The following is a 57,671-nucleotide window of genomic DNA, read 5'->3' as shown; positions in this document are numbered from 1 at the left end:
CCCGCAAGATGCGGTCCCGGAAATCAAAAATATCTGCCGTTACATTTCGCACGTAAAAGGCGGAAAAGGCGCTGCACGCGACGTTATCGAACAAGTAATGAAAGTACAGGGAAAATGGATGGAACATTTTAATGGGCAGCATGATTAGTGTTCAGTTTTTAGTGTTCAGTCGCAGTCTCAGTTTACAGTGAGTGATCTAAAAAAACTTTGAACCTTTGTCTCTTTGCCCCTTTGAACCTTAAAAAAACTTAGAATCTCAGCATCTCAGAACCTTAGCAACTTCAAAAAAAATGAAATACCTAAAACTAATTCGATATAAAAATCTACTTATGCTTGCTTTTATGCAGGTTTTATTTCGTTATGCTTTTTTAAAACAGCAGGATATTCCGCTGGCTTTAGCAGACTGGCAATACGGACTTTTAGTTTTAAGTACCGTTTTACTAGCTGCAGCGGGTTATGTCATTAACAATATTTATGATGTTGCAACAGATACAATTAATAAACCTCAGAATGTTGTAATTGGCAAAGGAATTTCTGAAACGGCGGCTTTTAATATTTACATCGGACTTAATGTTACTGGTGTTGCAATTGGCTTTGTTTTGGCTAATATTATTTTAAGACCAACATTTGCCTCACTTTTTATTCTGATTGCTTCACTGCTTTATTTTTATGCTACAACTTTAAAATCAATTATGATTTTAGGGAATTTTGTAGTGGCGGCTTTACTTGCCATAAGTGTTTTGATCATTGGTGTTTTTGACCTTTTTCCAGCTACAACTTTAGAGAATAAAGCCCAAATGGCGAGTTTCTTTTCTATTTTGACAGATTATGCACTTTTTGCTTTTATGATCAATTTTGTACGCGAGATAGTTAAAGATATTGAAGATATGGATGGCGATTACAATCAAGGAATGAATACTTTACCAATTGCAATTGGAAAAAACAGAGCTGCAAAAATTGCATTGGGATTTGCTATAATTCCGTTTATTTTATGTCTGCTTTACATTAAAAAATATTTCTTTGATAACAATCTTTTGATAGTTACGTTTTATACATTCGCTTTTGTTTTGGCACCTTTATTATATTTTATTGTAAAAATATTCGGCGCTAAAAGCAAAAATGATTTTCACCATTTAAGTACCGTTTTAAAATTGATTTTATTCTTCGGAATTTTATCAATCCTTATTATCAGCTTAAACCATCAATACCTTCAAAACCATGCTTAAAGAAAAACTCAAAAAATATAAAATTATCCTGGCTTCGGGATCGCCGCGCAGACAGCAGTTTTTTAAGGATTTAGATCTTGATTTTGAAATTCGCTTAAAAGATGTGGAAGAAATTTATCCACCAGAATTAAAAGCAGTCGAGATAACTGATTTTTTGGCTCAGCTAAAAGCCGATGCATTTAAGGATGAATTAAAAGAAAACGAAATATTAGTAACAAGCGATACGATTGTATGGCATCAGAATAAAGCTCTTGGAAAACCAAAAAGTGCCGAAGATGCTTTTGAAATGATCAAATCAATGTCTGGTACAACGCACGAAGTTATTACGTCTGTTTGTTTTCAAACCAATACCGCTTCTACCCTTTTGCACGATATTACAAAAGTTACTTTCAAAGATTTATCTGATGAAGCCATTTTATATTATATCGAAAATTACAAACCTTATGATAAAGCCGGAGCTTACGGGATTCAGGAATGGTTTGGTTTTATGGCAGTTACAAAAGTAGATGGTTCTTATACCAATGTTATGGGACTTCCAACGGCTAAAGTTTACGAATATTTGAGTACTTTAGTGTAAAAATTTATTTATGTTTTCTTTTAAAGGATATACTCAGGAATTATTTGCAACCTTTATTCTAATTATTGCTTTAATCGCTTTAAGAATGATTGTTGCCAAATTAATCCGACGCTACGCATCTTCAAGTCAGCTATTAGAACATCGTACTAATTTGGTAATCAAATACATTCATATTTTGATGAATATTTTGGTAACACTTAGCTTAATTGTGATTTGGGGCGTTAATACTGAGGATATTTTTTTAACCGTTTCCTCAATTGCAACCGTTATTGGCGTTGCGATGTTTGCGCAATGGTCGATTTTGAGCAATATTACTTCGGGAATGATTTTGTTTTTTTCGTTTCCTTTTAGAATTGGCGATACCATAAAAATTCACGATAAAGATTTTCCTATTGAAGCTGAAATAGAAGACATTAATACATTTCATATCAGCCTGAGAACAAAAGAAGGTGAAAAGATTATTTTCCCTAACAATCTGCTTTTGCAAAAGGGAATTTCGATTATGCCGGCACACTACGAAGAGAAAGAATTTTTTGATTAATTTTTGAATGGGAATTTTATAACGTATAACTAAAAAGCTAAAACGCTATAATTTGAAGAAATTATAATATTTGCTTAACCAAATTATACATTATCTAAAAATTTCACTCAAAATGATTCAACCCATAAAATTGCCGTTTTATGCTAAACTTGCTTGTATTTTAGTAAGCTTAATTTCTTTTGCTTATATTTTTTGCATTACAAAAGATATTCTGACTCCGGTTCTCTTAGCTTTTTTGTTTGCGGTTTTACTATTGCCAATTTTTACCTTTTTAAATACAAAATTTAAGTTCCCCAGACATCTTGCGGCCATAATTTGTGTTTTAATTTTTCTGGCATTCATTGGGGGAATTCTTGTTTTTATCTCCTATCAGGTTACTAATATGGCAAGTGATTTTGATACAATTAAAAAAAATGCAAACTCCTTTATAATTGAAATTCACAAGTTTATCAGAGAAAATTTCCAGATAAGTATTGGCGAACAAAAAAAATACCTTGACACCGTTACAAAAGACTCAGTAAAAAACGGAAATGCAACTTTAGGTTCAGCCATAATATCTATAAGCGATCTGCTGTTAGACAGTACTATTATTGTAATTTATACGTTTCTGTTTCTGATATATAAAGAACATTTCAAACTGTTTTTAGCCAAATTAATAAGCAAAGAAAATCATGCTGTTTTAAAAGATATTTTATCACAAATCAAAGTTTCGATCAACAATTATATTGTGAGTTTGATACTGGAAATGATTATAGTTTCTGTCTTAACCAGTTTAGGACTTTGGATTATTGGTATTAAATATTTCATTTTATTAGGATTGATAACCGGAATTTTAAATCTGGTTCCTTACATCGGAATTTTAGTTGCAGGTATTATTACCGTTTTGGCTTCGCTGACCGGATCTGGAGAAACATCAGTAATTGTGGGGATTTTAGTTGTCAATGTAATTGTTCAGTTAATTGACAATAATCTTCTTGTGCCTTTAATTATCAATTCAAAAGTAGAAATAAACGCTTTTGTATCCATTATGGGAATTATTGTGGGCGGTGCGGCGGCTGGCATTTCGGGAATGTTTCTGGCAATTCCGCTTTTAGCCATTCTGAAAATTATATTTGACCGAATAGAATCGCTGGAACCCTGGGGCTATTTAATGGGAAATCATATTCCAAGAAAATTTGCCTGGAGAGTTCGCAGAGCCAAAGTACAAGAATAAAATAATCTGTCGATTTTAAAAATAATCGTGTTATTTATCTTAAATTCATAGAATAATAGCCTTTAAAATAAGTTTAAATCCATCTGAATGTTATCAAGTAAAAAAATAGTTATTTTTATTTTCTTATGCTTTTGTTTTCAAAGCATTTGTGCACAGACAGATAAAACTAAGAAAGAGAATCCTCCAAAAAAGGACAGTACAGAGATTTATACTAAAATAAAAAACTATTCTAAGAAAAATAAATTTACCCAAACCTTACATAAGCTTCTGTTTAGATCAAAAAAAGCTAAAAAAAGAGAAGTTATCGAACCAAGTGACAATACAAGTTTTGATGGCAAAATCATTCGAAAAATCAATATTGTAACGCTTGATCCTTTTGGGCATTCCATTGTAGATTCTACGGTTCAGCCAAAAAACTGGGGTGAACGAACCGGAAACAAACTACATTTAAAAACAAAAAAAATAGCGATCCATAATCTTCTTTTATTTAAAAGAAATACTCCTTACGATTCTTATAAAGTACAGGAAACAGAGCGTTTAATTCGTGCTCAAAGATATGTTACGGCCGTCAGGATTTCTAACGAATTAGCCAGTCCGGCATCAGATTCTGTTGATGTTACGATTAGGGTTTTAGATTCCTGGAGTACCATTCCGAGGTTTTCAATTTCGAGCAGCAGAGTTGGCGTAGGATTTAAAGAAAAAGATTTTTTTGGCACCGGACAGCAGCTTGAATATCGTTTCACCAACCGATTTGATGATGGTGCAAATGGTAATGATATTACGTATACGGTTCCGAATATAAAGAATACTTATATAGGAACGACGCTGCATTACAACATGGATTTAGACAATAATTATACTAAAAGTATTGATATTGAAAGAGATTTCTATTCGCCTTTAACGAAATGGGCTGGCGGTGTTTTTGTTGGGCAGAACTTTAGAAAAGATAGTTTGCAGGCTCCAGATATGAGTTATGCATTTCAAACCTTTAAAAATAATTTTCAGGATGTTTGGGCTGGAAAAGCCACAAAAGTTTATGAAGATGATAATGAAGCGATTACCAATTTAATTACATCGGCACGTTTTTTAAATGTGAATTACAGCGAATCTCCAGATTCTTTATATGATCCAACTAATTTTTATTCGGATGAAAAACTGCTTTTAATGGGCGTTGGATTAAACAGACGTAAATTTATAAAAGACAATTATATTTTTAGAAATGGTCAGACAGAAGACGTTCCAATTGGGCGTATTTACGGAATTACCTTTGGATATCAGTATAAAAATAAAATTTGGAGACCTTATGCCGGTGCGCAGTTTTCTTTTGGAAATTATTACCGATTAGGTTTTTTAAGTATGAATTTTGAAGCCGGAACCTATTTTCATCAATCCAAAACGTATCAAACCGCTTATTTATTTGAATCAAATTATTTCACAAAGCTTTTTAATCTCGGAACCTGGAAATTACGACAATTCGTAAACCCTAGAGTTGTTATTGGTGCAAACCGCGAGGAAATAATTGGTGATGAACTGAATATAAACGAACGAAATGGCCTCGCAGGATTCAATGCCGCTTTATACGGAACGAGTAAAACGCTTTTATCCTTGCAGACACAAACATATTCACCTTACGCCTTGTGGGGATTTCGTTTGAACCCGTTTTTTAATTATACGATTGCATTTTTAGGAAGCCCAAAAAACGCCATGTTTGACAGTAAACCGTATTCAAAAATTACTTTAGGTTTATTGATAAGCAATGACTATTTGGTTTTTAGTAATTTCCAGCTGTCACTATCCTATTACCCAAGTATTCCTTTTCAGGGTGATAGTGTTTTCAAAACCAATACATTTGAAACAACCGATTATGGTTTGCAAAGTTTTGAGCTTGCGAAACCAAGAATTGTCGATTATCGATGATAAAAAATATTTAATTTTTTTTGAATATTTAATCTTCACAAAACACTTTAAAATCAACATTTTAGACATAAAACACTTTAATACCATCGATGAAATACATATTTTATCCGATGAAATACAATTGTTTTTTTATTTTTGGCACGGTATATGAAAATCCTTAAACAAAGATTAACATTAAACTTTAGAAAAAATGAAAACAATTAAAATAGCAATCGCCGGATTATTTCTTTTGGTTGCAAATGCCACACAAGCTCAGGTATCAGTTAACGTTAATATAGGAACACCTCCAGCTTGGGGACCAGCCGGATATGCTGAAATGGAATATTACTATCTTCCAGATATTGAAGCTTATTATGATGTACGTGCATCACAATTTATCTATTTTGGAGGAGGAAGATGGGTTAGAGCAACTTATTTACCAAGACAATACAGAAATTATGATTTATACGGAGGCTATAAAGTTGTTTTAACAGATTATCACGGAAGAACTCCTTATACTTACTTCGATCGTCATAGAGTAAAATATTATAAAGGATACCACGGTGCACCGCAAAGACCTTACAGACCAAGACCGGTTTATGGTTACAATGAGCGTCGTTATGAGCACAGAGATCACAGACATTATGATAAACACGATAAGCATGACAAACACCGCGGACATGATAGACACGATGATGATGATCACGGTCATGGTCATGGCCACGGAAGAAGATAATATCTAAATATTTAAGAGCGTATTAAGTTTTAATACGCTCTTTTTCTATTTTAAAAATTAGCTAAGTAATACCCAAAAATTACCATTAACATTTCATTTAAATTTTGTTCCAAGATTTAATTAGTATTTTTGGGACACATTTCAAAACCATTTAACTACACCATGCGAAAAATACAAGTTCAAATACTTCTTTTATTTTTTATAAGTTTTCAAACCTTATTTGCACAACAGCCGCAAAAACCTAACGCAGTCGAAATTTACAATCAAATTAAAAAACTAAACTTTTTAGGTTCTGTATTGTACGTTGCAGCACATCCTGATGACGAAAATACCCGAATGATTTCGTATTTAGCAAATGAAGTAAATGCAAGAACCGGTTATTTATCATTAACCCGCGGCGACGGCGGTCAAAACTTAATTGGCCCGCAATTGCGTGAATTACTTGGTGTAATTAGAACTCAGGAATTAATTGAAGCCAGAAAAATTGATGGCGGAGAACAATTTTTCTCTAGAGCAAATGATTTTGGTTTCTCAAAAAATCCAAATGAAACCTTAGAAATTTGGGATAAAGATAAAGTCCTTGCCGATGTGGTGTGGACAATTAGAAATTTTCAGCCGGATATTATCATTAACCGCTTTGATCACCGTTCGCCGGGAACTACGCACGGACATCATACATCGTCTGCCATGTTAAGTGTGGAGAGTTTTAAACTAACAAACGATCCAAAAGTTTATCCGGAGCAATTAAAATTTGTTTCGCCTTGGCAGGTAAAACGTCAGTTTTTTAATCCGTCTTGGTGGTTTTACGGAAGTCAGGAAAAATTTGATGCCGCTAATAAATCTAAATTTACCAAGTTAGAAACGGGTGTATATTATACCGGAATTGGAAAATCAAATCAGGAAATCGCTGCTTTAAGCCGAAGCCGCCACCAGTCACAAGGTTTTGGAAGTACTGGAGTTCGTGGTTTAGAAACAGAATATTTAGAATTGATTAATGGAGAAACTCCAAAAGACCGCGACAATTTATTTGACGGAATCGACACAAGCTGGAACCGTGTTAAAAACGGAAAACCTGTTGGAGATTTAGTTGCTTCGATTATTGACAAATACAATTTCAGCAATCCATCCGCAAGTATTCCGGATTTAGTGAAAGCTTACACTATGATTCAGGCTTTAGACGATACACATTGGAAAAATCTAAAATCAACGGCCATAAAAAATATCATTGCTTCATGTTCCGGTTTATATCTTGAAGCCGTTTCAAATGAACAAGAAGCAACTCCGGGAAGCAGTATTCGTTTGAGTTTAGAAGCTATTAACAGATGTGCTGTTGAAATGCAATTGACAAGCGTTACAACATTGCCAGATAATAAAACAACGGCTCAAAACAGCATTTTAAAAGACAATAACGATCAAAAAATCAGTTTGCAGTTACAGCTTCCAAATAATATTGAATATACACAACCGTATTGGTTAAAAGAAAAAGCAACGGTTGGAATGTATACCGTTTCTAATCAGCAAAATATTGGTATTCCAGATATTATTAGAGAAGTAAAAGTGATTTTTAATATCAAAATCAATAATGTCGAAATTCCGTTTGAGCGCACCGTTGTTTACAAATACAATGACGGAGTAAAAGGCGAAATGTATAATTTCCTGGATATTGTTCCAGAAGTTACGACTTCTATCTTAGAAAAAGTTTTGATTTTTAGAGATACAAAAAGCAAAATGGTTCCGGTAAAAGTTCGTGCCGGAAAAGGTGATGTAAAAGGAAACCTGCAGCTGGATTTACCAAAAAGCTGGAATGTTTCTCCAAAACAAATCGCCTTTACTTTAGATAAAAAAGGAACAGAACAAATCTTTTATTTTGAAGTTACACCGCCTGTAAATCCAGAAGAAGTTGTAGCAAAAAGCATTGCAGTTGTTGACAATAAACGTTTTGACAGAGACGAAACTATTATCGATTTCAACCATATTACCAAACAAATGGTTTTAAAACCGGCTGAATCAAAATGTATTAGAATAGATTTGAAAACTTCTGGTGATGCTATCGCTTATATTATGGGTGCCGGCGACGAAGTTCCAGAAAGTTTAACCCAAATGGGATACAAAGTTTCTATTTTAAAGCCAGAAGAAATTACTCCTGAAAAACTGGATTCTTTCAGCACCGTTATTACAGGAATTCGTGCTTACAATACCGTAAACGCTTTGGCAAACAAACAAAATATCTTATTTAATTTTGTAAAAAGCGGTAAAAACATGATTGTGCAGTACAATACATATGGCAGCAAATTAGTGACCGATAAAATTGCACCTTATCCATTAAAATTATCAAACGACCGTGTGACCGAGGAAAACGCTAAAGTCACTTTCCTAGCACCAAATCACCCAGTTTTAAATACGCCGAATAAAATCACCTCAAAAGATTTTGAAGGCTGGACACAAGAACAGGGTTTATATTATCCAGACGAATATGATCCTGCCTTCACTCCTATTATTTCATCACACGACAAAGGAGAGTCTGCTAAAAATGGTGCTTTATTAGTCGCTCCGTATGGAAAAGGATATTACATTTACACTGGTCTAAGCTTTTTTAGAGAACTGCCGGAAGGAGTTGCGGGCGCTTACAGATTATTATCGAATATAATTTCGCTAAAGCAGCCTCTTGAAGCTCCTAAACAGGATTTAAAGCAATAATTTCAAAAATATGGAAGCAAAAAAAACAAAAAAATGGAAAAAAAGTTACACCTATGTTTTAGTTGCTAACCTCATTTACATTGTGATTTTTTTCTTAATCATGCAATTTTATTCATAACCTATGCAGCTATTTGACTGGATCGTACTTATTGTAACACTTTTATTCATTGTTGGTTACGGTTCCTGGAAAACCAAAGGAAGTAAAAACGTTGAAGATTTTATTTTAGGAAACAACGAAACGCCTTGGTACACCGTTGGACTTTCAGTAATGGCAACTCAGGCCAGCGCAATTACATTTTTATCTACTCCCGGACAGGCTTATCATGACGGAATGGGTTTTGTGCAGTTCTATTTTGGACTGCCAATTGCAATGGTTGTTATTTGTTTGACCTTTATTCCGCTTTATCATAAAAATAAGGTTTTTACCGCTTACGAATTTCTTGAAAAACGATTTGACGTACAAACTCGTTCCCTTGCTGCTATTTTATTTTTAATTCAAAGAGGTTTAGGAACAGGACTTACGATTTATGCTCCGGCCATTATTTTATCGGCACTTTTGGGCTGGAACTTAACCGGTATGAATATTATAATTGGAGTTCTGGTAATTATTTATACTTTTTCAGGAGGAACAAAAGCTGTAAACGTAACGCAGAAACAGCAAATGTTTGTAATTATGTCGGGAATGTTTATCACGTTTTTCCTGATTTTGCATTACCTTCCAAATGATATGACTTTTACAAGTGCACTGCATATTGCCGGAGCAAATGATAAAATGAATATTGTAGATTTCTCTTTTGATCCCGAAGAAAAATATACTTTTTGGAGCGGAATTACGGGCGGATTCTTTTTAGCTCTCGCTTATTTTGGTACAGATCAATCTCAGGTTGGAAGATATTTATCCGGGAAATCGGTAAAAGAAAGCCAAATGGGATTAATTATGAACGGACTTTTAAAAGTGCCGATGCAGTTTTTTATTCTGTTAACCGGAGTTATGGTTTTTGTATTTTTTCAATTCAATCCCGTTCCTTTAAATTTCAATCCGAATAATAAAATTGTAATTGAAAAATCGGCATATAAAGAAGAATATCATGTTCTTGAAAAAAAGCTGGACAAATTATCTGAAGATAAAAAAGTAATCAACTTACTATATATCGATCAGTTGAATCAGGATTATGACAATCCGATTCTTCGTAAAGAATTAGTCAATTTATCTAATAAGGAAAAAGATTTACGCGATCGTGCCAAAGAAATCATTTCAAGAGCCGACAGCAACAGCGAAACCAACGATAAAGATTATGTCTTTTTCCACTTTATTCTTCATTATTTACCAAAAGGTTTAATTGGTTTATTGCTTGCGGTTATTCTTTCTGCAGCAATGTCTTCAACGGCTTCTGGATTAAATGCTTTAGCCTCGACAACGGCGATTGATATATATAAACGAAATCTAAAAACCGAAAAATCAGAGAAACATTATCTTAATGCAACTAAATTTTTTACGTTGTTTTGGGGAATTATAGCAATCCTTTTTGCCTGCGTAGGAACTTTGTTTGAAAACTTAATTCAGCTTGTAAATATTATTGGTTCTATCTTTTACGGAACTGTGTTGGGAATTTTCCTTGTTGGTTTTTATTTAAAACGTGTTCAGGCAAAATCTATGTTTATTAGTGCCTGTATAAGTCAGTTTGTAATTATAATTATTTATTATTTTATGGTTTATAAACAAGAAAAACTGGGTTATTTATGGCTGAATTTTATTGGAGCTATTTTGACAATTGGGTTGGCTTTGATTTTGCAGTTTTTGTTTTTCAAAGGAGATAAAAAGGATAATAGTGATCTAATCTTAGAAGAATAATTAATGAGATATTTAAAAAATATCTTCTTCTTCTCTGCTTCTTTTTCAGGAAAAGCCGGAAGAATTGAATATGGATTCTATTTATTATTTAGTATTTTATGTGGATACTTTGCACTTTATTTAAACAGTAAAGTTGATTTAGATAATGAGAAAATACTTTACCTGTTTTATGATTGCCTAATTATTTTACTTGTTTTAGTTCCTATGCAAGCTGCTGCAACAAGAAGATTACGAGATTTAAATGCAAATCCCACTTTTATTATTTTTAATTTTATTCCTGTTTTGAATATAGCATTTGCAATGTTTTTATTGTTTGCGAAAAGTTTAAAAAAAGATAATTAAAAAATTATGAGTCAAATTCTTAAATTTTATCTAACAATATTTTTTGGAGCTATATTTCTAAACTCATATTCACAAAATACACAAGCAAAAAAAATTGACAGTTTGTTTGTCGAATTTCAGAAAAAATCATTTTACGGAAGTATAAATCCAGCTAAGGAAGAACTTGAAAAATATCAGCAAACTATTATTCCTGAATTAATTAAGCTTTTAAAAGACACAAGTTTTGTAAAATTAACGGATACTGCCGATTTAATCTACCCAGGAACTACCGTTTTTTATGGTCATGGATATTTTATTCCATATGATCTCGATTGGATTTCTGTTAGATCTGGCTGGCTTCTCGAAGAGGTTACATTTCAAGATTTTGGTTATAAGAATTTTAAAATTAATGATGAAACTTTACTGAAATTAATGAAGGAAAATTATAATGAATATATTCAGAAAGGAAATTATGAAGTAGATTGGAAAGAGAAAACTTCAGACCAAAAGAAAATAGAATATCGAAAAATACTTTCAAATAACGCAGAGAAATGGTGGAAAGAAAATTATAAAAAGTGGAATCGAATTTCTGCCATTAAAGAAGCATTAAAATCTAATAATGAAAACCGATTAAGTAACGTTTTTCAATATTTACGATTTGGAGAGTCTAAATGTGCTAATATGACTAAAGAACTTTATTCAACTGAAATAAAACCTATCATAGTAGAATTAGAGAAAACAAATCAATATCCTGAAATACAAGAACAAATTAAACTATTATTAAATGAGAGTGTTAGTTTGAAAATTCTAGACATAAAATGACAAAAGAGGAATTTTTATTTCATTTAAACGGTGCAAGTTTTGTGGCTCTGAAATTTGCCGAAAATTATGTCAAAGATAAATTGACTACTGATTTCAAGTATAATATAATTTTTACCCCGCCAAATGTCATCGGAAATATGGATCAATTTGATATTTATCCAGAAGATGAGGGAATTATAAGATTGAATTTGACAGATAAAGAAGTTGTTGAACTACTTTATCGAAAAAATAAAATACCTGTCTGGATTGATATAAATGTTCTTAAATCAAGCAGAAAAAGCACCACTTTCAATCTTTTATGTGCCGGAAGATATACTGATAATAAAGAAGAATATTATTATAATGCTAATGGATCAGGACCATTTGGAGTTAAAGGGCCAACTTTTCCCATTGGTTATAAAGAAGGCAAAAAATTTAGATTGAAATAAATTTCTAATCTTTATAAAAGATAATTATGCTTCAAAAAATTGTTTTAATGATATTACTTCTTTTGAGCCTTTCAGTCAAAAGTCAAAATATTAATGATACTGAAATAGTTGCAGATCATTCCATTTCTACTCAACTCTATACAAAATGCTTTGAAAATTTAAATCAAGGGATTGAAATTTTTGAAAAATATCCTTCTTTAAAAAGCAGGAAATTTTGTTCTCTTATTGAATGTATGTTTTTATATTCATATAAAGAAGAAGATATAAAATTTGCAGCCGAAAAAAGATTAATAGGTATCGCTACTCAATTATACAACGCAGGAACTCCTGTTTATTTAACTATGGGAATGGATAGTTATTGATATGCTACAGAAAAAAATAAAAATCTTGAAGATGATGATCATCTTGTTTATATTAATTACGGTGAGTGTACAAATCCAATTTTTTTAACAGATGCCGCTGAAATTATAAACAGACAAACTCTTTCCCTTATTAAGCAATCTACTTCTAAATAAATCTTTCTTTTAAATCAAAAAAACATAATCTTGTCATTCCGAGGAACGAGGAATCGCACTAGAAATTACGCAAAGAAAATACACAATCTTTGTCGATTTACGAGTGCGATTCCTCGTTCCTCGGAATGACAAACTTAATCTAAAAATCTCTATCTTTGAGTAACCCACTTCTTAAATAGAGCGTTATGAAAGACCATAAAAAATACAGCAATAAAACCAAAGCAGCTTTTATATTGCTCATTGTTATGCTGATAATTTTACTGGGGAATTTCAATACGCTTCGAAATTCTAAAAATGTAAACGACAATATCAACGCCATTTATAAAGATCGATTGGTTGTGGCACATTATATTTTTCAATACTCGAAACAACTTCATTTTATAAAGGCTGAAGCTAAAAAACTGGATTTAAGTGATAATATTAAAAAAAATGAAATCATTCATACTCTAGATATCATTCACAACATTGATGATTTATACGCTAAAACGGTTTTAACCAATAACGAAAAAAGACATTTTGATGCTTTTCTGGGTTCTTGTAAAGAAATCAACAAACAAGCCGAAAACAAAAACTGGAATAAAATAGCTTATTCGAGCGCACAAGCTTTAAAAACTTTAGAATCTTTATCTCAAATTCAAATTAAAGAAGGAAAAGCAAAGCTGGCAAATGCGAATGCAATGTACAGCAAAAACAATAGTTTAGGCCAGCTTCAAATTGCTTTACTTATAATTTTAGGCGGAATTACTTTTTATCTTTTAATTGTAAAGAAAATCAAAAGAAAGATCAAAATTCCAGAACCGCCAAGTATGAATTAGTTTATTTGAATTTCCTGTCTTCTTCATTTATTTGAAGATCATTTATACTGGCAAATCTTTTCTGCATTAAACCATTCGCGTCAAATTCCCAGTTTTCATTTCCATAAGCTCTAAACCAATTTCCATTAACATCCTGATATTCATACTCAAATCGCACTGCAATTCTATTTTCAGTATGTGCCCAATATTCCTTTTTCAATTTGTAATTTCTCTCCTTCTTCCATTTTTCAGTTAAAAAAGCAACGATTTCCTCGCGTCCGTTTACGAACTTATCTCTGTTTCTCCATTCGCTGTCAATAGTATACGCTTTTGAAACTCTTTCCGGATCCTGGCTGTTCCATGCGTCTTCTGCCAGCTGAATTTTTTCTTTTGCCGTTTCTAAAGTGAAAGGTGGCAGCGGTAATTTCTGTTCCATTATTTTAAAATTAAAGTTTGAATTATTTTTTTTGATTGTTCTATTAACTCGTTTGATTTAAATAGCTGACTTTCAATTATACAGCTTTCAAATAATAAATAAACATGATCTGATACTAGTTCATCTTTCAAAATATCACTGAAAAAATTACGTAAGTCACTTTTATGGCTTTGAATAACATTGAGAATCTTAACATTATCTGGTGGAATCTCTGAAAGTATATTTAGAAAACTACAGCCTCTAAAGTTTTCTTTTCCATTCATGTAAATCAAAAACTCAAAGGAGGCTAGAACTTTAGAATTTGAATCTCCTGCATTATTTGTAAACTTTAGTAATTCGTTAAACCAAAAGGAATGACGCTGCTCTAAAAATGCCACACATAAATCTTCTTTAGATTTAAAGTGCTGGTAAAAGCTCGCTTTCGCTACTTTAGATTCTTCAATAATCTGATTGATTCCCGTAGCATTATAACCTTGCTTATGGAATAAAATAAAAGTCTTTTCTAGAATTCGTTCTCTGGGCTGCATCTTCAATAATTTGATATACAAATATAAATATTATTTCAATATACAGACAAGTCTGTCTGTATTAATTTCAAAAAAAATCCAAAACTCATAAAGCTTTGGATTTTGGAATTTTTATATTAAAATTTTAAAGAAATTATCTGCTCCATTCAGCTATACTATCTTTATTCATTTTTACGTAATCTTGGTTGTTTGCAGCTTCTGCAGCGGCTAATGAAAGTTTAGCTGTTTCAACAGCACCTTTTTTGTCACCTTGTTTTGCCTGAATTAATGATTTTAATCTTGAAACATAATAAGGCTTATCAGTACTCATATCTAATGCTTTATCCACATATATTTTTGCAGTATCTAAATTTCCATTTGAAGAAAATAAATATTGTGATGCTGCGTAGTAATCATTCCAAGTTGGTCCAGCCAACGTTTTTTCGATACTTGCAATTGCATTTTTAGCTGTTGGAACTTCAAATTTTAAAGCAACATGAGAGTTTTCCCAAGCCATTTCTAAATAAGCAAAGTTTTGATCTAAACCATTAATTCCAATGGTAAAAGTTTCAACTGGAGTTGGCAGTGCATTTTCCTTAACTGTAGTTTTTAAAACAACATAAGCATCGTTCCAGTTTTCAGGTAATCCCCAGTTGTCTGTAGAAAGATAAAAAATAACTTCCCAGCTTTCGATTTTAGGAATGGTATAAATTGCATATTTTCCTTTTTTCAACGTTTTACCGTCAATTACAACATCGTCACTAAAATTAATAACGGTATTTTCATTTGCTCCGGTTCTCCAAAGTTTACCAAACGGAACTAAGTTTCCAAAAACAGCTCTTCCTCTCGCTCCCGGTCTTGAATACGTAACTTCAACATCGGTTAAACCCACTGTTTGTTTGATATAAGCTTTTGGACTCGCTTGCGGCGTTCTCACTTGTGCTTCAGCTGCAAAAGGTGCCAAAATGATGGCTAATGCAATAAGTATTTTTTTCATTATTAAGTGTTTGTTTGTTTTTTTTCAAATTTACGAATTCAATTACCTAAGAAATGTTAAATTTTACATAATTCAAGCCGTAAGCTGTGATATTTTTTGAGCGTTTAATTCGTTAAAATGATTGATAACGATATCTGCTTCTGATAAGTCTTGCATGTGTGAATGATCACTATTATAACCTACACAGTAAATTCCGGCAGCTTTTGCGGCCTTTACTCCATTTGTGCTGTCTTCAATAATAATACATTCTTCTTTTGGCGCAATTGACAATGAGGCTGCGTGATTAAAAATAGCCGGATTTGGTTTTGACTGCGGAAAATCTTCACCACTCACAATATGAGAAAAATATTGATGCAGATTAAATCTTGTAAATACGCGCTCAATCGTAACTTTTGAAGCTGATGAAGCTAAAATCAACTGAATTCCGTTTGCGTATATATCTTTAATTAAATCTTCAACTCCTTCTAAAAGATACAAATCTTCTTTGGTGTCAAAAGCATCATTAAAAATGTTTCTTTTTCTTTGAATCAAATCTTCGACTTCGTGTTCAATTGTCGGGAAAAAGCCTTTTAAACTTTGGAAAGTATTTCTCGTCGAAAATCCGGTAAATGAAGTGTACATCTCCTCAGGAACTTCAATATTTAATTCTGAAAACTGTTTATAGTAGGCATAACGATGAACGGGTTCTGTATCGACAATTACGCCGTCCATATCAAAAATTACTGTTTTAATCATTTTTTTTAAGGTTTCTGAGTTGCTAAGGTTGTAAATTCTAAGTTTTTGTTTCAGGTTTTCTTTGTTTGATGTTTCAAGTTACTGGATTGGGTAACTTTGACAAAGTTTACTCCGTTTCGAAACGTGAAACCTGAAACTTTAAACTTGAAACAAACCCTTCTACTCTTTTTTAAGTAAATAACGAATTACCGTTTCCGCAGCGTGAAGGCCGAATAATCCCGGCATGTAGCTGTTTGTTCCGTAGAAAGATTTTTTGAAGTTTTTTCCGTCGGTTAATTTTAAGCTTTTTTCGTTTTGGATTTCAGATGAAAAAACAACTTTTAATTTGTTGATATTTACCGCTTTTAATCTCTTACGAATTGCCTTAGAGAAATAACAGTTTATAGTTTTAGAAATATCGCCGACTTTTACTTTAGAAGCCAGCATCTTTCCTCCTGCTCCCATACTGCTAATGATTTTTACTCTTTTGCGTTTTGCAGCAATAATTAAATTCAGTTTTGGCGTAATACTATCGATACAGTCTAAAACATAATCAAATTCTGGAGAAACGATTTCAAAAGCCCTTTCCGGAGATAAAAATTCCTGAACACGCGTTAGTTTCAATTCTGGATTAATATCCATTAAACGATCTCCAACAATTTTAATTTTTGCTTCTCCCACTGTAGAATGCAAAGCAGGTAATTGTCTGTTAATGTTTGTAATATCTACAACATCACCGTCAACAATGGTCATGCTTCCTACTCCTGCTCTCGCTAAAAATTCAGCTGCAAACGATCCAACACCGCCTAAACCTACTACTAATACATTCGCATTACGCAAATTTTCTAATCCTTCCTTTGTAAATAAAAGCTCGGCTCTTTCTGTCCACTCTGCCATATATTCTATTTTGTTTTTTTAGTTTTTATCTTTTTTGTTTCAAGTTTCAAGTTTCAAGTTTCAGGTTTCAGGTTCTCTGCTGTCAGGCTGAGCGAAGGCGAAGCCTACGTCCAATTGGTGCGCCCTTCGACTTCGCTCAGGGTGACAAACTTATTTCACTTTTTATTAATTACTAAATATCCTTTTAAAATTACTTGAGATAATACCTTGTAATTCTTTGATTGTAATATTTTTATATTCTGATGCTAAATCGTAAACCTGCTTAATGTTTTCTTCAATTGTATCGGTTTCCAGAAAAAAACGATCGTTTGGAATATTCTGAAAAACGGTTTTTAAATCAGGATTTCTCAATAAATATTTTCCGAAAGAAATGTAGAATCCGTCTTTAATTAATTGTTCTGCCAGCTGATTGTTTTTTGAGAAACCGTGAATAATCATTGGAACAGAAATTTTTAATTTCTTTTTAATGGCTGTCACTTCCTGAAAAGCGGCAACACAATGAATCACGACTGGTTTATTGTATTTTTCGGCCAAAGCCAATTGTTTTTCAAAAACTATAATCTGCTGTTCTAACGGAATTTCGATTCGTTTGTCTAATCCACATTCGCCTATTGCCAGACAATTTTCACTTTGGAGTTTTTCTTCAATAATTTTCAATTCTAAATCAATTTCACTTTCCTTAATATGCCACGGATGAATTCCGATGGAATAAAACGGAATTGATGCATCAAATTCCTGCGGATATTGATTGACCAATTCTAATACATTAGATTGATTTGTAAATTGATGGGTATGAAAATTGAAGAATTCCATTAATGAAATGTTTTCACTCCGGCTTTGATTTCTACTTTTAAATCATTCTCTAACGGAACAAGCGGACATGAATACTTATGATTGTAAGCACAATATGGGTTGTATGCCTGATTGAAATCGACTGCAATTGTTTTTCCTTTTGGGATTTTTAAGTCGATATATCTTCCGCCAATGTAGCTTTCTTTTCCACAGGTTAAATCAGAAAAAGGAAGGAATAAATGGTCTTTGTATTCTTTTTGTTTAGAAAGTTCTATATTTCTGTAAACGTTCAGCTTCATTGAAACACCATTTATAGTAAAGGATAAAGTCCCGTATTTTATATATTGCGGTGTTCTTGTTCCGGTAGTTTTCATTTCGAAAACTTTTTCATTGACTGCTTTTTCAAATTTTGCGTTCACAAAATATTTTCCATCAATTGGATAAAAATCTAAAGTTTTAAAAGTCTTTAAATCTTCTTCCATTAACGGACTTGTCTTAGCATCAGCATATTCTGAGTTGATTTGCTTTTGGAATTTTTCAGCTTCAGTCTTGCTAAATTTACTTTGGCTAAAGCCAAAACTAAAAGCCAGAAGCAAAATAAGGGCAATAGAATTTTTCATCTTTGGAAATTTTATGCAAAAATAGTTTAAAAGTAACAAAGCAACAACCGTTGTACGTGACAAAGTTTCCTAACTTTGTGGCAAATACAATAATTATAATGCTCAAAACTGCCGCAAACCATTACTTCAACAATTTTAGAGGTTTTACAAGAGAAATTTGGATACTTACATTAATTACTTTCATAAATCGTGCGGGTACAATGGTGCTGCCTTTTTTATCTAAATATTTAAATGAAGATTTACAGTTTTCTTTAGATCAGGTAAGCTGGATTATGGTTTCATTTGGTTTGGGTTCTATGCTGGGTTCCTGGCTTGGAGGAAAACTTTCTGATAAAATCGGGTTTTATAAAATCATGGTTTTTAGTCTGTTTACCAGCGGAGTATCACTTTTCTTTGTTCAATATATTACCTCTTTCTGGGGTCTTTGTATTGCGATGTTTATATTAATGACTATTGCCGATATGTTTCGTCCTGCAATGTTTGTATCCTTGGGTGCTTATGCAAAACCAGAAAACAGAACACGCGCTTTAACCCTTGTTCGTCTTGCCGTAAATTTAGGCTTTGCTGCCGGACCGGCTCTTGGAGGTTTGATTATTATGGGAATGGGCTATTCTGGTTTGTTTTGGGTTGATGGAGCTTCGTGTATTCTTTCCATATCGATTTTTGCTTTATTAGTTAAGGAAAAGAAAAAAGTAGATCATGGTGATAAATCCGAAAGTGTAACAAATGTAAAATCAGTATTTCACGATAAAATATTTTGGGTTTTCTTATTTGTGAGTTTTATTACGGCAATGATTTTCTTCCAGCTTTTTACGACTTTACCTTTATATCATCATAAACAATATGGTTTAAACGAGTTTCAAACCGGACTTTTAATGACTTTAAACGGACTTTTGATTTTTGCTTTAGAAATGCCAACGGTTGGTTTTATGGAAAGAAAAGGTTTTCCAAAAATCAAAATCATCATTGTAGGATCATTTGTAATGGCATTGAGCTTCTTTTTGTTATTAATTAATGTTTGGGCCGGAATCCTGGTTATCAGCATGATTTGTATTTCAATTGGAGAAATCCTAACCTTCCCTTTTTCGAATGCGTTTGCCTTAAGTCGTGCTCCGCGTGGTCAGGAAGGACGTTATATGGCTTTGTATACAATGAGTTTTAGTTTGGCACATATATTTAGTACTAAACTTGGTTTTCGAATTGCGGACCATTTTGGTTATCAAAGCAACTGGTTATTTATGGCTTGTATCGGAGTTCTGGCTACACTTTGCTGTCTTTGGATTAGAAAAGCTTTACTTCTGGAGAAAAATAAATAAATTTAATTTAGACACATAAATCATTGTAATTCAAATAATTAACTTTGATTCTGAATAGCTTTTCTATGCTTTTAATTTACCTTGAAACGAAATTTTTAGTTAAATAACTATATTTATAGTTGTGTAACTAAAAAAATAGTTGTAGGTTTGAATTAAAATTAGAAAACATGCAAAAGTTAACCAACAAAGAAGAAGAGATAATGCAGATTTTATGGAAGCTTAAAAAAGCTTTTGTAAAAGAAATTCAGGCAGAGATTACGGAAGATCAGCCGCATTATAATACACTTTCGACAATTGTTAGAAACCTTGAAGAAAAAGGTTTTGTGGCGCATAATGCTTTTGGAAATACACATCAATATTATCCAACTGTAACTCTTGAAGCGTACAGCAAAAAATATATGAAAACGGCTATTGATAATTATTTCAACAGTTCGTATAAAAATATGGTTTCGTTTTTTGCCAAAGAAGAAAAAATTTCTGCAGATGAATTGCGAGAGATTCTGGCTATGATCGAAAATCCAAAAGACAATAAATAACAGTAAAATAAACGAAGAAAAATGATAATTATGGAATCAATATTTGTTTATATCGCAAAATCGGCTGGCTTAGTTGCATTATTTTATTGTGCTTATTATTTTTTACTTCGAAAAGAAACTTTCTTTACTAGTAACAGATGGTTTTTACTTACCGGTTTAATTACCTCAGTTGTACTGCCATTAATAGTTTACACTAAAGTTGTTTGGGTAAACCCTACTCCTATTCCAAATTTAAATTTTTCTGATGCAAATCTTATTCAAAATACTGAAAACAAATCTTTTGAAATAAACTGGATCTACGTTATGTTATCTATTTATTGCATTGGACTTTTAGTTTTCCTGATAAAATTTGCAATGGATTTTTACAGTTTGAATTCTATTTTAAAAGGAAAAAAAGTACATCAGCAGGCTGATTTCAAATTTATTGATACAAACGAAAATATTCCTCCTTTTTCTTATTTTGAATATATCGTATACAACTCATCAATGTATACACCTGCAGAATTAGAAAATATTATTGAACATGAAAAAGTGCACAGTGATCAAAATCATACTGTTGATGTTTTGATATCACGAGCTTTTTGTATGCTTTTTTGGTTCAATCCTATTATATGGCTTTATAAAAAGGCAATTATTCAGAATTTAGAATTTATTGCCGATAAAGAAGCTGCTAAAAAATTATCCGATAAAAAAGCATATCAATACACGCTTTTAAAAATAACAACACACGAAAGCTGTGTTGCCATCACCAATCATTTTTATCAATCATTAATCAAAAAACGAATTGTCATGTTAAACAAAAATCAATCAAAAAAAAGAAATTCCTGGAAGTATTATGTTGTAATTCCTGCACTTGCAGCATTTGTATTATTGTTTCAAATTGAAGTAGTTGCAAAAGAAAGACAACAAACTATAAAAGAAGTTTCGGGAGAAATTAAATCTGTAGATGTTTACAAAATCAAGAAAAACTCTACAGATGCAGAGTTGGAAAAAATTAAAGAAAATTTAAAAAAACTTCACAATGTTGATTTTGAAGTTTCTGATGTAAAAAGAAATGCTGAGAACTATTTAACTTCTCTTAAAGTTGCTATTAAAAACGGAAAGCAGCAAGCTCAATCTATTCAGGTTAACGGCGATAAAGCGATTAAAGATTTTGGAGTAATTGTTACTACAGACGAAAAAGGTCAAAAAAGCGTTGGTATTCAAACTGATGACGAAGCAAAGACTAAAGTTGCTGTTAGTAAAAAAGTAAGCTCTATAGATGCCTCTGAACCTGATAATGCTAAAACTGGAACCAGTAAAACAATAATCACTAAAATTGACACCAATGCTAACGATAATACTAATACTAGTACAAAAACTAATAGTAATGCTAACACAAATATTAGCACTACTGTAACTATTGATACAGACAACAAGACTAATACTAAAGTAATTACAACTACGAATGGTTCTGTTATTGCCATTTCGAATGATACAAAAGTTACTGGCAAAGTATTAGAAAATCTTGTAATTGTTGACGGAAAGGAAATGCCTGCTGGTTTTGATATTGAAGACATTGATGCAAAAGATATTAAATCTGTAAATGTTTACAAAGGAATAAATGCTGTAACTAAATATGGAGACAAAGGCTCAAATGGTGTAATTGAGATAGAAACAAAACATTAAGAGGCTGGTAATTTTTTAAAAATCTGAAAATGCAAAAACTAACCAACAAAGAAGAAGAGATAATGCACATTTTATGGAAGCTCAAAAAAGCATTCGTAAAAGAAATTCAGGCAGAAATCACAGAAGATCAGCCGCATTATAACACACTTTCGACTATAGTTCGAAATCTGGAGGAAAAAGGTTTTGTGGCGCATAATGCTTTTGGAAACACACATCAATATTATCCTGCCGTAACCCTTGAAGCTTACAGTAAAAAGTATATGAATACGGCCATTGATAATTATTTCAACAGCTCTTATAAAAATATGGTTTCGTTTTTTGCCAAAGAAGAAAAAATTTCGGCAGATGAATTACGCGAAATTCTGGCTATGATCGAGAATCCAAACGAAAAAAAGTAAACGAAGTAAAATAAATCATTATGGAAGCACTTTTCATTTTTATCGTCAAATCAAGTGGTTTAATCGCTTTGTTTTATTTTGCATACTTTTTTTTACTGCGAAAAGAAACCTTTTTCAATAGCAGCAGATGGTTTTTACTTGCCGGTTTAATAACTTCAATTGTTTTACCGTTTGTTGTTTATACAAAAGTAGTCTGGATTGATCCGGTTCCGCCGGTTCCGGTTGACTATTCTTCGGCTGCGAGCTTTCATTATACTCCAAATTATCATCCGCAAATAGCTGAAGAAGAATCTTTTGAAATAAACTGGAATCTGGTTTCATTAGGTATTTACGCACTTGGGTTTGCTGCTTTTATGATAAAATTCGGAATTGATTTCTACAGTCTGAATTCTGTCTTAAAAGGAAAAAAAATAGAACAGCAGGCCGATTTCAAATTTGTAGATGTTGAAGAAAACATTGCTCCATTTTCTTATTTTGATTATATCGTGTACAACTCATCAATGTACAGCAAATCAGAATTAGAAAGTATTTTAGAGCATGAAAAAGTGCACAGCGATCAACATCATACCGTTGATGTAATCATTTCGAGGGTTTTCTGTATTCTGTTTTGGTTCAATCCCATTATCTGGCTTTACAAAAAAGCAATTCTTCAAAATTTAGAATTCATTGCAGATAATGAAGCGGCTAAAAAAATATCAGACAAAAAAGCATATCAATACACGCTTTTAAAAATTACAACGCATGAAACATGTGTTGCCATCACCAATCATTTTTACCAATCATTAATCAAAAAACGAATTGTTATGTTAAACAAAAATCAATCAAAAAAATGGAATTACTGGAAATATTCTGCCATAATTCCGGCACTTGGAGCGTTTGTTCTCTTGTTCCAAATTAAAACAATTGCGCAGGAGAAAAAAGAACTTAAAGAAAAAACTGAAAAAGCTGCTTTGGCCTCTATAATTCAGGATGGAGAAGTTTATAAAATCACAAAATCGACTACAGATCAGGAATTAAAAGATTTAACGGCAAAATTAAAATCAGAACATAATGTTGATTTAGAAATTTCTAATGTTAAAAGAAATAGTGATAATGAATTAATTGCTATTAAAATTAGAGTTGTTAAGGAAAGCGGTAAAGTACATGTTATAGATATGAACAGTACTAAAGCCTTAAAAGACTGCAGTATTGTAATCGATAAAGATGAAGACGGTACAAAAAATGTAACCTTAGTAACTGATGATGAAATAGGTAATCCTGCACTAACTCAAAATCGTGATGTTGTAGTAAGAAACTTTGACTCTGATGTTTATCCAGAAGATCGTTCTTCACCAGTTCCTCCTGCTCCGCCTGTTGCGCCAATTGCTCCGGTTTTCCCTATTGGACCAATGCCGCCAGCGCCAGTTATTGACATGTCTAAAATGCCAAAACCGCCAGTTGCTCCGGCAAGCCCAAAAGATAAAGTGGCTTGGGCTAAATTTGAAAAAGAAATGGCTGAGTTTGAGAAAAAGATGGAAGCTTTTGAACCAGATCTTTCTGCTTACGAAAAACAAGTTGAAGCTATTATGGCACAGCGAGAAGCAATTTTCGAAAAACAAATGGAGAAATATGAAATTGCTATGGAAAAATTCAATTTTGACATGGACAAATTCAGCCAGGATGTTGAAATCAAATACGGCAGAGATTCAAAAGAATATGAAAGAAGCATAAAGCAGTATGAAAACGATATGAAACAGCATCAGCTTGACATGAAACAACATGAGAAAGATATGAAGCAGTTTGAAAAAGACATGAAACAACGTGAAAAAGAATTGAAAAAATGAGAAAAGGAAAACAGTAAAAAATCCTAAACATCTTTTCAATCAATAAAAAATCAATTTATTTTGAAGCTAAAAAGACTTTGTGAGTAACAAAGTCTTTTTTTATATCTTTGAAAAAACAAATCTGCCATGTATAAAATTTTAGCCAAACTAAATAAAATGCTACTGCCTAGTTTTACTAAACAAGGTCTGGATATTTCTAAAGCAAAAAAATGGCAAATGGCGATCATTGGCTATCGTGCATATGTTACTAAACGAGCTTTAGGATAATCAATTAAAAATACTTTTGTTCTTAGACAGCAGAAATAATTGATTTATTTTCTGCACTATTATATTTATGAAAAATAAAGAATTCAACCTACCTCCTGTTCCGGCAGTCTTATTGGCAATTATAAGTGTTCAATGCGGAGCTGCGATTGCAAAAACACTTTTCCCTGCAATTGGAGCAGCGGGAACAGCATCTATACGTATTGGCGTTTCGGCATTAATTTTATTATTGGCTTACAGGCCAAATTTAAAAGCAATTACGCCCGCACAATGGAAAATTGTAATTCCTTATGGTTTGTCATTGGGTGCAATGAATTTGATTTTTTATTTTGCGATAGAACGAATTCCAATTGGTCTGGCTGTAACTTTAGAGTTTATGGGGCCACTATTAGTGGCTATTATAGGTTCAAAACGTTTAATCGATTATTGCTGGGTTTTACTCGCTGCAATGGGAATTGTTTTAATAGCACCGTGGACAAATGATCGCTTAGATATTTTAGGAGTTATTTTTGCGCTTTTAGCTGGTGCACTCTGGGCAGCATATATAGTTTTAGGTGGAAAAATTTCGAAAATAATGAATGGCGGTCAGGCAGTTTCGACCGGAATGTTATTTGCTGCAATCTTGATTTTGCCTTTCGGATTCCTTGAAAACGGATTAGCGAACCTAACTCCAAAACTCTTCGGAATGGGAATTGCTCTTGCGCTTTTATCTAGCGCGATTCCGTTTACTTTAGAAATGAAAGCTTTAGGTCAGCTTCCTCCGCGTACATTTAGTATTTTAATGAGTTTAGAGCCGGCAGCTGCTTCTATTTGCGGATTTATCTTTTTACAGGAAAACTTAAGCTTTTATGAAATTTTGGCTGTATTGTGTGTTGTGGTTGCTTCTGCGGGAAGTACTTTGACCGCAAAGAAATAAAAAAAGCCCTGCATAACTGCAAGGCTTCTTCATTGTAGGCATTCTATTTTTGGAGATCTTAATTATTTTTTTGGTAACAAAACTGCATCAACTACATGAATTACACCATTTGACTGATTCACATCGGCAATTGTTACTTTAGATTTATTACCATTTTCATCGGTAACATATAAATCTTTTCCTTTCATCCAAGCCGTAAGAGTTCCGCCGCTTACTGTTTTAAGCGTAGCTTTTCCGTTTCCTGCTTTTATAGCTTCTGCAATATCAGAAGCATTCATTTTTCCTGCGACAACATGATAGGTTAAGATCGTTTGCAGTGTTTTTAAATTTTCAGGTTTCAATAATGACTCAACAGTTCCTTTTGGTAATTTATCAAAAGCAGCATTTGTTGGAGCAAAAACGGTGAATGGTCCTGCGCTTTGTAATGTCTCAACTAATCCTGCAGCTTTTACAGCAGCAACAAGCGTTGTATGATCTTTTGAATTAACGGCATTCTCAATAATATTTTTGTTAGGATACATTGCTGCTCCACCAACCATTACTGATTTTTGAGCAAAAGATGTAAATCCGAATGATAAGGCTAAAATGACTGCGGCTAAAAATTTTCTAGTTTTCATAATTATTATTTTAAGTTATATGTTCATTTACGGGGATATATACCTTTTGGTTTTGATTAAAAATTTATTTCATCAAAATTCAAATTGAAACAGACACAAAACTCATTACTAAAGCCAGCAAAACATTAGATTACAGTCTGTAAAAAATATTCAACGAAAAACTAATTTTATTAATATTTAATTATTATTTTTAGAAATAAAACAACTCATTATGCAAATTTTACCTAAAAAAGTAAGAAGTAAAAAATTGAGTTCACGAGTAGATTTAACTGCAATGGTCAGTGTTTCTTTTTTGCTGATTATATTCTTTATGCTTGTTGGTGAATTGTCTAAACCAAAAGTTTTAGTATATGATACGGGACGAGATAGAGGTTGCTGTGACTGCCCTCCTCCTCATTATGGAGAAAATAGATCAATAACCGTAATGTTGGGTGAAAATAATAAATTGATCTATTACATGGGGATTTTGAGTTCTCTGATAATTTCGCCAAAAGAAATTAAATATGGCAAAGAAGGAATTCGTCAGGAATTGCTAAAAAGAAATAAAAGTATGCTTGAATATTCAGCCGCCTTAGGAAAACCCGGAAGAGGAATCACTGTAATTATAAAGCCTAGCAAAAAATCTAATTTTAAAAATTTGGTTGATATTTTAGATGAAATGGCAATTGTTAATATTCAAACCTATGCAATCATTCCTGAATTTACGCCACAAGAATCTGAATTATTAGCTTCAAATTAATTCTTTTTAACTCAAATCTAAATCTATGAAAAATCTGCCTCAAAGAGTAAGAAGTAAAAAGTTAAGTTCAAGAGTTGATTTAACTGCAATGGTCAGCGTTTCATTTTTGCTGATTATATTTTTTATGCTTGTTGGTGAATTATCTAAGCCAAAAGTATTGGATTTAAGCTTACCAGCAAGATATGACGATAAAGAATGGAATGGTGTTATTAATTGTGGTGCAGGTGTAGGCCCTCGTATCATAACGGTTTTATTAGATGAAAATGATCAAATAATTACATATTCTGGTCTTTTGTTTCATCCTTTAGAAGATCCAAAAAAAGTAAGCTATGGTGATGGAGATAAAGGAATTAGAAAAGTTTTATTTGAAAGGAACAATAAAATTAGAAAATATTCAGCATCCGTTGGAAAACCAAAAAATGGCGCAATTGTAATTATTAAACCAAGTAAAAAATCAAACTTTAAAAATTTGGTAGATATTTTAGATGAGATGGCTATTGCTAAAATAGATACTTATGCAATTGTAAATGAATTCACGCCAGAAGAAGAAAAATTATTAGCATCAAAATAATTCTTAATTACTTAAATCTAGATCTATGAAAAATCTGCCTCAAAGAGTAAGGAGTAAAAAGTTAAGTTCAAGAGTTGATTTAACTGCAATGGTCAGTGTTTCATTTTTGCTGATCATATTTTTTATGCTTGTTGGTGAATTGTCTAAACCAAAAGTTATGGAATACAATTTGCCAAATTATGATGATGACGAATGGCGTTTTACAGGTTGTGTGCTCCATGATGAAAACCGTGTTTTAACACTTTTACTTGATGATAATAACAAAATAATTACTTATTCAGGATTATTATTTTTTCCAATTGAAACACCAAAAGAAATACAATACGGAAAAAATGGAATTAGAAAAGAATTATTAGAAAGAAATAAAAAAGTTTTAGAATATTCAGCCCAGCGAGGAAAACCTGGAAGAGGAGTAACGGTTATTATCAAACCAAGCAAAAAATCCAACTATGGAAATTTGGTTGATATTTTAGATGAAATGAAAATTACGGGTATAAAAACTTATTCTATTGTTGATGATTATACTCCGGAAGAAACAAATTTACTTGCATCAAAATAACACAAGAAAAGATTATTAAAATAAAGTCCCACTTTGCGGTGGGACTTTCTATTTAAGAGCAATTATTATTTCTTAATAAACTTAATTGCAGAACTTCCTTTATCTGATTTTACTTTAATAAAGTAATTACCTGTTTTAAGTCTGGAAACATCAATATCCGAAACTGATTTAGCATTTGGAACCGCAATTACCAACTGGCCTAAAATATCAAAAATTTCAAACGATTGTATTTCAATATTCTGAGTTGAATTTACATTCAGAGTATTACTTACTGGATTTGGATACAACGTAAAATACTTAGAAAACTCAAAATCTTGAATTCCTAATGTTTTAAAAGTTGATGTTGCTTTATTGGTTAAAATTGGGAAATTATAATCAAAGTAAATATTAGCTTCATTAGTAAATGAATCCCCTACTTGCAATGTTGGTTTTGTTTTGATTTTAAAAGCAATGTATCCGTCATTATTAGCATCATCAAAAGGAAGATTGATGTTTTCAAAAATAAACTCAACTTTATTTCCTTCTGAAATTTTAGTTACATAAGAATGACTTGAACTTGTTGGAATCAAAGTTGAAATATCGAATTTAGACAAATCAATCAAATCTTTTACTACAATGTTTTGCGCTGGGTATGTACCCGTATTTTCAAAACGAATCATATAATGAACATACTCACCTATTAAATTTGGAGTAATAACAGAACCTTCTAAACAAGTTTTATCATTTGGATCATAAGAACCTACAACAGTTTGATTTAAAACAAAAGTGTTGTCTAATGGTGTTTCATCTGTCTCTTGTGAGGAAATTGCAGTCGTAAATTTTAGAATATCTCCATTATTTACTGCTGGTGTTTCCATAGGACTATTTACATTTAATGTTAATAGAATTTCTTTACTTTCAAAAGGTTTTAAATTACTAAAATTCCATAGTAATTTATTATTCGACTGAGTTGATATTAATGGATTTGATATAATCAGATCTAAAACACTATCATCAAAAGCTAAATCAATTGAACCTGATTGTATAGCAGTTCCTTTATTTTTATAAATAATTTTATACTTCGCATCAAATCCTGGTCTTGCAGCTTCTAAAGGAATTAGTGATATTTCTAAATCCTGATGAATTCCATTTGGTGAAATACAAAAATCTTGTATAAAAGGACTGTTTTGAGCAGGAAAAACAACATTAACAAAAGAAGGTGAAATTACAAAATAATTAGAGTTTTCAATATTTGGCTTAATTGTCACCGCACCTTCCTGTACATTTATAGAATAAGAACCATCGTTTTTTGAATAAAAATTACGTGTATTGTTCCCGTTAGTAACAGTGTATTTAACATTTGAGAACAATGATTTAGATATTTCACATCCTTTATCATCAATATTATACTTATTAACACCTTTAATTACATAATGCTCTGTACCCGGAAAAAAGTTGCAATAAGTATTGATTTCACAATTTTGAATCCCGCTCTGAGTCAGTATCTGTTGGTAATATTTAATATTTTCCTCATCAACACATAAATACTTTAAATTTGGCGCGCTTAAAAAATAAGTATTATACGTTTTTCCATTTTTTAACAATAAATAAAGCAATGAATTATTACCTGTCAAACTTACACTAATCAGTCTTTTCAATGGAGACAAATCTAAAAACTCAACTTTAGTGGAAGAAGCTGTAAGAATTTCTAAATGCAAATTCTTTATTAAGTCTAAAGCTGCTAATGAAGTATTTGAACAATTTAATGTCTCTAAATTTTCTAACCCTGAAATATCGAGAGAAGTTAACAACATATTGAAATTGCAGCTTAATTTTTTTAAGCTTGGAAGATAGCCAAAATTTAATTTAACAAGCTTATTATCACTACAATTTAAATCATTTAACTTTGTTAAACTGGACACATCCAGAGATGTTAATTCATTATTATTGCAGTTTAAATATTCTAAATTAGCACAGTTCGAAACGTTAATATCTGTCAAAGAATTATATCCTGCATATAATGTTTTCAATTTTGTTAGCCCTGAAAGATCTATAGTTTTTAATCTATTTGATTCAAAACTTAGTTTTTCCAAACTAGTTAATCCTGTAAGATTTAAACTTGTTATAGCATTAGAACCACAATCTAAAAATTCCAGCTTACTTAACCCATTAAGAATTACATTAGTTAATTGTCCGTCAAGTAAATTTACTTTTTTTAGATTAATCAACCCTGTAAGATCTAATACCGAAAAACCATTCAAAGTACATTCCAATTCTGTTAAATTTGTTAATGGTGATAAATCTATTGTTTTTAAAGCAAGTCGACTGCAGTTAAGATATTCTAAATTTGGCACACCTGAAAAATCTAAACCTATAAGATTAATACAATGTGCGACATTCAGATATTTTAATTTTGTAAGCCCTGAAATATTTAAAGTTTTCATCTGATAGGTTTCAGAACAATCTAAAATCTCTAAATTTTTAAGTACCGTAAGATCCAAATTTTGACTGTAATAGCCAGAACAATTTAAATTTTTTAAGTTAGAAAAATACTCAATACCAGTAAAATCTCTAACAACACCTTCAGCAAGAGGTCTATAAGTAATTAGTTTATAAACTTTTTGAACTTCACTTACTTCTATTTCTAAATTATTATTAGAATCTACTTTTATTGCATTACCATTTATATCAAATGCTACATAATTATTGGTATCGGCCTGTAACAAGATTTCTTTAAAAACGACGTCCGGAATAGTAATAACTTGTGCATTTAAACTATTAAAAAAGCATAAAGCCAGAACCAAAAAGTAGAGTTTCTTCATATTAGGAAATTTTGAAACAAAAGTAACTTTTTAACAGACTAACACAACTTTAATTGTTAAAATTCTCCAAAAAAATTAAAATTAAGCATAAAAAAAGTCCCACATTGCTGTGGGACTTTCTATTTAAAGAAAACTAAGAATTATTTTTTCTCAGTTTTTTCCATTTTAGCTTTTAATGCAGCTAATACATCATTGTTATCTCCTAAAGTTGCAGCTGGTGCATTTGTAGTAGAAGCAGATGAAGTATTTTCAGTTGCAGCTTTCACGTTTTTCTCTTCTTCTTCACGGAAGATAGCAGTGTGAGAAGCAACTACTCTTTTGAATTCTTTGTTGAATTCGATTACTTTGAAATCAGCAGTATCACCTTTTTTCAATTTCTTTCCGTCTTCTTTTTCAAGGTGACGAGTAGGAATGAAAGCAACGATATCATCTCCGAATTCTACAGTAGCTCCTTTGTCAACGATTTCAGAAATTTCACCATTGTGGATAGTTCCTACAGCGAAAGAATCTTCGTATTGATCCCAAGGATTAGCAGTAGTTTGTTTGTGACCTAAAGATAATTTACGTCCTTCAACATCTAATTCTAATACAACTACATCAAGTTTTTCACCAACATTTACAAATTCAGATGGGTGTTTGATTTTCTTAGTCCAAGAAAGGTCAGAAATGTAGATTAATCCATCAATTCCTTCTTCTAATTCTACGAAAATACCAAAGTTTGTAAAGTTTCTAACGATACCTGTATGTTTAGAACCTACTGGGTATTTAGAAGTAATGTCAGTCCATGGATCTTGAGTCAATTGTTTGATACCTAATGACATTTTACGGTCATCTCTATCTAAAGTTAAGATAACAGCTTCAACAACATCTCCAACTTTCACGAAGTCCTGAGCAGAACGTAAGTGAGTTGACCATGACATTTCAGAAACGTGGATTAAACCTTCAACACCTTCAGCAACTTCGATGAAAGCACCGTAATCAGCGATTACAACTACTTTACCTTTTACTTTATCACCAATAGTTAAATTAGCATCTAAAGCATCCCATGGGTGAGCGTTTAATTGTTTCAATCCTAATTGAATTCTTGTTTTCTCATCATCGAAATCAAGGATTACAACGTTTAATTTTTGGTCTAATTCAAGAACTTCACTTGGGTGGTTGATTCTGCTCCAAGAAAGATCAGTAATGTGAATTAATCCGTCAACACCACCTAAGTCAATGAACACACCATAAGAAGTAATGTTTTTAACAACACCTTCTAATACTTGTCCTTTTTGTAATTGACCGATGATTTCTTTTTTCTGTACTTCGATATCAGCTTCGATAAGCGCTTTATGAGATACAACAACGTTTTTGAATTCGTGGTTAATTTTTACCACTTTGAATTCCATCATTTTGTTTACATATACATCGTAGTCTCTAATTGGCTTAACGTCAATTTGAGAACCAGGTAAGAAAGCTTCGATACCAAAAACGTCAACGATCATACCACCTTTAGTTCTGCATTTTACAAAACCATTAACGATTTCACCTGTTTCGTTTGCTGCGATAACTCTATCCCATGATTTAATAGTACGAGCTTTTCTGTGAGATAATACTAATTGACCAGTTTTGTCCTCACGGATGTCGATTAATACTTCTACTTTGTCACCCACTTTTAAGTTTGGGTTGTAACGGAATTCGTTTAAAGAAATAACACCTTCCGATTTTGCGTTGATATCAACGATAACGTCTCTATCTGTAATTCTAACAACTACACCTTCAACTACTTCTTCTTGATCTGTAGCGATGAAAGTTTTAGATACTAGTTCTTCGAATTCTTGTAAGTTTTTCTCGTCAACAGCATCAATTCCTTCTTGGAAGTTATGCCAGTTAAAATTCGCTAAAAACTCTTCTTGTGTTTTTGTTTGTTCAGACATGCTGATAAAAAAATTTGTATTCTGTTTTTCTCGAGTTTCATAAAGCAGTAGAAAATACAGAAGTTGTTTTACATAAATAGTTGATACCTAAAGGAAACTCTTCTTCGCCAAAAGGACTGCAAAATTACTACAAATATTTGTACTTACAAAATAATTCCAGATGATTATCCGTCAATTGTTCAGGAGCAGAACATTTTAAGCTTTTCAAGACCTAAAGTCCCGCTTTCGCTCTTATCTTTTTCTGTCTAAAGGAGCCAGAAAAAGGATAACCGCTCTATCGGGGCTAAACTAGACGTTTAGCAACTTTTAAGACCTTTTTGTCAGACTGAGCGAAGTCGAAGCCTTTATAAGTAACGATGGGCTTCGACTTCGCTCAGCCTGACAATCGTTTTCACAATAAGAAACACAACAGGTTTTTAAAACCTGTCGGTTTACTATATATGATTATCTTTGTCAAAGTTTAAAATTTTTACAAAGATTTTTCTAAATCAAGTTCAAACAACTTAGGATTTTCGAACTTATTCTCGTCAAGTTGAAAGTTTTTATCATAAAATTTCCAAGGTGAATTAGCAAAGAAATATAATTTATCATGAACTAAAGCCGCTAAAGCAGGTTCATTAAACTCTTCCCTATTATTATCTAAAATTATAAAATCAGTTATTTTAGTTTCAGAATCATTTAATTTGTAACTCATAATTCTAATGGGTACTACTCCATTTTCAATTGCTATTAGTGAATTTTTATAATAAAGTAATCCGTCAATTCCTTTTTTAGAAACTTCATTCGGAAATTCCAGCCAAAGTTCTTTTTTCGTTTTTATATCAACTACACAAATTCCTTTTAAATAATCCGCAATAAACAATTTTGACTCGTTTTTATTAAATGTAATTCCCTGCAGATTAAAAGCTTCATTTCTTAAATCCTTCCATAAAATCAAATTATCATTTTCAATTTTATAAATAATCGGTTCAGCACTATCTGATATAAAAACATCATTATTTTTCTCCACAGCAATATCTCCAAAAACATGATTACCTTCAATTGTATATCGCTTAATCAGTTTTTTAGAGGAAATATCAATTTTTAAAATCTCACTTTTTCCATCCAGTTCTTTTCTAAAACCATTCATTTCAGGAATTGCAGAACAAGCAGCCCAAAGATATTTTTGATCATCATCTGCTTTTAAAGCAAAAACCGAATACAAACAATCTGTAAACCAATCAGAGCATTTACCAGACGCATCAAAAGAAACAATCTTTTTATTCCGAATACTTGATGACAGCCAAAGCTTTTGTTTCTCTAAATAAAATAATCCTTCCGGATGAAGATCTTTTTCTGAAAGGCTTAGTTTTTCAACTGAATTTTTAATTGCTTTAGATTGAGAAATTTTTAACTTTAATAATTCCTTAAAACCATTATCATTTTTAATAGATTCAAAATCAGAATCGTCTTCAAAAGGAACTGTATTATTTGCCAGAATCATTCTTTTTAAAACTAACAAAGTTTCGTATTTTTTGCCATTCAAAGCATAAGCCGATGCCAAATTATAAGTAAAGGTGGGATGTGCCGGCCTAATACTGTCCAATTGTTTGGTCAATTTTAAAAACTGAATATAATCTTTGCTTTTATAAGCTTCTACACTTTTCTCATACAATGCTTTGGTTTGAGAAAACCCAAAAGTCCCAATTAAAAGCAAAACAAATAATTTTAGTTTCGGCATCGTTAAAGTCTTAAAAATGACTACTAAGTTATTGTTTTTATTTCAATAGCAATATTTTTAAAAGAAAACAAAAAGTAATATAAATACAGTAATTACAACTACAAGAGAGCCTATGAAAAGAGCTGAATTAATATCCTCTTTTCTTTTTTCATATTCAATAACAAAACTACCTGGATTTATATAATACATGTTATAGGCTTTTGGATGAATTTTTATGTCAGGTCTAAAATGTGACAATCCTAATAACAAACCTCTAACTAATTCTAATCGATTAGTATAAAACATACTAAAAATATGATTTCCGGAAAATAATTCTTTATGAACTTCTACATTCCCATTTATTGAAACAAACCAAAAAAATGTTTCGTGACTATATTTGCCGCTCCCAACCATCTTTGCGAAAACATCATAATTTAAAAGATCAGAATCAGATGAAGCACTAATTTCTTTTATCGTTCCTTTAAATTCGTCAATTTTTTCAAAACTATCCCACGTTATTATTTTTTCAACTTTATCATTAAATTTATTTACATAATGAATTCCTTGATTATCAATAACCGTGGTGGTATACTTCATTGTTTTCTTTAAATAAACTATCTGAAGTGTAATAGGAAGAGTTAATAAAAAGCATATAAAAATCAAATTTTGTTCTAAAGGAAGAAAAAACAGAAGTACAAAGAAGGCTCCTAAAACCAATAGAAAAGAAATCAACAATAGTAATCCAAAACCATAATTTAAGATTTTTGACGGACTTGAAGTTACTGGACTAAATGGAGGAAGGTCTCTTTTTTGATTATTCATATGACAGATTAAAACACTAAAATATTTAAAAAATTTGTGATAAAAAAAATCCTATTTCCAAAACTGAAAATAGGATTTAAATATTTTTTAAAAGAAATTATTAATGACTCAAATTCTCCATTTCTTTTGGGTCATGCTTATACTTAAATAAGAATACAAATAAAATCAAAATAACAAATGCATATCCCGCAAATGAAAACCAAACGTTAGTCCAGTGAACTACATTACCTGTAGTAAAATATCTAACTGTTCTTCCTGCAAACTCACCACCTAATATAGCACCAATTCCATTTGTCATTAACATAAATAATCCTTGAGCACTTGATCTAATTTTACTATCCGTTTCTCTTTCAACAAATAAAGAGCCCGAAATATTAAAGAAATCAAAAGCCATTCCGTATACAATCATAGATAAAATTAAGAAAATTACTCCCGATCCAGGATTTCCAATTCCAAACAATGCAAAACGTAAAACCCAGGCAATCATGCTAAATACCATTACTTGTTTTATACCAAATCTTTTTAGAAAAAATGGAATAGTTAAAATGAAAAGGGTTTCTGAAATTTGAGATAATGAAATTATAAAGACAGAATGTTCTACTCCAAATGTACCGTGATATTCAGGATTAGAACCAAAACTTCTAATAAATGTATCACCAAACATATTTGTAACTTGTAATGCTGCACCTAATAACATTGCAAAAACAAAGAAAACTGCCATCTTTTTTTGCTTAAATAATACAAAACTATCTAATCCAAATTTACTTGACAAAGATTGATTTACGTTTTTATTTTCAGCTGGAACATCCGGCATTGTAAACGAAAACAAACCAGTAACAATCATAGCAACTGAAGCAAAAATAAACTGATTTGTATTTGATTTCCAATCCGTCAAATCAGTAATCCACATTGCAATTATAAAACCTACTGTACCCCAAACACGAATTGGTGTAAATGCTTTTTGAACATCAAATTTAAATTTATTCAAAACAGCATAACTAACAGAATTATTTAAAGCGATAGTTGGCATATAAAAACAGCTGGTTGCAAAAATAACCCAATACATTTCTTGGGAATTATTTGCTTTAGTTGCAAAAAAAATGGCAATCCCGGCAATTATATGCGAAACTCCCAAAACTTTTTGTGCACTGAAATATTTATCTGCAATGATACCAAGTAAAGCCGGCATGAACAAACTTGCCCACCCCATAGAGCCATAAGTCCTTCCTATTGATAAACCAACACTACCACCTTCAATTGGGCCAAAAACCTGTCCCATGTAACCACCTAATGAAATCAACCAAACTCCCCAAACAAAAAATTGGAGAAAATTCATAATAGTCAGTCTTAATTTAATTCCCATATAATGAAATTGTCTTTTTAGTAAAAATGAAGTCGTAAAACTACCATTTAAAATAATATCTACAAAAAATTAATCTATTTTAACAACATCATTTACTAATTCTAAAACAGCAGCAAATTGTTCTTCTTTATTTAAGTAAGAATTATCGATCTCAATAGCATCATCTGCAATTACAAGCGGAGAATCTTCGCGGTGTGTATCTATATAATCTCTCTCCATGACATTCTTTAAAACATCTTCATAAGAGACATTATCACCTTTTTGCTGTAATTCGTCAAAACGTCTTTGCGCACGGGTTTCCGCGCTGGCAGTCATAAATATTTTAAGTTCGGCATTTGGAAAAACTACAGTTCCAATATCTCTGCCGTCCATTACAATCGCTTTATTTGTTCCCATTTCCTGCTGTTGCTCCACTAATTTAGCACGCACTTCAGAAATTTCGGCTACTTTGCTCACAAAATTAGAAACCTCAATAGTTCTAATTTGTTTTTCAACGTTTTCACCATTCAAATACATTTCGGCAAAACCTAAATCAGCATTAAATCTAAACTCTAACTGAATATTCGGTAACGCCTGAATCAGAGTTTCTTTATCAAAAAAATCAGCTCCAATCAACTTATTCTGCATGGCAAAATACGCCACGGCGCGATACATTGCTCCTGTATCCACATATACATATTCAAGTTCTTTTGCCAATTGTTTTGCCAAAGTACTTTTCCCTGTTGATGAAAACCCGTCGATAGCAATTGTAATTTTTTTCAATTTTTTATGTTTTAATTTTTATTCTCTAAATAATACGATATGTGACTATCAAACAGTCAAAAAATATAACTGCAAATGTAACATCTTTCTGTGTAAATTGAATGTTTCAAACAGCAATAACAAAATCAAATTGTAACGTTTTCAATTTCTGTTATTTGTCCAAAAAAAAACTATTATTGCAGAAAGTTATGCTGCTTTCTGAAATAATAGTGTATTGTTGAGATACTTCTAAATAATATTTTTAATAATAAATATCTAAAAGAATATTCGACTTAGAACTATCAATTATCTTTTCTATACGTTTAAAAAATTGTTCGCTAACCATTGGACATCCTTTACTGCGGCTGATGTAATAGTTTTGTTCTTCGGCAGGAACTGCAGAATAAGAGTGTAATACAATCGCTCTTTTTAAAGCATTATCATTAGTTTCATCTAAACCCATTAATCTATAGGCTTTCCCGAAAATGCCTTTGTAATTTTTGCCTATTGCATATCTGCCAAGTGCTGTGCAGTTTGAGTTAGGTTCATTACTAAATTTAAGCATTCCGTTAATACCCGTTTCAGAGCCAGAGCCGTGCGCTACAAGACCTTGATCAATAATTTGATTTTTCTCTAAATCGTAAACAAAAAAACGATTTTTTCCTGAGGGTACTTTCATATCAACCAAAAATGCAATTTTAGTATTGTATTTATGATCGATTTTCATCATGTCTCTAATTTCATCTACCCTGTTGTTAATTCTTTCGATTTCGACACTGGTAATAGAAGCTTCTTCTTTGAAGTAGTGTTTTGATCCAGTAAAAACACCTACAGTCATAAACAAAAATAAACTGAATAATTTCATATAAATTATTGGAGATTTAGAATTAAACCAAAAAGACTTGTATTTCCTGCCAATGTATATCTAGAGTACGAATAGTTAAACTTTAACTTATTCATCTTTAATCCAAAACCTAATGAAATTCCTGAAAAATTACGTTGTTCTTCTACACGTAATTCTTCTCCTCTTCTAAAATTATAACCTAAACGCAGGTTCACTGCTTTTTTAGGAAAGAGTTCAATACCAAAAAGAACATGCCTCAAAGCATTATTCACAAAGGAAACCTTCTCATTTGTTGTTGAACCATCAATATTGGTTTCTCCGCGAACGGGATTCGAAAAAGAAATATTCCATTGCTGTAAATTCTCTAAAGTAAGATGCCAGCGAATAGGAACATGTTCTAATTCCTGCGAAATTCCGGCAGTAATTTCAAACGGTAAATTTTCCTGTATTCCTGAATATGTTCTAAATTGTGTACCTATATTACGAAATACGAGCGCATAATTTAAATCATTTTTTTCATCAATATATAATAAACCTATATCTACTGCACCTCCAATCGAATTATAACTTTCTAATGTTGAAGTTATCAACTTCGCACTAGCTCCAATATGAAGATCCGTAAAAGGAACATTATAAGCATATCCAAATGACAATGCACCTTCATTTCCTGTAAAATCTGATGTAGCCTGACCGTTTTCGTCGTATCCTTCAAAAGATCCGTAGTTTATATAATTAACTCCGGCATAGAAAGTCTGCACGTGGCGGTCATAAGTATAAGCATAGGAAGCACTCCCATAAGAAGCTTCTCCGTAATAATTTCCATAATTCAAGGCTAAATGGTTGTCCATATCTGCGTTTAAAACGGCTGGATTGGACATAGCCTGGTTAACATCTTCGTCATATATCGTAATCACTTTTCCACCCAGCGCTGCCTGACGCGGAGATGCTGTTAAATTTAGAAATTGATAGGTGTAACGCCCTCCAACCTGCCCGAACGAAACCGAACAAAGTAGTAACATTAAAAATAAAACATAGTGTTTTGGCATTTGTTTTTGTGGCGTTCCTATATGGGAATAACGCAAATACAAATATAAAATTATATAACGCCAAAAATAAAATTATAGCTTAAATAAATTCCAATAAAAAAAATCCAAACTCCAATAGTAAAATTGGAATTTGGAATTTAAATATTGAAGCTTAAAATTGAAGTTTATTTCAACGTTTTAGCATTCTTTACATTTTGATCTGTTAAAGCTAAAGCCAGAACTTCGCTCATTTCTTTTACATAATGAAAAGAAAGGCCTTCTAAATATTCAGCTTTAATTTCGTCAATATCGCTTTTGTTTTCGTGACAAAGAATAATTTCTTTAATTCCTGCTCTTTTTGCAGCAAGGATTTTTTCTTTGATTCCGCCAACAGGCAATACTTTTCCACGTAAAGTGATTTCTCCAGTCATGGCAAGGCTTTTCTTAACCTTCTTTTGAGTCAATAATGAAACTAAAGAAGTAAGCATTGCAATACCTGCGCTTGGTCCGTCTTTTGGCGTTGCACCTTCCGGAACGTGCAGGTGAATGTTATATTTTTGGAATAATTCAATTCCTAAACCTAACTTTTTAGCATTTGCTTTAATGTATTCTAAAGCAATTGTAGCCGATTCTTTCATTACATTTCCAAGGTTTCCGGTAATGGTTAAAGAACCTTTTCCTTCGGAAATTAATGATTCTATAAATAAAATATCTCCTCCAACACTTGTCCAGGCTAAACCTGTAACAACTCCGGCAACATCATTGTTTTCGTATTTATCGCGCTCTAATCTCGGAACACCTAAAACTTTTACGATATCTTCGTCAGTAACTTTTTTGTTGTACTCCTCTTCCATCGCAACGGCTTTTGCAGCATTACGAATTACCTGAGCAATTTTAGTTTCTAAATTACGAACTCCAGATTCTCTTGTATATCCTTCAACAATTTTTTCTAATTGTTTTTTTCCAATAGTCAAATCTTTGGCAGTTAATCCGTGTGCTTCTAATTGTTTTGGAAAAAGGTGTCTTTTTGCAATTTCTACCTTTTCTTCAATTGTGTAACCTGACATTTTGATAACTTCCATTCTGTCACGTAAAGCAGGCTGAATTGTAGCCATATTGTTTGAAGTCGCAATAAACATTACTTTAGATAAATCAAATCCCATTTCTAGGAAATTATCATAAAAAGCACTGTTTTGCTCAGGATCTAAAACTTCTAATAATGCAGAAGATGGATCGCCGCTGTTTCCGTTTGATAATTTATCAATCTCATCTAAAATAAAAACCGGATTTGAAGTTCCTGCTTTTTTTAAACTTTGAATGATACGTCCCGGCATTGCTCCTATATACGTTTTTCTGTGTCCGCGAATTTCTGCTTCATCACGTAATCCGCCTAACGAAATACGTACATATTCACGTCCTAAAGCTTCGGCTACAGAACGCCCAATAGAAGTTTTACCAACTCCCGGAGGCCCTGTTAAACATATAATTGGTGATTTCATGTCATTTCGCAATTTTAAAACTGCCAAATGTTCAATCATTCTTTTCTTCACTTCATCAAGACCAAAGTGATCTTTATCTAGTATTTTTTGAGCAAATTTTAAATCAAATTTATCTTTAGAATATTCGCCCCAAGGCAATTCTAAAAACAACTCTAAATAATTACGCTGAATTCCAAAATCTGGCGACTGCGGATTCATTCTGCGCATTTTAGATAATTCTTTTTCGAAATGTTTCTGCGTTTTTTCGTCCCATTTTTTGGTTTTCGCTTTTATTCCCATTTCGTCCATTTCTTCTTCCTGCGAAACGCCTCCCAATTCTTCCTGAATGGTTTTCATTTGCTGATGAAGGAAATATTCACGCTGCTGCTGATCTAAATCAAAACGAACTTTTGACTGAATGTCATTCTTCAATTCTAATTTTTGAAGCTCTACATTCATATAACGTAAAGTTTCTAAAGCACGCTCTTTTAAACCATTTATCGACAAAAGACCTTGTTTTTCTTTTACAGATAAATTCATATTTGAAGAAACAAAATTGATTAAAAACGACTGGCTTTCAATGTTTTTAATAGCAAATGTAGCTTCAGATGGAATGTTTGGGCTTTCTTTAATGATTTGAATTGCCAGTTCTTTTACAGAATCTAAAATAGCTGTAAATTCACTGTCATTTTCATCAGGACGTTCTTCTGACACTTCTTTAATAGTAGCTGTCATATAAGGATCTTCTGAAACAACTTCGTCAATTTCAAAACGTTTTTTTCCTTGTAAAATAACGGTTACATTTCCGTCAGGCATTTTTAAAACACGTAAAATACGTGCAACAGTTCCTATTTTATGAATATCGTCTTTTGACGGATCTTCGTCTTCTTCATTAATTTGAGAAACAACTCCAATGATTTTTCCGCCTGCATTGGCATCATTAATTAATTTGATTGATTTATCTCGTCCTGCAGAAATTGGAATTACAACTCCCGGGAATAAAACTGTATTTCGTAAAGGTAAAATTGGCAGAGAAACAGGAAGTTCTTCATTGTTCATTTCCTCTTCGTCCTCTGGAGTTAATAATGGAATTAATTCTGCTTCTGAATCAAATTCTTGAAGTGACAGATTGTCAATAGTGAGTATTTTATGATTTGACATAATAATATATAAGTCTTTTTGTCATTAAAAGTTTAATACTATTTGTAAATACAGTCTTAAAAGTTGTAGAATCTATTAAGTGTTTCATTTACAAGATAGGCCATAAAAATAGACAATCATTATGCCAAATGCAAAATAGTGACGGCTGAAATTTAGTTTTAGTGCCTAATTTCATTTATTTCTAAAAAAAATAAAATTAATTTTATAAAAACTGTAACATATTAAAAAAAGCAAAGTCATTATAAAAAACTAGCAACCATTACTTGAGTATAACAAATCAAAATATCGAAGAATTAATCGCACTTTGTAAAAACAACAATCAAAAGGCCCAATTCGAAGTTTACAATCGTTATTGTAAAGCTATGTACAACGTGGCTTACAGAATTGTAAAAGACGAGCATTTTGCACAGGACGTCATGCAGGAAGGTTTTTTGAAAGCTTTTACAAAAATTAACGATTACAAACAGGAAGTTGCGTTTGGTGCGTGGCTTAAAAAAATCATCATTAATTATAGTATTGATTTTTATAAGAAAAACAATGCTTTCCAGATGGAAGACCTGAACAAAACGCTTTTTAAAATAGAAGAAAACGATTCTATATTGTCTGAAAGTATTGATCTGAATTCGCTTAAAGTGAAACAGGTTTTAGATACCATTTCGGGCCTGAAAGACAATTACAGAATGGTTTTGACGCTCTTTTATATTGAAGGCTATGATCAGGAAGAAATCTGCGAAATATTGAATATTAGCTACGCCAACTGCAGAACCACTTTAAGCCGCGCCAAAGAAAGTTTACGAAAAAAATTAGAGGAGATATGAAATCGCCACTTAAAAAAAGTTTGTGTACACAAACACCAATAAATAAAAAGGCGATACCATATATCACCTCTAAAAAATAAAATCTGGATATATGAAAAAGGAAAATGACGATTTAGATCAATTATTTAACAAGTTTGAAAATCAATGGGATATTCATGAAATGAATCCGGATCATCAAATTGATTTTTTAGACAAATTGAATAACAAAAAGCCACGAAAAAAGAATTATGCCGGCTGGGCCATTGCTGCATCTATTGCTGTGCTTTTGAGTGTATCACTATTTTACAATAATAATGAAAAACCAAAGGAACTCAAATTTGCATCGCAGGAAACCAAACGTACCGATTCTATCTTCAGTATTTTAATCGAGAATGAGCTAGTTAAATTAAAAGAAAAGAATTCGCCGGAAAATGAGCAGATTATAAATGATGCATTAAAACAAATGAAAGTGTTTGATGCCGATTATGAAAAAATCATTAAAGAGGTTCAAAAAAACGGAGAAAACAAGCAAATTATTTACGCTATGATAAGCAACCTGCAAACGAGAATTTCTTTTTTGCAGACGGTTTTGAAGCGAATTGAAGAAAACGAAAATTTAAAAAACACATCTAATGAAAAAACATTATAATTTACTAATCTTATTGCTTTTGATTCCTTTTTTAGGATTTTCAAATGATGATACTTTTATTACCAAAGAAAAAAGTATCAAAAAGACCTATATCGTCAACTCTAATGCAGGAATTGATATTGATAATAAATATGGAAACATCACAGTATCGACCTGGGATGAAGATAAAATTGACCTTGACATTACCATTAAAGTTAATGGCACAAACGAAAACTGGGTAAATGAAAAATTAAACAGTATTGACGTTGAAATTACAGCGCTGAAAAGCTTAGTAACTGCAATAACTAATATTGGAAACTCGACTTTTAAAAGCAAAGGAAGCAATAACAGTTTTGAAATTAATTATGTTATTAAAATTCCTAAAAATGGTTCTGTAAAATTAGTTAACAAATATGGAAACATTACAACGCTCAATTTAGAATCGACAACGGATATTAGCTGTAAATACGGAAAAACAATATTAGGAAGATTAAACGGTTCAAGCAACCGAATTGAAATTGCATACTGCCAAAATTCAAGCATTGAGTATATAAAAAACGGAAATATTGATGCCAGATATTCGGGCTTAAAAATCACGGATTCCGGAAATCTTAACCTTGATGCAAATTACACCGATGTGACCTTAAATGATGGCCAAAATATTAAATACAGCTGTAATTACGGAACTTTTAAATTTCAGAAAATCAATTCATTATCAGGTTCCGGGAATTATTTAACCATTTCGATTGGAGAAATTTCAAGCAGTTTTAATTTTGATACCAATTACAGCAAAATCAGTGTTAAAACTATTACTGAAAAAGCTGGAAATATCAGCATAAATTCAGGATATACAGATGTATCACTTGGTTTTGATCCCAACTACGCTTTTGATTTTGATATATCTGGCCGATACAGCAATATTAAACCTGACAATGCTTTAGATATTTCGGTTTCTGAAACTAAAAGTAATACGAAAAGAATAAGCGGCTTTTACAAGAAAAAAGGACAAAATAAAATCAACATCAATACAAACTACGGCAGTGTGTCAGTATTAAAAAATTAATCATCTAAAAAATCAAGACTATGAAAAAATCAATTCTATTATTAGTTTGTACAGTGTTTCTTTTGAGTTTCAATACAAACGCTCAAAATAAAATTAAAGGAAACGGTAAAATTGTAACTGAAACCAGAACTACAGGAGATTATGACGGTATTAAAATTTCGGGTTTTTATGATGTAAATCTTGTTGCCGGAAAAGAAGGAAAGATTACGATTAAAGGAGAAGAAAACTTACTGTCATCAGTTAAAGTTGAAGTAGAAGATAACACCTTAAAAATTTATATTGAATCATTCAAAAACATTAGACCAAGCAGCGGTAAAACTATAGAAATCACGGTCCCGTTTGAAAAAATTTCTAATGTCGCTATGTCAGGATCAGGAAATGTTCAAACAAAAGATATCATTAAAAGTGACAAGCTTCAAGCTAAATTATCAGGCTCAGGAAACTTTAATTTAGCAATTGATTCTAATGATTTTGAACTTAGTTTAAGCGGTTCAGGAAATGTACATTTAAAAGGAACTGCTGATAATTTCACCACAAAACTTTCTGGCTCCGGAGATATTGATGCCGAAAATTTAAAATCTAAAAATGTAGATGTAAATGTTTCGGGTTCAGGAAATAGTAAAGTTACCTGCAATGATAAATTAACCGCAAGGGTTTCTGGCTCTGGAAACATTAAATATACCGGAAATCCTGAAAAACGTGATGTAAAAGTTTCGGGATCAGGAAATATTTCTAAAGCCTAATTTTATATAAAAGCTCAATAATAAATTTACTTTATCATCAATCAAATAACAGAACAGCAGCATCTTGTTTATTATTGAGCTTTTATTTATCATTAAAAATTAGACTTAATCTTATACAATAAAAAAGCCGGACAAACGATTTTAAAATCAATGTCCGGCTTTTAAATATAATTTTAAAAAGGATTTTAAATTGCCTTTTTTGGTACTCTTCTTAATAGAAAAATAGAAGTAACAAAGAAAACTGCCAAAATAACAATTGCCGCGCGCGGACTCCCTGTTATTTGATCAATAATTCCGTAAACACACATTCCTATTACAATTCCTATTTTTTCTGCAACGTCATAAAAGCTAAAAAATGAAGCCGTATCTTCTGTTTCAGGCAATAATTTTGAATACGTAGAACGTGACAAAGCCTGAATTCCACCCATTACAAATCCTGCAACAGTTGCCATAACATAAAAATGCATTGGCAATGTGATGAAATAAGCCAGCGCACAGAAAACTGCCCAAATTGCATTTATAAAAATCAATGTCGAAATATTTCCATATTTTTCAGAAGCTCTTGAAGTTAAAACAGCACCAACAACAGCAACTAGCTGAATTATCAGAATACAAATAATTAAACCAATTGTACTTTCTTCTTTTGATGACCATTGAATTTCCTGTGCTCCAAAATAAGTTGCAACCAGCATTACTGTCTGCACAGCCATACTTGAAACAAAAAATCCACCTAAATATCGACGTAAAGGAACATTTTCATTCAATAAAGCCCAAACTTTTTTTAGTTCTTTGAAACCATTAAAAAAAACATCTTTTGTTAATTTTTGAGTTGTTTCTTTTCTTCCTTTTGGTAAATAATAATACGTATACTGGCTAAATAAAATCCACCAAACTCCTACCATTATAAAAGAATAACGCATTGCTTTCATTGCAGGTTCTGGACCAGAAATATTAAACAATTCTGGTTTCATAATCATTGCTAAATTGATAATCAGCAAAATAACGCTTCCTATATATCCCAAAGAATATCCTTTTGCACTAATTCTATCCTGCTGTTCTTCAAAAGCAATATCCGGAAGATAAGAATTGTAGAAAACCAAACTTCCCCAATATCCTAATAATCCCAGAAAGTAAAATGCTAATCCTACATAAATATTTGCGAGATCAAACCAATACAATCCCATACAGGAAAGTGCTCCTAAATAGCAAAAAAACTTCATGAAAGATTTTTTATTCCCAACATAATCAGCAATTCCTGATAATAATGGTGAAATAAAAGAAACTACTAAAAAAGCAGCCGCCGTAATAAAACTAATTAATGCCGAGTTTTTTAAGTGAAGTCCGAAAACATCAATATAATGATTATCTTTTGGAAAAAGTGCATCATAAAAAATTGGAAATACAGCCGATGCAATGGTAAGTGTATAAACTGAATTTGCCCAATCATAAAATGCCCAGGCATTTAATAATTTCTTATCTCCTTTTTGTAGGTTTTTCATAGAAATGGTTTTGTTATTGCGCTACGAATTTATCCAATTTTTATGATAATCAAATATAAATTATCGAATTCGTGCATTATTAAATTATAAAGAATTTAAAGCATAAAAAAAGCTACTCGAAAGAATAGCTTTTTAATATTTTTAAAATATTTTTTATTTGATAACACCAACTTTAAGTGCAATTGACTTAGCTTCTGGAATTAAAGACTTTATATTGGCAATTCTCGTTGCATCAGACGGGTGCGTGCTCATAAATTCCGGTGTTCCCGAACCTCCCGATTTAGCCGACATTCTGCTCCAGAATGCAACAGCATCATCTGGATTATATCCGGCAATAGCCATTAAAGTTAAACCTATTTTATCTGCTTCGCTTTCATTACTTCTGCTAAATGGTAGCATTACTCCTACTTCAGATCCAATTCCGTAAGCCTGTGCAAATATTTGCTGTGTTGCTTCAGATTTTCCGCTTGTTGCTGCTCCTAAAGCCGCTCCACCAATTTGCTGTAATTGTGCCGCCGACATTCTTTGCGCTCCATGATTAGCTAATGCGTGTGAAACTTCATGTCCCATTACGGTTGCTAAACCAGATTCATTTTGTGTTACAGGCAATATTCCTGAATAAACAACAATTTTTCCTCCAGGTAAACACCAGGCGTTGACTTCTTTATTATCAACAAGTTTGTATTCCCAGCGATAATCTTTTAGATATTGTGATTGTCCTAAATAGGCTAAGTATTTTTCGGCTGCAGCTTTAATTTTAAATCCAACCGTTTCTACACGTTTAGCATCGGCTGTTCCGGTTATTACTTTATTCTCAGTCAAAAACTGATTGTATTGCTGGAAAGATGATGGAAATAATTCACTATTTGAAACAAAATTTAAATTTTGCTTTCCAGTTATAGGATTCGTTGCACAGCTGCATACTAAAACAACTGTAAAAAGGCCTGAAATTAAATGTTTTTTCATGATCTTAAAATTTTAAACACACACAAAAATACAATTAAAATTACTCAAAATCTTACACAATTATTTCAATCGCTATCAGAATTTCACTTATTCACCTATAATATGAAGCTCATTAAACTCTTTATCAACAATTAAAAAATTGTTTGATTCAAAGCTAATTTTATCAAATTCAATTCTTTCGTTGTCGATTTCGATTTCAGTCACTTTAAAAGGAAGTCCAATTAAATTAATTTTATACTTGCTGTATGGTGTATCATATTTTCCTTCCTTATGAAGCTGAATTATGAGTTCTTTCTCTTTTCCAATTGATCTTAACGATAAATGGCTGTAACGGCCTTTTTTATAATCGTAACCGTCTTGAGCATCTTCATAAACTCCGGATTGTTCTTTACCATTTTTATAGTAAACATCAAGTGTTAATTCGTCAAATTCTAATTCACCCACATATTGCTGCACCGGATATTTTGGGATGATCGCACCCGCTTTTACGAAAACCGGAATTTCATCAAATTTAGTATCAACCCAGATTTCTCGTCCTCCAACAAAAAGTTCATTTGTCCAGTAGTTATACCATTCACCTCTTGGTATATACATACGTCTACCTACAGCATTAGGTTCAAGAATTGGACATACTAATATTTGATTTCCAAAGATGAATTCATCATTACGATAATGCGTTTGTGTATCTTCCTGATCGTAATAAACCAAAGGTTTCAACATTGGAAGTCCTTCTTCGATATACTGCCAAAACATCGTATATAAATACGGTAATAATTGATAGCGAAGGCTGACAAATTTTCTGGTAATATTAATTACTTCTTCGTCAAAAGCCCAAGGTTCCTGATTTCCGTGATCTCCGGAAGAATGCGTTCTGCAAAATGGATGAAAAACACCTAACTGAATCCAGCGTGCATATAATTCACCTGTTGGCTGTTCTGCAAATCCTCCAATATCAGAACCTGTAAATCCCATTCCTGAAATTGACATTCTCTGCACCTGAATATTTGCAATCCATAAATGTTCCCAAGTTGCGACGTTATCTCCTGTCCAGGAAGATGTATAACGCTGTGCACCAGAATATGCCGATCTTGTAATGACAAATGGACGTTTTGGATAAGCAAATCGTTTTACACCATGATAGGTTGCCCTTGCCATTTGAGTTCCGTAAATATTATGTGCTTTTCTATGACTGCACGGATTTCCGTCGTAAAAATGACGAACATCCATTGGGAACGTTTTATTTGGAACCTCCATTACGGCAGGTTCATTCATATCATTCCAAACTCCTTTTACTCCTATTTCTGAAACTAATTCTTTAAATAAACCAGCCCACCATTCTCTAACTGCGGGATTTGTATAATCAGGAAAATTACATTCTCCCGGCCATACTTTTCCTTTCATATATGGGCCATCAGCTCTTTTGCAGAAATAATCTTTTTCCAAAGCTTCTTTATAAACCCAATAATCTTTATCGATTTTAATTCCCGGATCGATGATTACAACGGTTTTAAAGCCGTCTTCGGCTAATTCAGCGACCATTCTTTTTGGATCTGGAAAATAGTTTTTATTCCAGGTAAAACATCGAAAACCTTCCATATAATCAATGTCCAGATAAATGGCATCGCACGGAATTTTAAGTTCTCTAAATTTTGAAGTGATTTCTTTGACTTTACTTTCAGGATAATAACTCCATTTACATTGGTGATATCCTAAAACCCAAAGCGGCGGTAATTCTGGTTTTCCGGTTAAATCGGTATAAGTTGTTACAACATCCTGCATTTGAGGACCGTAAATAAAATAATAATTCATTTCACCACCTTCTGCCCAATAACTGGTTACATTTCTTCTTTCCTGACAAAAATCAAAAAAAGTTCTAAAGGTATTATCAAAGAAAATACCGTAAGATTGTTTATTGTGTAAACCAATATAAAACGGAACTACTTTATAAAGAGGATCTTGTTCTTTTTGATAAGCATATTGATCTGTAGCAAAATTTTCTACTCTTTTGCCTTTTAAATTCATTTGAGTTGCTTTATCTCCAAGACCGTAAAAACATTCGCCGTCTTTAGAAGATTTACTCATTTTTACAATATTTCCGCCATATTCGTAGCTTTCTTCCCAATGAAAACCAAGTTCATCTTCCAAAATCAGAAAATCATTTAAATCGTAAATCCAAACACGAAGATCTGCCTTTTGAATTTTACATTTTACTTTGCTGGTTCTGATCTGGAAATAGGTTTCTTCTTCTGTAAGTTCCAGAAAATTATAGCCGTGAAGCTGGCTTTTGTCAATTGCATACGAAAAATCATTGCTGAAATATCCTTTTGTAGTAAAGCGAAATCGAATTAAACTGTCCCTAAGAACAGTGACTTTTAAGATTACTTTATTATCTGTATTGAAAAAAATAGAATCTCCTTCATGCTCGTACGAAACAATCTTTGATGGATATAAATCGCCTTTGTATTCTAATGATGTGTTTGTAATCATATCGCCAATGAATTAATTATAACAATAATCTCTATTTCAAACATACAAAAAAAGTTAGTAAAGGGCTATGAATAAAAGGTTTATTCACGAAAACGTTTTTTCTGACTGAGTCTTAAATTAGAGTTCAAAAAATCAACAATTCGATAATTTAAAAACGATAAAATGACAAAACAACACCGCTAAAAATATTTGTCAGATTTTATTTAAACGAAAGAATAAACGGTTACGCTTAAAGGCGGTAAAATTAATTCAACAGAAAAATCCCTTCCGTCATAAGGCGTTGATTCGATTTTTAATGATTTTCCGTTTCCAACACCGCCTCCGCCATAAATTACGGCATCGCTATTAAAAATTTCTTCTAACTGGCCTTTCTTCGGAATTCCAATTCTGTAATTTTCTCGTACCACTTGCGTAAAATTGCAAACTACTATTACATTTTCATCTGCATTATTTCCTTTTCTTATATAAGATAAAACCGCATTTTGATGATCTGAATAATTTATCCATTCAAAACCTTCGCCTGTAAATTGCTTTTCATATAATGCAGGACGGGATTTATATAATTGATTTAAATCTGTAATTAATTTTTTTATTCCCGAATGAAAATCAAACTGTAATAAATGCCAGTCTAAACTTTGTTCGAAATTCCATTCGCCAGTTTGACCAAATTCAGCTCCCTGAAACAATAATTTAGTTCCCGGATGCGTAAACATATAGCCATATAACAATCTCAAATTGGCAAATCGCTGCCATTCGTCGCCCGGCATTTTATAAATAAGAGACTTTTTGCCGTAAACTACTTCGTCATGAGAAAACGGAAGCATAAAGTTCTCCGTAAAAGCATACGTCATCGAAAAGGTCAAATCGTTTTGATGGTATTTTCGATATACTGTTTCTTTTTGAAAATACTTTAAAGTATCGTGCATCCAGCCCATCATCCATTTCATTCCGAAACCTAAACCGCCCGTGAACGTAGGTCTTGAAACCATCGGAAACGAAGTACTTTCTTCTGCAATAGTTTGAACTCCATCAAAATTAGCATAGATAACTTCATTAAATTCTTTAAGAAAACTTATGCTGTCTAAATTTTCTCTTCCGCCAAAAATATTAGCTTCCCATTCTCCTTCTTTTCTGGAATAATCAAGATATAACATTGAAGCTACAGCATCAACTCTTAATCCGTCAGCATGATAATTTTGAAGCCAAAACACAACGTTACTAATTAAAAAAGCACGAACTTCATTTCTTCCATAATTAAAAACCAAGCTTTTCCAATCCGGATGATATCCTTTTCTGCGATCCGGATGTTCGTATAAATGTGAACCATCAAAATAACCTAAACCATGTGCATCGTCTGGAAAATGCGATGGAACCCAGTCTAAAATTACACCAATTCCTTCCTGATGCAGTCTATCCACCAAAACCATAAAATCCTGTGGTTTTCCAAAACGCGAAGTCGGCGCAAAATATCCCGTTAATTGATATCCCCAAGAAGGATCATAAGGATATTCCATAATTGGCATAAATTCTACATGCGTAAAACCAGTTTCTTTAACGTATTTAACCAAATCATCTGCTAATTCTAAATAACTCAAAAACCTGTTATGATCTGCTCGTTTCCAGGAACCTAAATGCACTTCGTAAACGGAATAAGGCTTATCTAAAGCGTTTTTCTCCTTACGATTCTGCATCCAGTTTTCGTCTTTCCATTTATAATCTAAATCCCAGACTACAGAAGCAGTATGTGGCGGTTTTTCACAGTACAAAGCAAAAGGATCTGCTTTTTCAGTTATTATGTCGTCAATATTCGATTGGATTTTATATTTATAAAGAGCTCCTTTTGAAATATCAGGAATAAATCCTTCCCAAATTCCCGAAGAATCCCAGCGAACATTTAAAAGATGTTCTCCCTGATTCCAATAATTAAAATCGCCAACAACCGAAACAGAATGCGCCGTAGGTGCCCAAACGGCAAAGTAAACACCTTTAACTCCATTAACTTCAATTAAATGCGCTCCTAATTTTTCATATAATTTGAAGTGTTTTCCCGCTTTGAATAAATCTATATCAAAATCAGTAAATAGAGAATGTGTGATTACTTTAGTCATATTTGGTTTTTAAGGCAATTGAAATTTTTGGAATTTAATTATTGATTTTTTTTAAAATTTACTCTATTCTAAAGTTATCCGATAATGTAACTCCTTTTTTAATCACAACAATTCCGTCTTTTATGCTATACAATTCATTGGTAAAATTATCCAGATGTTTTCCTCCGTTGATATGAACGTTATTTCCAATTCGAACATTTTTATCAACCAAGGCATTTTTAATAAAACAATTTTCACCAATACCAACATGAATTTTATTGATACTGCTTTCATGGTTCATTTCGTCAAGATCCTGATAAAAATCGTTCCCCATAACATAACAGTTTTCCAACACGGTTCCTACGCCTACTCTTGAACGAATTCCAATCACCGAACTTTTAATTTCTTTTGCATTAATGATACAGCCTTCAGAAATTAAAGATTGATTGATAATTGAATTTCTAAATTTTGATGGCGGTAATAATCTTGGTCTTGTAAAAATTTTGTTTTCATTATCGAATAAATTAAACTCCGGAATATCGGCCGTCAAACCAATATTAGCTTCAAAAAAGGATTCGATGTTTCCGATATCTGTCCAATATCCTTCGTATTGATAACTTAGAATTTTATGTTTTCCAACGGCTTGCGGAATGATTTCTTTTCCGAAATCTTTTGTTTCCTGATTCGCCATTAATTCTTCTAACAATGGTTTATTAAAAATATAAATCCCCATTGAGGCAAGATATTTTTTACCTTTTTCCTGCATATGCTCGCTCACTTCAGATTCCCATTCAGGTAACAATGAAGCGTTTGGCTTTTCGATAAAAGCATGAATATTATTTTCATGATCAGTTTTAAGAATTCCGAATTCCGGAGCATCTTTAGCATTTACCGGCAAAGTCGCAATCGAGATTTCGGCGTCAGCAGCAATGTGCGCTTCAAGCATTTCGTTAAAATCCATTTGGTACAATTGATCACCTGAAAGAATTAAAGCGTGATCAAAATCGTGTTTCAAAAAATGCGACATACATTGTCTAACAGCATCTGCCGTACCCTGAAACCAAGTTGGATTATCCGGAGTTTGTTCTGCCGCCAGAATATCAACAAATGACTGACTGAAAATACTAAAATTGAAAGTGTTTTTGATATGCGCATTTAAAGATGCGGAGTTAAACTGTGTCAAAACAAATATTTTAAAAATATCAGAATTGATACAATTAGAAATTGGAATATCGACCAAACGATATTTTCCTCCAATTGGAACAGCCGGCTTTGATCTCGTTTCTGTTAATGGAAACAAACGTGATCCTTGTCCTCCTCCTAAAATAATAGCAACTACATTTTTCTTTTTAAATTTCATTTTTCTCAATTATTAGGTTGTATATCTCGATATATTCTTGGCAAACACTTTCCCAGGAATGGTCTGCTGACATTCCTCTTCGTAAAACAGTATTAAAATTTATTTTGTCATCGTACAATTTAACTGCACGATTTATAGAATAACAAATATCTCCAACCGAAGCTTGATCATGGCAGATTCCGTTTCCATCATCACCAAAATCAATAACAGTATCTCTTAAACCTCCGGTTCTTCTAACAATTGGAATTGTTCCATAACGCATTGCATACATTTGGTTTAAACCGCAAGGCTCTACTCTTGAAGGCATTAAAATATAATCTGAACCTGCGTAAATCAAATGCGCCAATTCTTCATTATAACCAATAAAAACATTGTAATTGCCTTTATAATCATTACGCAATTGGGTTAATTGCGATTCAATTTCAGCATTTCCCGAACCTAGAATTAAAATATTGATCTCTTCAAAATGTTCTGATAATGCAAGTGCAGAAGCCTGAGGTAGTAAATCTCCTCCCTTTTCTTCAAACAAACGCCCTATAAAACTAAATAATGGCTTTGAAGGATCTAAATCAAATTGGTCGCATAATTTTTCTTTATTTTTCTGTTTTCCAATTTCAAAATTTTCTATCGAATAATTCTCCGCAATCATTTGATCTTTTAACGGATTCCAGACTTCAATATCAATTCCGTTCAAAATTCCTTTAGATTTATTTCTAACAGATTGAAACAAAGATTCTAAACCATTTGCGCTATAATTAATTTCATTTAAATAACTTGGAGAAACTGTAGTAACAGCATTGGCACATTTTACAGCAACTGCCAATGAATTAATCGAATTGCTCCACTCTAAAAACCCAACATGTTTTAAATCGAATTCCGGCAGATAATACAATTTATCAAAACCAAACCAGCCTTGATACAAGCCATTATGAATTGTTATAACCGTTTTAACGTCTTTTAATATTTCATATTTATAAGCAAATTGCAGCAGAAACGGAATTAATCCGGTATGATGATCATGACAATTAATTATATCCGGAATTTTATTTCGGGCAATAATCCAATCTAAAACTGCAATTTGAAAAGATAAGAAACGTTCAATATCGTCCTCATACCCATATACATTCTGACGATTAAATAATTCATTAATTTCAATGAGATATAATTCGTAGCCTAATTTATCTGTGCTTTCTTTTAAAACACTAAAAGGAAAATTGAAATTTCCTAATTTAACTGTTCCCCAATGTACACAGTCAAAATTATTTTCATTTCTAAATTTTGTATCATAAGCCGGGACAACAACTCTAACATCGTGTCCTGCATTTTCCTGATACTTTGGTAAAGCACCAACTACATCAGCCAAACCTCCGACTTTTGCCATTGGATAACATTCTGCACTAATATGAAATATCTCCATTTCAGAAATTAATTTGCGATTATTTTTCAAGAAACAATCATTAATATGCTATTTTTATCTTTTTTTAAATTTAGCAAAAAAATAGGCAAACTACTGCTTCTAAATCAGTTTTATTGAAATGGCAAAAAAGGCAATTAATCCTACTAAATCATTAAAAATTCCACAGATAATTATACTATCTGCCAAAATTTGCGCATTTGTATCCACTAAGTTGGCAACTAAATTTGCTGCTCGACTCTTTACAACACCTATAAAACATAAGGTTCCCAAACGTGAACTTGAAATGGATAGCAAAAGCGTTCAAAAAGTTATTCATGTTTCAGCAATTAATAAAAATGTTGTGACTTATCAATATGGACAAAGTGAGCGTAAAGTTTTACTCGTTCATGGTTGGTCAGGCAGAGGGACCCAATTATTTAAAATAGCCGATGAACTTTTGCAAAATGGCTTTTCTACTATAAGTTTTGATGCGCCTGCACATGGAAAATCAGAAGGAAAAACAACCATAATGTCTGAGTTTATAGCTTCCATTCTGGAAATTGAAAAAGAATTTGGCCCTTTTGAATTTGCAATTGGACATTCATTAGGTGGAATGTCTGTATTAAATGCCATTAAAGATGGTTTACAAGTAAATAACGCTGTAATAATTGGAAGCGGAGATATTGTACAGGATATTTTAGATGATTTTATTTTAAAATTGAAGCTAAAAAAAGAATTTAGTGATCGATTAAGGCTGTTTTTTGAAGATAAATACCAATTAAAAATGGATGATTTTTCGGCATATAAAGCTGCACAAAAAATCGAAATTCCTGTATTGGTAATTCATGATAACGATGATCCGGAAGTTCCTTTAAAAGCAGGAATTCATATTCATGAAAATCTTCAAAACGGATCATTGTTTTTAACTGATGGATTAGGCCACAGAAAAATACTTGGAAATCAAACTGTTATTAAAAAAACTTTAGAATTCATTAAAAATAATTAACTTTATATATAACTATTTCAATATCAAACACTAAAGAAAATTAAAAATGGATTTATTTGGAGAAACAATAGATTGGGAAACTGAATTAAAACCAATTTTAAAAAAATATAAAGGCAAAAAACATCCTCTTGATTATCAAAATACCTATCAGCTTTTAGTAATGGTTGTTTTATCAGCTCAGGATTCAGATGCTAATATTAATAACATTGCTCCAGCTTTATTTGATAAATATCCAACTCTTGCAAGTTTATCAAAAACTGATTTTGAAACTTTTATTCCATATATAAGCAAAGTGCGGAATCATGCAACCAAAGCCAACTGGCTATTGGAAATTGCAAAAACAATTAAAATTGACAAAGATATTCCTTTAACAATGTCTGAATTGACAGCCTTAAAAGGCATTGGAAGAAAATCTGCAAATGTGATTTTAAGAGAAACCAATAAACCGCCAGAAGGAATTATTGCTGATTTACATGTTATAAGAGTTGCTCCCAGAATTGGTATAATAAAAGAGGCAAAAGACGGAAATAAAGTAGAAAAAGAATTAATGGAAGTTTTACCAAAAAATATATGGTCAGAAATTGGGATGGCAATTTCTTTTTTAGGACGGGAAATCTGCAGGCCAAAACCTAAATGTGAAGAATGCCTTTTAACCAATATCTGTTTGTATTACAACAATGTAGTTCTTAAAAATTAGATTATTTTCTACGTGTATCAATTAAGTAAATAATTTTCCACGAATCTTTCTCTTTAAACAATGTGAAAGTATTTACACCAGTATGACTTAATTTATCATTTAAATAAAACTCATATGGTGCCCAAACATGAGCCATAGTTCCATCAATTTGAATATTGTAACTCAAAATTTTCTCCTGAAATTTCATAGTAGACGGAATTGTGGCAATAGATTTATAAAATTCATCTGCACTTTCATTCGATAATTTGTTTCCCTTTACAGAGCTTTCACTAATAGATTGCAAAATCATTTTATCAGCACAAACAGTTTTTATTTTCACCGAATCTTTTTGATGAAATCCTTCAAAGAATATTTCAATAGCTTTTTGAACTTCTTGCTTCTGTGCATTGGATGATAATCCTAAAAGCAGAAAAAATAGAATAAAATAAACTCTCATATTGTAAATTTAAATTAAACGTTAAACTGTGATAAATGATGATCTAAATGTTTCGCAAACATATTATTCCATTCTTTTGTAGATAATTTTCCTAAAGAAAGAGATTCTTTTCCCTGAAATTCACTTTCCCCTAATTCCTGTGTTTTTAGTATATAGGAGATCAATCTGTTTTTTTCCAGTTCAAAATCACGATCACCGGCAATAATAAATTGTGGAGTTGTACTAATATTTCTTGCATACGGTTTTTCGCTTACTATTGCATTTTTAGCTAATAATTTGAGAATTAGCCTAATAAAAACATTTGGCTTAGAATGAATATTATCATAGACCATTTCATACGTTACATTACAATGCGCCAGCATTTGATCAACAGACATTTTACCCCAAAGTGGTTGTGAATCTATTTTAAGCTGATTAATTCGGTTTATAAATTGATCACAGTCTTCTCTTTGAAAAATATTTTGCATAGTTTAATTATAAGGTAAAAACATTAAAGTAAAAGTATAAAATTTACTACTAAAATACGTTTTATAGCAAAAAAAAACTTCAATTAGCAAAGCCAATTGAAGTTTTTAGTACTCAGAGCGGGACTTGAACCCGCACGAACATTGCTGTTCACTGGATTTTAAGTCCAGCGTGTCTACCAATTTCACCATCCGAGCATTA

The 57,671-nt window shown here is 32.0% G+C and carries 55 protein-coding genes and 1 tRNA gene (1 of these 56 running past the window's edge); 30 read left to right on the top strand and 26 right to left on the bottom strand.

Annotated features, from left to right (window positions below; all coding sequences use genetic code 11):
* The 14 genes from J2Y38_RS17940 to J2Y38_RS17875 all read left to right on the top strand — a co-directional run.
* Positions 1-148, top strand: partial view of an HAD-IIIA family hydrolase gene (locus J2Y38_RS17940; RefSeq protein ID WP_309845185.1) — the 3' portion only. It extends 380 nt beyond the left edge of the window; only the last 148 of its 528 coding nucleotides appear in the window; the start codon falls outside the window, past its left edge; the stop codon is at positions 146-148.
* Between the two features lie 142 nt (positions 149-290).
* Entirely contained in the window at positions 291-1,226 is a 936-nt protein-coding gene (locus J2Y38_RS17935) for a geranylgeranylglycerol-phosphate geranylgeranyltransferase (RefSeq protein ID WP_309845183.1), read from the top strand.
* Positions 1,219-1,803 carry a Maf-like protein gene (locus tag J2Y38_RS17930; RefSeq protein ID WP_309845181.1) on the top strand — a complete coding sequence of 195 codons (585 nt, stop codon included), beginning with the start codon at positions 1,219-1,221 and terminating at the stop codon, positions 1,801-1,803. Before J2Y38_RS17935 ends, J2Y38_RS17930 begins: the two co-directional genes overlap by 8 nt.
* 10 nt (positions 1,804-1,813) lie before the next feature.
* Complete coding sequence (locus J2Y38_RS17925) at positions 1,814-2,344, top strand: mechanosensitive ion channel domain-containing protein (protein ID WP_309845178.1); 531 nt, start codon at positions 1,814-1,816, stop codon at positions 2,342-2,344.
* Positions 2,345-2,456: 112 nt separating this feature from the next.
* Positions 2,457-3,557, top strand: coding sequence for an AI-2E family transporter (locus tag J2Y38_RS17920; RefSeq protein ID WP_309845177.1), 1,101 nt, complete (start codon positions 2,457-2,459; stop codon positions 3,555-3,557).
* Positions 3,558-3,644: 87 nt separating this feature from the next.
* Entirely contained in the window at positions 3,645-5,474 is a 1,830-nt protein-coding gene (locus tag J2Y38_RS17915; protein WP_309845176.1) for a hypothetical protein, read from the top strand.
* A 190-nt stretch (positions 5,475-5,664) separates the two neighbouring features.
* A complete protein-coding gene (locus tag J2Y38_RS17910; protein WP_309845174.1) occupies positions 5,665-6,189 on the top strand; it encodes a hypothetical protein in 525 nt (174 codons plus the stop codon).
* Between the two features lie 162 nt (positions 6,190-6,351).
* Positions 6,352-8,886 (top strand): PIG-L family deacetylase, encoded by a 2,535-nt coding sequence (locus J2Y38_RS17905; RefSeq protein WP_309845173.1) that lies wholly within the window; start codon positions 6,352-6,354, stop codon positions 8,884-8,886.
* Between the two features lie 121 nt (positions 8,887-9,007).
* A complete protein-coding gene (locus J2Y38_RS17900; protein ID WP_309845171.1) occupies positions 9,008-10,738 on the top strand; it encodes a sodium:solute symporter in 1,731 nt (576 codons plus the stop codon).
* Between the two features lie 3 nt (positions 10,739-10,741).
* A complete protein-coding gene (locus J2Y38_RS17895) occupies positions 10,742-11,080 on the top strand; it encodes a DUF805 domain-containing protein (protein WP_309845169.1) in 339 nt (112 codons plus the stop codon).
* Positions 11,081-11,086: 6 nt separating this feature from the next.
* Complete coding sequence (locus J2Y38_RS17890) at positions 11,087-11,881, top strand: hypothetical protein (protein WP_309845166.1); 795 nt, start codon at positions 11,087-11,089, stop codon at positions 11,879-11,881.
* Entirely contained in the window at positions 11,878-12,309 is a 432-nt protein-coding gene (locus J2Y38_RS17885) for a hypothetical protein (RefSeq protein ID WP_309845164.1), read from the top strand. The genes J2Y38_RS17890 and J2Y38_RS17885 overlap by 4 nt, the downstream gene beginning before the upstream one ends.
* Positions 12,310-12,356: 47 nt before the next feature.
* Positions 12,357-12,671, top strand: a complete 315-nt coding sequence (locus tag J2Y38_RS17880; protein ID WP_309845161.1) for a hypothetical protein — start codon at positions 12,357-12,359, stop codon at positions 12,669-12,671.
* A gap of 338 nt (positions 12,672-13,009) precedes the next feature.
* Complete coding sequence (locus J2Y38_RS17875; protein ID WP_309845159.1) at positions 13,010-13,639, top strand: MCP four helix bundle domain-containing protein; 630 nt, start codon at positions 13,010-13,012, stop codon at positions 13,637-13,639.
* Between the two features lies 1 nt (position 13,640).
* Here the strand turns inward: J2Y38_RS17875 and J2Y38_RS17870 are convergent, their stop codons facing one another.
* From J2Y38_RS17870 to J2Y38_RS17840, 7 genes are all read right to left on the bottom strand, one after another.
* Positions 13,641-14,054: a nuclear transport factor 2 family protein gene (locus J2Y38_RS17870; RefSeq protein WP_309845157.1), complete on the bottom strand. Its 414-nt coding sequence runs from the start codon at positions 14,052-14,054 to the stop codon at positions 13,641-13,643.
* Positions 14,054-14,581: a TetR/AcrR family transcriptional regulator gene (locus tag J2Y38_RS17865; RefSeq protein WP_309845156.1), complete on the bottom strand. Its 528-nt coding sequence runs from the start codon at positions 14,579-14,581 to the stop codon at positions 14,054-14,056. Before J2Y38_RS17865 ends, J2Y38_RS17870 begins: the two co-directional genes overlap by 1 nt.
* A gap of 133 nt (positions 14,582-14,714) precedes the next feature.
* On the bottom strand, positions 14,715-15,557 hold the full coding sequence (locus tag J2Y38_RS17860) for a DUF2911 domain-containing protein (RefSeq protein ID WP_073481072.1): 843 nt from the start codon (positions 15,555-15,557) through the stop codon (positions 14,715-14,717).
* A 72-nt stretch (positions 15,558-15,629) separates the two neighbouring features.
* Positions 15,630-16,292, bottom strand: coding sequence for an HAD family hydrolase (locus J2Y38_RS17855; protein ID WP_309845154.1), 663 nt, complete (start codon positions 16,290-16,292; stop codon positions 15,630-15,632).
* Positions 16,293-16,451: 159 nt separating this feature from the next.
* A complete protein-coding gene (locus tag J2Y38_RS17850; protein WP_053474177.1) occupies positions 16,452-17,168 on the bottom strand; it encodes a ThiF family adenylyltransferase in 717 nt (238 codons plus the stop codon).
* 165 nt (positions 17,169-17,333) lie between these two features.
* On the bottom strand, positions 17,334-17,981 hold the full coding sequence (locus tag J2Y38_RS17845; protein ID WP_309845152.1) for a TatD family hydrolase: 648 nt from the start codon (positions 17,979-17,981) through the stop codon (positions 17,334-17,336).
* Entirely contained in the window at positions 17,981-18,580 is a 600-nt protein-coding gene (locus J2Y38_RS17840; protein WP_309845150.1) for a DUF1684 domain-containing protein, read from the bottom strand. Before J2Y38_RS17840 ends, J2Y38_RS17845 begins: the two co-directional genes overlap by 1 nt.
* Before the next feature lie 98 nt (positions 18,581-18,678).
* Between J2Y38_RS17840 and J2Y38_RS17835 the strand changes: the two genes are divergently transcribed.
* The 7 genes from J2Y38_RS17835 to J2Y38_RS17805 all read left to right on the top strand — a co-directional run bounded on the left by J2Y38_RS17835 (position 18,679) and on the right by J2Y38_RS17805 (position 25,501).
* Positions 18,679-19,896 carry an MFS transporter gene (locus J2Y38_RS17835; protein ID WP_309845585.1) on the top strand — a complete coding sequence of 406 codons (1,218 nt, stop codon included), beginning with the start codon at positions 18,679-18,681 and terminating at the stop codon, positions 19,894-19,896.
* A 167-nt stretch (positions 19,897-20,063) separates the two neighbouring features.
* Entirely contained in the window at positions 20,064-20,432 is a 369-nt protein-coding gene (locus tag J2Y38_RS17830; protein WP_053474181.1) for a BlaI/MecI/CopY family transcriptional regulator, read from the top strand.
* A 30-nt stretch (positions 20,433-20,462) separates the two neighbouring features.
* Positions 20,463-22,100, top strand: a complete 1,638-nt coding sequence (locus J2Y38_RS17825) for a M56 family metallopeptidase (RefSeq protein ID WP_309845148.1) — start codon at positions 20,463-20,465, stop codon at positions 22,098-22,100.
* A gap of 29 nt (positions 22,101-22,129) precedes the next feature.
* Positions 22,130-22,498: a BlaI/MecI/CopY family transcriptional regulator gene (locus J2Y38_RS17820; RefSeq protein ID WP_256634996.1), complete on the top strand. Its 369-nt coding sequence runs from the start codon at positions 22,130-22,132 to the stop codon at positions 22,496-22,498.
* 20 nt (positions 22,499-22,518) lie between these two features.
* Positions 22,519-24,321: a M56 family metallopeptidase gene (locus tag J2Y38_RS17815; RefSeq protein ID WP_309845145.1), complete on the top strand. Its 1,803-nt coding sequence runs from the start codon at positions 22,519-22,521 to the stop codon at positions 24,319-24,321.
* A 126-nt stretch (positions 24,322-24,447) separates the two neighbouring features.
* The gene (locus J2Y38_RS17810; protein ID WP_053474185.1) at positions 24,448-24,588 is read left to right on the top strand and encodes a hypothetical protein; all 141 of its coding nucleotides are present in this window, start codon (positions 24,448-24,450) and stop codon (positions 24,586-24,588) included.
* Between the two features lie 67 nt (positions 24,589-24,655).
* The gene (locus J2Y38_RS17805) at positions 24,656-25,501 is read left to right on the top strand and encodes a DMT family transporter (protein WP_309845143.1); all 846 of its coding nucleotides are present in this window, start codon (positions 24,656-24,658) and stop codon (positions 25,499-25,501) included.
* A gap of 62 nt (positions 25,502-25,563) precedes the next feature.
* Here the strand turns inward: J2Y38_RS17805 and J2Y38_RS17800 are convergent, their stop codons facing one another.
* Positions 25,564-26,118, bottom strand: a complete 555-nt coding sequence (locus tag J2Y38_RS17800; protein WP_309845141.1) for a fasciclin domain-containing protein — start codon at positions 26,116-26,118, stop codon at positions 25,564-25,566.
* Between the two features lie 211 nt (positions 26,119-26,329).
* Here J2Y38_RS17800 and J2Y38_RS17795 point away from each other — a divergent pair, with 211 nt between their 5' ends.
* Genes J2Y38_RS17795 through J2Y38_RS17785 form a run of 3 tightly spaced genes read left to right on the top strand, consistent with a single transcriptional unit; the run spans position 26,330 to position 27,987 of the window.
* On the top strand, positions 26,330-26,857 hold the full coding sequence (locus tag J2Y38_RS17795) for a biopolymer transporter ExbD (RefSeq protein WP_309845140.1): 528 nt from the start codon (positions 26,330-26,332) through the stop codon (positions 26,855-26,857).
* A gap of 25 nt (positions 26,858-26,882) precedes the next feature.
* On the top strand, positions 26,883-27,428 hold the full coding sequence (locus J2Y38_RS17790) for a biopolymer transporter ExbD (protein ID WP_309845137.1): 546 nt from the start codon (positions 26,883-26,885) through the stop codon (positions 27,426-27,428).
* 25 nt (positions 27,429-27,453) lie between these two features.
* Positions 27,454-27,987, top strand: coding sequence for a biopolymer transporter ExbD (locus J2Y38_RS17785; RefSeq protein ID WP_309845135.1), 534 nt, complete (start codon positions 27,454-27,456; stop codon positions 27,985-27,987).
* Positions 27,988-28,052: 65 nt separating this feature from the next.
* On the opposite strand, the gene J2Y38_RS17780 is transcribed toward J2Y38_RS17785, so the two are convergent.
* The 9 genes from J2Y38_RS17780 to lon all read right to left on the bottom strand — a co-directional run bounded on the left by J2Y38_RS17780 (position 28,053) and on the right by lon (position 41,840).
* Positions 28,053-30,788: a T9SS type A sorting domain-containing protein gene (locus J2Y38_RS17780; RefSeq protein ID WP_309845132.1), complete on the bottom strand. Its 2,736-nt coding sequence runs from the start codon at positions 30,786-30,788 to the stop codon at positions 28,053-28,055.
* A gap of 140 nt (positions 30,789-30,928) precedes the next feature.
* Complete coding sequence (rpsA, locus tag J2Y38_RS17775) at positions 30,929-32,707, bottom strand: 30S ribosomal protein S1 (protein WP_256635003.1); 1,779 nt, start codon at positions 32,705-32,707, stop codon at positions 30,929-30,931.
* A 469-nt stretch (positions 32,708-33,176) separates the two neighbouring features.
* Positions 33,177-34,427, bottom strand: coding sequence for a TPR end-of-group domain-containing protein (locus J2Y38_RS17770; RefSeq protein ID WP_309845131.1), 1,251 nt, complete (start codon positions 34,425-34,427; stop codon positions 33,177-33,179).
* 57 nt (positions 34,428-34,484) lie between these two features.
* Positions 34,485-35,228, bottom strand: a complete 744-nt coding sequence (locus J2Y38_RS17765; RefSeq protein WP_309845129.1) for a hypothetical protein — start codon at positions 35,226-35,228, stop codon at positions 34,485-34,487.
* A gap of 100 nt (positions 35,229-35,328) precedes the next feature.
* The gene (locus J2Y38_RS17760) at positions 35,329-36,591 is read right to left on the bottom strand and encodes a nucleoside permease (RefSeq protein WP_309845127.1); all 1,263 of its coding nucleotides are present in this window, start codon (positions 36,589-36,591) and stop codon (positions 35,329-35,331) included.
* A 69-nt stretch (positions 36,592-36,660) separates the two neighbouring features.
* Positions 36,661-37,353, bottom strand: coding sequence for a (d)CMP kinase (gene cmk, locus J2Y38_RS17755; protein WP_309845124.1), 693 nt, complete (start codon positions 37,351-37,353; stop codon positions 36,661-36,663).
* 241 nt (positions 37,354-37,594) lie between these two features.
* The gene (locus tag J2Y38_RS17750) at positions 37,595-38,197 is read right to left on the bottom strand and encodes a murein L,D-transpeptidase catalytic domain-containing protein (RefSeq protein WP_309845122.1); all 603 of its coding nucleotides are present in this window, start codon (positions 38,195-38,197) and stop codon (positions 37,595-37,597) included.
* 5 nt (positions 38,198-38,202) lie between these two features.
* Complete coding sequence (porQ, locus tag J2Y38_RS17745; RefSeq protein ID WP_309845121.1) at positions 38,203-39,222, bottom strand: type IX secretion system protein PorQ; 1,020 nt, start codon at positions 39,220-39,222, stop codon at positions 38,203-38,205.
* Positions 39,223-39,386: 164 nt separating this feature from the next.
* Positions 39,387-41,840, bottom strand: a complete 2,454-nt coding sequence (lon, locus tag J2Y38_RS17740) for an endopeptidase La (RefSeq protein WP_309845118.1) — start codon at positions 41,838-41,840, stop codon at positions 39,387-39,389.
* 263 nt (positions 41,841-42,103) lie between these two features.
* Here lon and J2Y38_RS17735 point away from each other — a divergent pair, with 263 nt between their 5' ends.
* From J2Y38_RS17735 to J2Y38_RS17720, 4 genes are all read left to right on the top strand, one after another.
* Entirely contained in the window at positions 42,104-42,658 is a 555-nt protein-coding gene (locus J2Y38_RS17735) for an RNA polymerase sigma factor (protein ID WP_053474199.1), read from the top strand.
* Between the two features lie 91 nt (positions 42,659-42,749).
* Positions 42,750-43,286, top strand: coding sequence for an anti-sigma factor (locus tag J2Y38_RS17730; protein ID WP_309845115.1), 537 nt, complete (start codon positions 42,750-42,752; stop codon positions 43,284-43,286).
* Positions 43,270-44,328, top strand: coding sequence for a hypothetical protein (locus J2Y38_RS17725; RefSeq protein ID WP_309845112.1), 1,059 nt, complete (start codon positions 43,270-43,272; stop codon positions 44,326-44,328). Before J2Y38_RS17730 ends, J2Y38_RS17725 begins: the two co-directional genes overlap by 17 nt.
* Before the next feature lie 20 nt (positions 44,329-44,348).
* Positions 44,349-45,071: a head GIN domain-containing protein gene (locus tag J2Y38_RS17720; RefSeq protein WP_309845111.1), complete on the top strand. Its 723-nt coding sequence runs from the start codon at positions 44,349-44,351 to the stop codon at positions 45,069-45,071.
* 185 nt (positions 45,072-45,256) lie between these two features.
* On the opposite strand, the gene J2Y38_RS17715 is transcribed toward J2Y38_RS17720, so the two are convergent.
* From J2Y38_RS17715 to J2Y38_RS17690, 6 genes are all read right to left on the bottom strand, one after another.
* Positions 45,257-46,570, bottom strand: a complete 1,314-nt coding sequence (locus tag J2Y38_RS17715) for an MFS transporter (protein ID WP_309845108.1) — start codon at positions 46,568-46,570, stop codon at positions 45,257-45,259.
* Between the two features lie 153 nt (positions 46,571-46,723).
* Positions 46,724-47,536, bottom strand: coding sequence for a M48 family metallopeptidase (locus tag J2Y38_RS17710; protein ID WP_309845106.1), 813 nt, complete (start codon positions 47,534-47,536; stop codon positions 46,724-46,726).
* 87 nt (positions 47,537-47,623) lie between these two features.
* Positions 47,624-50,023: a glycoside hydrolase family 31 protein gene (locus J2Y38_RS17705; protein WP_309845103.1), complete on the bottom strand. Its 2,400-nt coding sequence runs from the start codon at positions 50,021-50,023 to the stop codon at positions 47,624-47,626.
* A 203-nt stretch (positions 50,024-50,226) separates the two neighbouring features.
* Positions 50,227-52,131 (bottom strand): 1,4-alpha-glucan branching protein GlgB, encoded by a 1,905-nt coding sequence (gene glgB / locus J2Y38_RS17700; RefSeq protein ID WP_309845102.1) that lies wholly within the window; start codon positions 52,129-52,131, stop codon positions 50,227-50,229.
* 58 nt (positions 52,132-52,189) lie between these two features.
* A complete protein-coding gene (locus J2Y38_RS17695) occupies positions 52,190-53,470 on the bottom strand; it encodes a glucose-1-phosphate adenylyltransferase (protein ID WP_053474210.1) in 1,281 nt (426 codons plus the stop codon).
* Positions 53,460-54,887: a glycogen synthase gene (locus J2Y38_RS17690; RefSeq protein ID WP_309845099.1), complete on the bottom strand. Its 1,428-nt coding sequence runs from the start codon at positions 54,885-54,887 to the stop codon at positions 53,460-53,462. The genes J2Y38_RS17695 and J2Y38_RS17690 overlap by 11 nt, the downstream gene beginning before the upstream one ends.
* A gap of 118 nt (positions 54,888-55,005) precedes the next feature.
* On the opposite strand from J2Y38_RS17690, the gene J2Y38_RS17685 reads away from it, so the two are divergent.
* Positions 55,006-55,872, top strand: coding sequence for an alpha/beta hydrolase (locus J2Y38_RS17685; protein ID WP_309845097.1), 867 nt, complete (start codon positions 55,006-55,008; stop codon positions 55,870-55,872).
* A 46-nt stretch (positions 55,873-55,918) separates the two neighbouring features.
* Entirely contained in the window at positions 55,919-56,569 is a 651-nt protein-coding gene (gene nth, locus J2Y38_RS17680) for an endonuclease III (RefSeq protein WP_309845095.1), read from the top strand.
* Position 56,570: 1 nt separating this feature from the next.
* Here nth and J2Y38_RS17675 read toward each other — a convergent pair whose 3' ends face one another.
* The 3 genes from J2Y38_RS17675 to J2Y38_RS17665 all read right to left on the bottom strand — a co-directional run bounded on the left by J2Y38_RS17675 (position 56,571) and on the right by J2Y38_RS17665 (position 57,667).
* The gene (locus J2Y38_RS17675; protein WP_309845092.1) at positions 56,571-57,005 is read right to left on the bottom strand and encodes a nuclear transport factor 2 family protein; all 435 of its coding nucleotides are present in this window, start codon (positions 57,003-57,005) and stop codon (positions 56,571-56,573) included.
* A 14-nt stretch (positions 57,006-57,019) separates the two neighbouring features.
* Entirely contained in the window at positions 57,020-57,472 is a 453-nt protein-coding gene (locus tag J2Y38_RS17670) for a DUF1569 domain-containing protein (RefSeq protein WP_309845089.1), read from the bottom strand.
* A gap of 109 nt (positions 57,473-57,581) precedes the next feature.
* Positions 57,582-57,667 (bottom strand) — tRNA-Leu (locus J2Y38_RS17665).
* Positions 57,668-57,671 lie beyond the last annotated feature (4 nt).

Source organism: Flavobacterium sp. 2755 (assembly GCF_031455715.1).
Lineage (GTDB): Bacteria > Bacteroidota > Bacteroidia > Flavobacteriales > Flavobacteriaceae > Flavobacterium.
The sequence above is the reverse complement of the archived record's forward strand: the minus strand, read 5'-3'. Positions and strand labels throughout refer to the sequence as shown.

Coding starts and splice junctions, on each gene's coding strand:
- J2Y38_RS17895 (WP_309845169.1), top strand. CDS start 10,742: ATGAGATATTTAAAAAATATCTTCTTCTTCTCTGCTTCTTTTTCAGGA.
- J2Y38_RS17750 (WP_309845122.1), bottom strand. CDS start 38,197: ATGAAATTATTCAGTTTATTTTTGTTTATGACTGTAGGTGTTTTTACT.
- J2Y38_RS17910 (WP_309845174.1), top strand. CDS start 5,665: ATGAAAACAATTAAAATAGCAATCGCCGGATTATTTCTTTTGGTTGCA.
- J2Y38_RS17830 (WP_053474181.1), top strand. CDS start 20,064: ATGCAAAAGTTAACCAACAAAGAAGAAGAGATAATGCAGATTTTATGG.
- J2Y38_RS17795 (WP_309845140.1), top strand. CDS start 26,330: ATGCAAATTTTACCTAAAAAAGTAAGAAGTAAAAAATTGAGTTCACGA.
- lon (WP_309845118.1), bottom strand. CDS start 41,840: ATGTCAAATCATAAAATACTCACTATTGACAATCTGTCACTTCAAGAA.
- J2Y38_RS17790 (WP_309845137.1), top strand. CDS start 26,883: ATGAAAAATCTGCCTCAAAGAGTAAGAAGTAAAAAGTTAAGTTCAAGA.
- J2Y38_RS17890 (WP_309845166.1), top strand. CDS start 11,087: ATGAGTCAAATTCTTAAATTTTATCTAACAATATTTTTTGGAGCTATA.
- J2Y38_RS17765 (WP_309845129.1), bottom strand. CDS start 35,228: ATGAATAATCAAAAAAGAGACCTTCCTCCATTTAGTCCAGTAACTTCA.
- J2Y38_RS17935 (WP_309845183.1), top strand. CDS start 291: ATGAAATACCTAAAACTAATTCGATATAAAAATCTACTTATGCTTGCT.
- J2Y38_RS17780 (WP_309845132.1), bottom strand. CDS start 30,788: ATGAAGAAACTCTACTTTTTGGTTCTGGCTTTATGCTTTTTTAATAGT.
- nth (WP_309845095.1), top strand. CDS start 55,919: ATGGATTTATTTGGAGAAACAATAGATTGGGAAACTGAATTAAAACCA.
- J2Y38_RS17905 (WP_309845173.1), top strand. CDS start 6,352: ATGCGAAAAATACAAGTTCAAATACTTCTTTTATTTTTTATAAGTTTT.
- J2Y38_RS17835 (WP_309845585.1), top strand. CDS start 18,679: ATGCTCAAAACTGCCGCAAACCATTACTTCAACAATTTTAGAGGTTTT.
- J2Y38_RS17885 (WP_309845164.1), top strand. CDS start 11,878: ATGACAAAAGAGGAATTTTTATTTCATTTAAACGGTGCAAGTTTTGTG.
- J2Y38_RS17855 (WP_309845154.1), bottom strand. CDS start 16,292: ATGATTAAAACAGTAATTTTTGATATGGACGGCGTAATTGTCGATACA.
- J2Y38_RS17900 (WP_309845171.1), top strand. CDS start 9,008: ATGCAGCTATTTGACTGGATCGTACTTATTGTAACACTTTTATTCATT.
- J2Y38_RS17860 (WP_073481072.1), bottom strand. CDS start 15,557: ATGAAAAAAATACTTATTGCATTAGCCATCATTTTGGCACCTTTTGCA.
- J2Y38_RS17760 (WP_309845127.1), bottom strand. CDS start 36,591: ATGGGAATTAAATTAAGACTGACTATTATGAATTTTCTCCAATTTTTT.
- rpsA (WP_256635003.1), bottom strand. CDS start 32,707: ATGTCTGAACAAACAAAAACACAAGAAGAGTTTTTAGCGAATTTTAAC.
- J2Y38_RS17825 (WP_309845148.1), top strand. CDS start 20,463: ATGGAATCAATATTTGTTTATATCGCAAAATCGGCTGGCTTAGTTGCA.
- J2Y38_RS17800 (WP_309845141.1), bottom strand. CDS start 26,118: ATGAAAACTAGAAAATTTTTAGCCGCAGTCATTTTAGCCTTATCATTC.
- J2Y38_RS17870 (WP_309845157.1), bottom strand. CDS start 14,054: ATGGAACAGAAATTACCGCTGCCACCTTTCACTTTAGAAACGGCAAAA.
- J2Y38_RS17810 (WP_053474185.1), top strand. CDS start 24,448: ATGTATAAAATTTTAGCCAAACTAAATAAAATGCTACTGCCTAGTTTT.
- J2Y38_RS17930 (WP_309845181.1), top strand. CDS start 1,219: ATGCTTAAAGAAAAACTCAAAAAATATAAAATTATCCTGGCTTCGGGA.
- porQ (WP_309845121.1), bottom strand. CDS start 39,222: ATGCCAAAACACTATGTTTTATTTTTAATGTTACTACTTTGTTCGGTT.
- J2Y38_RS17685 (WP_309845097.1), top strand. CDS start 55,006: ATGGCAAAAAAGGCAATTAATCCTACTAAATCATTAAAAATTCCACAG.
- J2Y38_RS17840 (WP_309845150.1), bottom strand. CDS start 18,580: ATGAAAAATTCTATTGCCCTTATTTTGCTTCTGGCTTTTAGTTTTGGC.
- J2Y38_RS17770 (WP_309845131.1), bottom strand. CDS start 34,427: ATGCCGAAACTAAAATTATTTGTTTTGCTTTTAATTGGGACTTTTGGG.
- J2Y38_RS17720 (WP_309845111.1), top strand. CDS start 44,349: ATGAAAAAATCAATTCTATTATTAGTTTGTACAGTGTTTCTTTTGAGT.
- J2Y38_RS17805 (WP_309845143.1), top strand. CDS start 24,656: ATGAAAAATAAAGAATTCAACCTACCTCCTGTTCCGGCAGTCTTATTG.
- J2Y38_RS17920 (WP_309845177.1), top strand. CDS start 2,457: ATGATTCAACCCATAAAATTGCCGTTTTATGCTAAACTTGCTTGTATT.
- J2Y38_RS17705 (WP_309845103.1), bottom strand. CDS start 50,023: ATGATTACAAACACATCATTAGAATACAAAGGCGATTTATATCCATCA.
- J2Y38_RS17710 (WP_309845106.1), bottom strand. CDS start 47,536: ATGAAAAAACATTTAATTTCAGGCCTTTTTACAGTTGTTTTAGTATGC.
- J2Y38_RS17925 (WP_309845178.1), top strand. CDS start 1,814: ATGTTTTCTTTTAAAGGATATACTCAGGAATTATTTGCAACCTTTATT.
- glgB (WP_309845102.1), bottom strand. CDS start 52,131: ATGACTAAAGTAATCACACATTCTCTATTTACTGATTTTGATATAGAT.
- J2Y38_RS17875 (WP_309845159.1), top strand. CDS start 13,010: ATGAAAGACCATAAAAAATACAGCAATAAAACCAAAGCAGCTTTTATA.
- J2Y38_RS17670 (WP_309845089.1), bottom strand. CDS start 57,472: ATGCAAAATATTTTTCAAAGAGAAGACTGTGATCAATTTATAAACCGA.
- J2Y38_RS17715 (WP_309845108.1), bottom strand. CDS start 46,570: ATGAAAAACCTACAAAAAGGAGATAAGAAATTATTAAATGCCTGGGCA.
- J2Y38_RS17850 (WP_053474177.1), bottom strand. CDS start 17,168: ATGGCAGAGTGGACAGAAAGAGCCGAGCTTTTATTTACAAAGGAAGGA.
- J2Y38_RS17820 (WP_256634996.1), top strand. CDS start 22,130: ATGCAAAAACTAACCAACAAAGAAGAAGAGATAATGCACATTTTATGG.
- J2Y38_RS17815 (WP_309845145.1), top strand. CDS start 22,519: ATGGAAGCACTTTTCATTTTTATCGTCAAATCAAGTGGTTTAATCGCT.
- J2Y38_RS17695 (WP_053474210.1), bottom strand. CDS start 53,470: ATGAAATTTAAAAAGAAAAATGTAGTTGCTATTATTTTAGGAGGAGGA.
- J2Y38_RS17915 (WP_309845176.1), top strand. CDS start 3,645: ATGTTATCAAGTAAAAAAATAGTTATTTTTATTTTCTTATGCTTTTGT.
- J2Y38_RS17785 (WP_309845135.1), top strand. CDS start 27,454: ATGAAAAATCTGCCTCAAAGAGTAAGGAGTAAAAAGTTAAGTTCAAGA.
- J2Y38_RS17880 (WP_309845161.1), top strand. CDS start 12,357: ATGATATTACTTCTTTTGAGCCTTTCAGTCAAAAGTCAAAATATTAAT.
- J2Y38_RS17845 (WP_309845152.1), bottom strand. CDS start 17,981: ATGGAATTCTTCAATTTTCATACCCATCAATTTACAAATCAATCTAAT.
- J2Y38_RS17865 (WP_309845156.1), bottom strand. CDS start 14,581: ATGCAGCCCAGAGAACGAATTCTAGAAAAGACTTTTATTTTATTCCAT.
- J2Y38_RS17730 (WP_309845115.1), top strand. CDS start 42,750: ATGAAAAAGGAAAATGACGATTTAGATCAATTATTTAACAAGTTTGAA.
- J2Y38_RS17675 (WP_309845092.1), bottom strand. CDS start 57,005: ATGAGAGTTTATTTTATTCTATTTTTTCTGCTTTTAGGATTATCATCC.
- J2Y38_RS17690 (WP_309845099.1), bottom strand. CDS start 54,887: ATGGAGATATTTCATATTAGTGCAGAATGTTATCCAATGGCAAAAGTC.
- J2Y38_RS17725 (WP_309845112.1), top strand. CDS start 43,270: ATGAAAAAACATTATAATTTACTAATCTTATTGCTTTTGATTCCTTTT.